Annotated in this window: 57 protein-coding genes and 1 riboswitch (1 of these 58 cut by a window edge); of the genes, 16 read left to right on the top strand and 41 right to left on the bottom strand. The window is 69.9% G+C overall.

The window, feature by feature from the left end:
* The 16 genes from AB0O34_RS04950 to AB0O34_RS04875 form a co-directional block, all read right to left on the bottom strand.
* On the bottom strand, nucleotides 1-60 hold the start of the coding sequence (locus AB0O34_RS04950; RefSeq protein ID WP_363912717.1) for a YifB family Mg chelatase-like AAA ATPase. 1482 nt of this gene lie to the left of the window's left edge; the window shows 60 of its 1542 coding nt (coding positions 1-60); the start codon lies at nucleotides 58-60; its stop codon lies beyond the left edge, outside the window.
* On the bottom strand, nucleotides 61-414 hold the full coding sequence (locus tag AB0O34_RS04945) for a YraN family protein (RefSeq protein ID WP_363912715.1): 354 nt from the start codon (nucleotides 412-414) through the stop codon (nucleotides 61-63).
* Nucleotides 415-861: 447 nt separating this feature from the next.
* Nucleotides 862-1185, bottom strand: a complete 324-nt coding sequence (locus AB0O34_RS04940; protein WP_030511723.1) for a DUF2469 domain-containing protein — start codon at nucleotides 1183-1185, stop codon at nucleotides 862-864.
* Between the two features lie 39 nt (nucleotides 1186-1224).
* Nucleotides 1225-1920, bottom strand: a complete 696-nt coding sequence (locus tag AB0O34_RS04935; RefSeq protein WP_363912713.1) for a ribonuclease HII — start codon at nucleotides 1918-1920, stop codon at nucleotides 1225-1227.
* Between the two features lie 129 nt (nucleotides 1921-2049).
* Nucleotides 2050-2685 (bottom strand): signal peptidase I, encoded by a 636-nt coding sequence (gene lepB, locus AB0O34_RS04930; protein WP_363912710.1) that lies wholly within the window; start codon nucleotides 2683-2685, stop codon nucleotides 2050-2052.
* A gap of 176 nt (nucleotides 2686-2861) precedes the next feature.
* Entirely contained in the window at nucleotides 2862-3740 is an 879-nt protein-coding gene (gene lepB, locus AB0O34_RS04925; protein WP_363912708.1) for a signal peptidase I, read from the bottom strand.
* 152 nt (nucleotides 3741-3892) lie between these two features.
* Nucleotides 3893-4258 (bottom strand): 50S ribosomal protein L19, encoded by a 366-nt coding sequence (gene rplS, locus AB0O34_RS04920; RefSeq protein WP_363912705.1) that lies wholly within the window; start codon nucleotides 4256-4258, stop codon nucleotides 3893-3895.
* A 161-nt stretch (nucleotides 4259-4419) separates the two neighbouring features.
* Entirely contained in the window at nucleotides 4420-5205 is a 786-nt protein-coding gene (gene trmD / locus AB0O34_RS04915; RefSeq protein ID WP_363912827.1) for a tRNA (guanosine(37)-N1)-methyltransferase TrmD, read from the bottom strand.
* Nucleotides 5206-5218: 13 nt separating this feature from the next.
* Nucleotides 5219-5734: a ribosome maturation factor RimM gene (rimM, locus tag AB0O34_RS04910; RefSeq protein WP_363912703.1), complete on the bottom strand. Its 516-nt coding sequence runs from the start codon at nucleotides 5732-5734 to the stop codon at nucleotides 5219-5221.
* 124 nt (nucleotides 5735-5858) lie between these two features.
* A complete protein-coding gene (locus AB0O34_RS04905; protein ID WP_363912701.1) occupies nucleotides 5859-6101 on the bottom strand; it encodes an RNA-binding protein in 243 nt (80 codons plus the stop codon).
* Between the two features lies 1 nt (nucleotide 6102).
* Nucleotides 6103-6567: a 30S ribosomal protein S16 gene (rpsP, locus tag AB0O34_RS04900; protein ID WP_363912698.1), complete on the bottom strand. Its 465-nt coding sequence runs from the start codon at nucleotides 6565-6567 to the stop codon at nucleotides 6103-6105.
* A 199-nt stretch (nucleotides 6568-6766) separates the two neighbouring features.
* Nucleotides 6767-8323, bottom strand: coding sequence for a signal recognition particle protein (gene ffh / locus AB0O34_RS04895; protein WP_363912696.1), 1557 nt, complete (start codon nucleotides 8321-8323; stop codon nucleotides 6767-6769).
* A 123-nt stretch (nucleotides 8324-8446) separates the two neighbouring features.
* A complete protein-coding gene (locus AB0O34_RS04890; RefSeq protein WP_363912693.1) occupies nucleotides 8447-9007 on the bottom strand; it encodes an ATP/GTP-binding protein in 561 nt (186 codons plus the stop codon).
* A gap of 10 nt (nucleotides 9008-9017) precedes the next feature.
* Complete coding sequence (locus AB0O34_RS04885) at nucleotides 9018-9401, bottom strand: DUF742 domain-containing protein (protein ID WP_344949353.1); 384 nt, start codon at nucleotides 9399-9401, stop codon at nucleotides 9018-9020.
* A 5-nt stretch (nucleotides 9402-9406) separates the two neighbouring features.
* Nucleotides 9407-9820: a roadblock/LC7 domain-containing protein gene (locus AB0O34_RS04880; RefSeq protein WP_279339489.1), complete on the bottom strand. Its 414-nt coding sequence runs from the start codon at nucleotides 9818-9820 to the stop codon at nucleotides 9407-9409.
* Nucleotides 9821-9825: 5 nt separating this feature from the next.
* Nucleotides 9826-12852 carry a nitrate- and nitrite sensing domain-containing protein gene (locus AB0O34_RS04875; RefSeq protein ID WP_363912691.1) on the bottom strand — a complete coding sequence of 1009 codons (3027 nt, stop codon included), beginning with the start codon at nucleotides 12850-12852 and terminating at the stop codon, nucleotides 9826-9828.
* A 667-nt stretch (nucleotides 12853-13519) separates the two neighbouring features.
* Here AB0O34_RS04875 and AB0O34_RS04870 point away from each other — a divergent pair.
* The 5 genes from AB0O34_RS04870 to AB0O34_RS04850 all read left to right on the top strand — a co-directional run bounded on the left by AB0O34_RS04870 (nucleotide 13520) and on the right by AB0O34_RS04850 (nucleotide 17875).
* On the top strand, nucleotides 13520-14395 hold the full coding sequence (locus AB0O34_RS04870) for an ABC transporter substrate-binding protein (RefSeq protein ID WP_363912689.1): 876 nt from the start codon (nucleotides 13520-13522) through the stop codon (nucleotides 14393-14395).
* Nucleotides 14392-15165, top strand: a complete 774-nt coding sequence (locus AB0O34_RS04865) for an ABC transporter permease (RefSeq protein ID WP_363912686.1) — start codon at nucleotides 14392-14394, stop codon at nucleotides 15163-15165. The genes AB0O34_RS04870 and AB0O34_RS04865 overlap by 4 nt, the downstream gene beginning before the upstream one ends.
* Nucleotides 15162-16007: an ABC transporter permease gene (locus AB0O34_RS04860; RefSeq protein WP_363912684.1), complete on the top strand. Its 846-nt coding sequence runs from the start codon at nucleotides 15162-15164 to the stop codon at nucleotides 16005-16007. Before AB0O34_RS04865 ends, AB0O34_RS04860 begins: the two co-directional genes overlap by 4 nt.
* A gap of 9 nt (nucleotides 16008-16016) precedes the next feature.
* A complete protein-coding gene (locus tag AB0O34_RS04855) occupies nucleotides 16017-16799 on the top strand; it encodes an ABC transporter ATP-binding protein (RefSeq protein ID WP_363912682.1) in 783 nt (260 codons plus the stop codon).
* A 71-nt stretch (nucleotides 16800-16870) separates the two neighbouring features.
* A complete protein-coding gene (locus AB0O34_RS04850; protein ID WP_363912679.1) occupies nucleotides 16871-17875 on the top strand; it encodes a methyltransferase in 1005 nt (334 codons plus the stop codon).
* Nucleotides 17876-17915: 40 nt separating this feature from the next.
* Here the strand turns inward: AB0O34_RS04850 and AB0O34_RS04845 are convergent, their stop codons facing one another.
* The 6 genes from AB0O34_RS04845 to AB0O34_RS04820 all read right to left on the bottom strand — a co-directional run bounded on the left by AB0O34_RS04845 (nucleotide 17916) and on the right by AB0O34_RS04820 (nucleotide 25689).
* Nucleotides 17916-18512 (bottom strand): ATP/GTP-binding protein, encoded by a 597-nt coding sequence (locus tag AB0O34_RS04845; protein WP_344949369.1) that lies wholly within the window; start codon nucleotides 18510-18512, stop codon nucleotides 17916-17918.
* On the bottom strand, nucleotides 18493-18834 hold the full coding sequence (locus tag AB0O34_RS04840) for a DUF742 domain-containing protein (protein WP_363912677.1): 342 nt from the start codon (nucleotides 18832-18834) through the stop codon (nucleotides 18493-18495). The genes AB0O34_RS04845 and AB0O34_RS04840 overlap by 20 nt, the downstream gene beginning before the upstream one ends.
* 143 nt (nucleotides 18835-18977) lie before the next feature.
* Nucleotides 18978-19391, bottom strand: coding sequence for a roadblock/LC7 domain-containing protein (locus AB0O34_RS04835; protein ID WP_214413570.1), 414 nt, complete (start codon nucleotides 19389-19391; stop codon nucleotides 18978-18980).
* A gap of 5 nt (nucleotides 19392-19396) precedes the next feature.
* On the bottom strand, nucleotides 19397-22657 hold the full coding sequence (locus AB0O34_RS04830) for a nitrate- and nitrite sensing domain-containing protein (protein ID WP_363912675.1): 3261 nt from the start codon (nucleotides 22655-22657) through the stop codon (nucleotides 19397-19399).
* Nucleotides 22658-22896: 239 nt separating this feature from the next.
* The gene (locus tag AB0O34_RS04825; RefSeq protein WP_363912672.1) at nucleotides 22897-24327 is read right to left on the bottom strand and encodes an aminobutyraldehyde dehydrogenase; all 1431 of its coding nucleotides are present in this window, start codon (nucleotides 24325-24327) and stop codon (nucleotides 22897-22899) included.
* 78 nt (nucleotides 24328-24405) lie between these two features.
* Nucleotides 24406-25689, bottom strand: coding sequence for a glycosyltransferase (locus tag AB0O34_RS04820; protein ID WP_363912669.1), 1284 nt, complete (start codon nucleotides 25687-25689; stop codon nucleotides 24406-24408).
* 134 nt (nucleotides 25690-25823) lie between these two features.
* On the opposite strand from AB0O34_RS04820, the gene AB0O34_RS04815 reads away from it, so the two are divergent.
* The gene (locus AB0O34_RS04815; protein ID WP_363912667.1) at nucleotides 25824-26438 is read left to right on the top strand and encodes a TetR/AcrR family transcriptional regulator; all 615 of its coding nucleotides are present in this window, start codon (nucleotides 25824-25826) and stop codon (nucleotides 26436-26438) included.
* A gap of 11 nt (nucleotides 26439-26449) precedes the next feature.
* Here the strand turns inward: AB0O34_RS04815 and AB0O34_RS04810 are convergent, their stop codons facing one another.
* The 4 genes from AB0O34_RS04810 to AB0O34_RS04795 are packed head-to-tail and all read right to left on the bottom strand — an operon-like array spanning nucleotide 26450 to nucleotide 30365.
* The gene (locus tag AB0O34_RS04810; protein ID WP_363912665.1) at nucleotides 26450-27514 is read right to left on the bottom strand and encodes an ABC transporter ATP-binding protein; all 1065 of its coding nucleotides are present in this window, start codon (nucleotides 27512-27514) and stop codon (nucleotides 26450-26452) included.
* Nucleotides 27511-28284: an ABC transporter permease gene (locus tag AB0O34_RS04805; protein WP_363912663.1), complete on the bottom strand. Its 774-nt coding sequence runs from the start codon at nucleotides 28282-28284 to the stop codon at nucleotides 27511-27513. The genes AB0O34_RS04810 and AB0O34_RS04805 overlap by 4 nt, the downstream gene beginning before the upstream one ends.
* Nucleotides 28277-29215, bottom strand: coding sequence for an ABC transporter permease (locus tag AB0O34_RS04800; protein WP_363912660.1), 939 nt, complete (start codon nucleotides 29213-29215; stop codon nucleotides 28277-28279). The genes AB0O34_RS04805 and AB0O34_RS04800 overlap by 8 nt, the downstream gene beginning before the upstream one ends.
* A gap of 13 nt (nucleotides 29216-29228) precedes the next feature.
* A complete protein-coding gene (locus AB0O34_RS04795) occupies nucleotides 29229-30365 on the bottom strand; it encodes a spermidine/putrescine ABC transporter substrate-binding protein (RefSeq protein WP_363912658.1) in 1137 nt (378 codons plus the stop codon).
* A 153-nt stretch (nucleotides 30366-30518) separates the two neighbouring features.
* On the opposite strand from AB0O34_RS04795, the gene AB0O34_RS04790 reads away from it, so the two are divergent.
* Nucleotides 30519-31664 (top strand): hypothetical protein, encoded by a 1146-nt coding sequence (locus AB0O34_RS04790; protein WP_363912655.1) that lies wholly within the window; start codon nucleotides 30519-30521, stop codon nucleotides 31662-31664.
* On the top strand, nucleotides 31661-32617 hold the full coding sequence (locus tag AB0O34_RS04785) for an SIS domain-containing protein (protein WP_363912653.1): 957 nt from the start codon (nucleotides 31661-31663) through the stop codon (nucleotides 32615-32617). The genes AB0O34_RS04790 and AB0O34_RS04785 overlap by 4 nt, the downstream gene beginning before the upstream one ends.
* A 45-nt stretch (nucleotides 32618-32662) precedes the next feature.
* On the opposite strand, the gene AB0O34_RS04780 is transcribed toward AB0O34_RS04785, so the two are convergent.
* From AB0O34_RS04780 to AB0O34_RS04725, 12 genes are all read right to left on the bottom strand, one after another.
* Nucleotides 32663-33253 carry an ATP/GTP-binding protein gene (locus tag AB0O34_RS04780; protein ID WP_363912651.1) on the bottom strand — a complete coding sequence of 197 codons (591 nt, stop codon included), beginning with the start codon at nucleotides 33251-33253 and terminating at the stop codon, nucleotides 32663-32665.
* Entirely contained in the window at nucleotides 33234-33593 is a 360-nt protein-coding gene (locus AB0O34_RS04775; RefSeq protein ID WP_363912649.1) for a DUF742 domain-containing protein, read from the bottom strand. Before AB0O34_RS04775 ends, AB0O34_RS04780 begins: the two co-directional genes overlap by 20 nt.
* A complete protein-coding gene (locus AB0O34_RS04770; protein ID WP_363912645.1) occupies nucleotides 33593-34015 on the bottom strand; it encodes a roadblock/LC7 domain-containing protein in 423 nt (140 codons plus the stop codon). The genes AB0O34_RS04775 and AB0O34_RS04770 overlap by 1 nt, the downstream gene beginning before the upstream one ends.
* Nucleotides 34012-37314 carry a nitrate- and nitrite sensing domain-containing protein gene (locus AB0O34_RS04765; RefSeq protein WP_363912643.1) on the bottom strand — a complete coding sequence of 1101 codons (3303 nt, stop codon included), beginning with the start codon at nucleotides 37312-37314 and terminating at the stop codon, nucleotides 34012-34014. Before AB0O34_RS04765 ends, AB0O34_RS04770 begins: the two co-directional genes overlap by 4 nt.
* A gap of 164 nt (nucleotides 37315-37478) precedes the next feature.
* Nucleotides 37479-39842 carry a [protein-PII] uridylyltransferase gene (locus AB0O34_RS04760; protein WP_363912640.1) on the bottom strand — a complete coding sequence of 788 codons (2364 nt, stop codon included), beginning with the start codon at nucleotides 39840-39842 and terminating at the stop codon, nucleotides 37479-37481.
* Nucleotides 39843-39846: 4 nt separating this feature from the next.
* On the bottom strand, nucleotides 39847-40185 hold the full coding sequence (locus AB0O34_RS04755; protein ID WP_262848359.1) for a P-II family nitrogen regulator: 339 nt from the start codon (nucleotides 40183-40185) through the stop codon (nucleotides 39847-39849).
* Nucleotides 40182-41492: an ammonium transporter gene (locus AB0O34_RS04750; RefSeq protein ID WP_363912637.1), complete on the bottom strand. Its 1311-nt coding sequence runs from the start codon at nucleotides 41490-41492 to the stop codon at nucleotides 40182-40184. The genes AB0O34_RS04755 and AB0O34_RS04750 overlap by 4 nt, the downstream gene beginning before the upstream one ends.
* A 367-nt stretch (nucleotides 41493-41859) precedes the next feature.
* Nucleotides 41860-42762 carry a sigma-70 family RNA polymerase sigma factor gene (locus tag AB0O34_RS04745; protein ID WP_363912634.1) on the bottom strand — a complete coding sequence of 301 codons (903 nt, stop codon included), beginning with the start codon at nucleotides 42760-42762 and terminating at the stop codon, nucleotides 41860-41862.
* A gap of 282 nt (nucleotides 42763-43044) precedes the next feature.
* Nucleotides 43045-44397 carry a formimidoylglutamate deiminase gene (locus AB0O34_RS04740; protein ID WP_363912632.1) on the bottom strand — a complete coding sequence of 451 codons (1353 nt, stop codon included), beginning with the start codon at nucleotides 44395-44397 and terminating at the stop codon, nucleotides 43045-43047.
* A 77-nt stretch (nucleotides 44398-44474) separates the two neighbouring features.
* On the bottom strand, nucleotides 44475-45170 hold the full coding sequence (locus AB0O34_RS04735; protein ID WP_363912630.1) for an SDR family oxidoreductase: 696 nt from the start codon (nucleotides 45168-45170) through the stop codon (nucleotides 44475-44477).
* Between the two features lie 69 nt (nucleotides 45171-45239).
* On the bottom strand, nucleotides 45240-46127 hold the full coding sequence (locus AB0O34_RS04730; protein WP_363912628.1) for a MurR/RpiR family transcriptional regulator: 888 nt from the start codon (nucleotides 46125-46127) through the stop codon (nucleotides 45240-45242).
* 287 nt (nucleotides 46128-46414) lie between these two features.
* Nucleotides 46415-47329 (bottom strand): TIGR03620 family F420-dependent LLM class oxidoreductase, encoded by a 915-nt coding sequence (locus tag AB0O34_RS04725; protein ID WP_363912626.1) that lies wholly within the window; start codon nucleotides 47327-47329, stop codon nucleotides 46415-46417.
* Nucleotides 47330-47464: 135 nt separating this feature from the next.
* Between AB0O34_RS04725 and AB0O34_RS04720 the strand changes: the two genes are divergently transcribed.
* Entirely contained in the window at nucleotides 47465-48097 is a 633-nt protein-coding gene (locus tag AB0O34_RS04720) for an alpha/beta hydrolase (RefSeq protein ID WP_363912623.1), read from the top strand.
* Here the strand turns inward: AB0O34_RS04720 and AB0O34_RS04715 are convergent.
* The 3 genes from AB0O34_RS04715 to AB0O34_RS04705 form a co-directional block, all read right to left on the bottom strand.
* Nucleotides 48094-48288, bottom strand: a complete 195-nt coding sequence (locus AB0O34_RS04715; protein ID WP_363912621.1) for a hypothetical protein — start codon at nucleotides 48286-48288, stop codon at nucleotides 48094-48096. The genes AB0O34_RS04720 and AB0O34_RS04715 overlap by 4 nt on opposite strands.
* A gap of 106 nt (nucleotides 48289-48394) precedes the next feature.
* Nucleotides 48395-49180, bottom strand: coding sequence for a hypothetical protein (locus AB0O34_RS04710; RefSeq protein WP_363912619.1), 786 nt, complete (start codon nucleotides 49178-49180; stop codon nucleotides 48395-48397).
* 128 nt (nucleotides 49181-49308) lie between these two features.
* Nucleotides 49309-50031, bottom strand: coding sequence for an FCD domain-containing protein (locus AB0O34_RS04705; RefSeq protein WP_363912616.1), 723 nt, complete (start codon nucleotides 50029-50031; stop codon nucleotides 49309-49311).
* A 143-nt stretch (nucleotides 50032-50174) separates the two neighbouring features.
* Between AB0O34_RS04705 and AB0O34_RS04700 the strand changes: the two genes are divergently transcribed.
* The 7 genes from AB0O34_RS04700 to AB0O34_RS04670 form a co-directional block, all read left to right on the top strand.
* Nucleotides 50175-51521, top strand: coding sequence for a glutamine synthetase family protein (locus AB0O34_RS04700; RefSeq protein WP_363912613.1), 1347 nt, complete (start codon nucleotides 50175-50177; stop codon nucleotides 51519-51521).
* Between the two features lies 1 nt (nucleotide 51522).
* Entirely contained in the window at nucleotides 51523-52866 is a 1344-nt protein-coding gene (locus AB0O34_RS04695; protein ID WP_363912611.1) for an aldehyde dehydrogenase family protein, read from the top strand.
* 51 nt (nucleotides 52867-52917) lie between these two features.
* The gene (locus AB0O34_RS04690) at nucleotides 52918-53682 is read left to right on the top strand and encodes a 3-oxoacyl-ACP reductase (protein WP_363912609.1); all 765 of its coding nucleotides are present in this window, start codon (nucleotides 52918-52920) and stop codon (nucleotides 53680-53682) included.
* Between the two features lie 3 nt (nucleotides 53683-53685).
* Nucleotides 53686-54393, top strand: a complete 708-nt coding sequence (locus tag AB0O34_RS04685; RefSeq protein WP_363912607.1) for a gamma-glutamyl-gamma-aminobutyrate hydrolase family protein — start codon at nucleotides 53686-53688, stop codon at nucleotides 54391-54393.
* 18 nt (nucleotides 54394-54411) lie between these two features.
* Nucleotides 54412-54509: riboswitch (glycine riboswitch) on the top strand.
* 135 nt (nucleotides 54510-54644) lie between these two features.
* On the top strand, nucleotides 54645-55736 hold the full coding sequence (gene gcvT, locus AB0O34_RS04680) for a glycine cleavage system aminomethyltransferase GcvT (RefSeq protein WP_363912605.1): 1092 nt from the start codon (nucleotides 54645-54647) through the stop codon (nucleotides 55734-55736).
* The gene (gcvH, locus tag AB0O34_RS04675) at nucleotides 55733-56122 is read left to right on the top strand and encodes a glycine cleavage system protein GcvH (protein ID WP_363912602.1); all 390 of its coding nucleotides are present in this window, start codon (nucleotides 55733-55735) and stop codon (nucleotides 56120-56122) included. The genes gcvT and gcvH overlap by 4 nt, the downstream gene beginning before the upstream one ends.
* An 83-nt stretch (nucleotides 56123-56205) precedes the next feature.
* Nucleotides 56206-57217 (top strand): L-serine ammonia-lyase (locus AB0O34_RS04670; protein ID WP_363912599.1); only part of this gene is annotated, 1012 nt, incomplete at its 3' end.

Here is a 57217-nt window from a genome sequence, read left to right as displayed (position 1 = left end):
CTCGACCACGTGACCGCTCACCCCGACCAGTGCCACGCAGCGCGTGCGGGCGACGGCCATCTAGGACACCCCCCTGTCGTGCCGGATGGAGAACGCTCCGGCGAACCGCTCCAGGGCGATCACGTCGATGCGGATGGAGGCGAACCACTCGGACTGGCCGCTGAGCCATCTGGCCGCCAGCGTGCGGAGCCGGGCGAGCTTCGCCGGTGTCACGGCCTCGAACGCGGTGCCGTGGCTGCGGCCCGAGCGGGTCTTGACCTCCACGACCGCGAGAACGGGCCCGTCACGGGCCAGAATGTCGATCTCACCCTCGGGGCACGACCAGTTGCGCTCCAGGATCTGCAGACCTGCTGCCCTCAAGTAATCGGCGGCGAGCTGCTCGCCATGCCTTCCAAGCTCGTGCGTCGCGGCCATGGGACCACCTCCGGCCCCGACATTCGCGCACGCCATGCACTCGCCCGGTTACCGAACCCGGCTCTGTGGACAAGAAAGCGCAGGGCATCGGCCTGTGGACAACCGCCTGCGGCTCAGCGCCCCGTGGAGGACCCCAGATCCGGCGCGTCCACCAGGCTCACAGGAGGTCCCGAAGATCCATCCGGAGAAAGGCCAGGAACAGGCGAATCACCCGGCCTGTGGACGACGCATCCTCCACGCCTACGAGGCCGGTGTGCGTGCTGTCGGATCCGGGCCGCCAGATGGGTGATCACCACATTCGCCCTGGCCTACGGCGGCCGCATCAAGACCCTGCCGTTGCCGACGGGGATCCAGGAGGCGTGATGCGCTGAGCCTGGTTCGGTGGCCGGCGGATCCCCGGTGGTCGTGAGAGATCCCTGGTGCGTGGTGTGTCTTCGGGAGTGGGTTTTAGCTGGAGAAGCCTTCCTTGGGCATCTCTAGGTCGGGCTTGGCGAGCTCTTCCACGTTGACGTCCTTGAACGTGACGACGCGGACGTTCTTCACGAACCTCGCGGGACGGTACATATCCCACACCCAGGCGTCCTGCATCTTGACGTCGAAGAAGACATCGCCGTTCTCGGCCGTGCGTACGTCGAGATCGACGGAGTTGGTCAGGTAGAAGCGCCGCTCGGTCTCAACGACATAGGTGAACAAGCCGACCACGTCGCGGTACTCCCGGTAGAGCTGCAACTCCATCTCGGTCTCGTATTTCTCGAGATCCTCTGCGCTCATCCCGGTCCTCCACTTCCCTTCCTCCCCCGGCGCGACCAATCAGGCGACACCGGCCCCCACCCCATTCTCGCCTATCTCACTGCCCGCTCCTGACCGCACCACCGAGTTCACTGTTACAAAGGAGAACCGATGATGTGGACTGGGGCCGTGAGCGGCGAGCGCTCGCCTGTGCGCGACCGTGACATACCCCTTGTGCTCGGCGAAGCCGTACTGGGGATACAGGCCGTCCAGTGAGGTCATCATGCGGTCCCTGGTCACCTTGGCGACGATGGACGCCGCCGCCACACACGCCGAGACCTGGTCACCCTTCCACACGGCCAGGGACGGCGCGGGCAGACCGGGCACCGGGAACCCGTCGATCAGAACGTACCCGAGATCGCAGCCGAGACCGGCGACGGCCCGCCGCATCCCGGCGATGTTGCACTTGTGCAGGCCGCGCCCGTCGATCTCCTCGGGCGGGATCACCACGACCTTCACCGCCCGCGCGGTCGCGAGGATGCGGTCGTGGAGCACCTCGCGCCGGGCCGGAGTGAGCAGCTTGGAGTCCGCCAGGCCATCGATCTCGGATCCGAGCACCACCGCGGCCACCACGAGAGGGCCGGCGCATGCTCCCCGACCGGCCTCGTCGACCCCGGCGACCGGGGACAGGCCACGTCGTGCGAGCGCGCGCTCGTACCCGTAGAGCCCCGAATCACGCCGCACGATGCTGGGGCGCGGGCGGAAAAGAACAGTCATGAGGCAGGCGGCTCGGCGCCCCGCCGCGAGGGAACAGACCTGCGGGAGAGTCGAGCCCCCTGGCCGATCAACGGCGATACGAGCGCGACCATGGGCCAAGCCTACGCCCCAAACGGCCGGAGGGGTACGCTATCGCACCTTTGAGAAAGTCTCGGGAACCGACAATGTGCCCATCCTCGACAGCGGCCAGTAGCGCGCGAAAGCTCTGCCGATCACGTCATCGGTGGAGATCGTGCCGTGGAACCGGTCGTCCATGAAGGCGCGGGAGTCCTCCGAGGCCGCGCGATGGTCGCCCATCAGCCAGAGCCGCCCCTTCGGGACGGTGAGGTCGAACTTCTGCTGCGAGGGGAAGTCCTGCGGGTTGAGGTAGGACTCCTCATCGAGGGGCACCCCGTTGACCGTGATGCGCCCCTTGGCGTCACAGCACTTCACGTGGTCACCGCCGATGCCGATGACGCGTTTGATCGTGGTGGTGCCGTCCCAGCCCTTGAAGACCACCACCTCGCCGCGCCCGAGGTCACCCGACAGCCGGTTGACGATCACCTTGTCGTTGATCAGGAGGGTGTCCTCCATGGACTCGGACGGGATGTAGAAGGAGTCCAGGACGAACAGGCGCACCAGGACCGCGACGGCCACCCCGCTGAGCACCAGCAGGACCGACTCCCGCCAGCCGGACTTCTTGGCTCCCGCCGGCGGATCCTCCGGCACGGGCGTGCCCGGCAGGGACGGGTCCGGGGGCTCCGGCTTCTCCTCGGTGACGCTCATAGAATCGCGGGGCACCCCTGGCGTCCACCGGGGGGAGGAAGCCCCTTTCTCCTTCGATCAGATGGGGGAGATGGCTTCGGCGCCGCGCGAGGGCCAGACGGCCGTCACGGGGCCGGGAAGGGCCCTCCGCTGACAGCGGGGAGAGTCCCTCACGGCGAAAGCCCGGGAGGCGGAGGTCAGTAGGCGCGGCCGCCCGCTCTGGCGAGGACGCGCCGGCGTAGCCGCACCAGGGGAAACGCTCCGGCGAAACCGAGCAGCAGCGGGGAGGCACCGCCGACCAGCGCCGCGGTCTTCAGCGCGGTCTGGTTGAAGGTGTCGGGGATCGGCACCGTCGTGGCGCGCGAGAACGGCCACACGATGACGAAGGCCCGCCCGACGACCTTGTCGGCGGGAATCGCCCCGCCACCGGGGTCGCCCTGATGCGAACGGGAGTCGTAGGAGACGGAACGGTGGTCGCCCATCACCCACAGGCGCCCCTTCTCCACCTTGATCTCGAAGAATTTCTGCGACGGCTGGTCGTCGGGGTAGAGGTAGGCCTTCTCTTCGAGAGGCACGCCGTTCACGGTCACACGCCCTTTGCTGTCGCAGCACTTGACCGTGTCGCCTGGAACGCCGATGACGCGCTTGATGTAGTCCTTCTCGCCCGGGACCACGCCGAAGGCCGTGCCGACCCAGCGGAAGAAGCCCGCCACGGGGTTGGACGGCTCTGGGACCTGGACCTCACTGGCCCAGGAGTCGACGCCCGAGAACACGACGACGTCGCCGCGCTCGATCTCACGGGTGTGGTACACGAGTTTGTTGACGAGCACCCTGTCGTTGACCAGCAGGGTGTTCTCCATGGACTCGGATGGGATGTAGAAGGCCTGGATCACGAAGCTCTTGATGATGAGCGCCAGGACCAGCGCGACCACCACCAGAACCGGTAGCTCGCGCCAGAAGGAGCCTTTTTTCCCCTTGCCGTCTTTGGCTGTCGACTTGGTGTCTTCCGCGACCACGTCTACCTCGTCCTCGACGGGGCGGCGCGGACCGCCGGCCCCCTGGCCATCGCTAGTCATCGCTGTCGAGCCTAAATGATGCATGCTCCTCGGCGGGTCGCCGACTCGGCAGGCATCCAAAGAAACTCGGCGATCCGGCCGGATGGAGCGGCCATCCGGCTCAGCAAAATGGCCCGCATCCCTCGCGGGTGCGGGCCACATGTGGTGCGGGTCTACTTGCCGGTGGGCAGCGCGTCGCGCTTCTCACGGATGCGGGCCGCCTTGCCGCGCAGGTCGCGCATGTAGTAAAGCTTCGCCCGGCGGACGTCACCGCGGGTGATGACGTCGATCTTCTCGATGACCGGGCTGTGCACCGGGAACGTGCGCTCGACGCCCACGCCGTAGCTCACCTTGCGGACGGTGAACGTCTCGCGGACTCCACCGCCCTGGCGGCGCAGCACGAACCCCTTGAAGACCTGGATACGGGACCGGTTGCCTTCGACGACGCGGACGTGGACCTCGAGCGTGTCGCCCGGGCGGAAGCTCGGAACGTCGCTACGTACGGAGGCCTTCTCAAGCTCCTGGATCAGCGTGTGCATGACAGCGGTTCCTCATTTGAAGCGAGCGCTCGGAGGTCCGCCCGGCCATGCCTTGAGCACGGCTACGAGGAAGACACGAGCACTGGGCTGAATACGTCTCGGATGCCGGGCCCTCGGCCCGGAGCGGCCACGCCAACCGCAGGGCAGTTGGCAGCAGCGATTCAGTTTGCCATATCTTCCGGCGGGACGCGAAACGAAGCGTCGCCGAGGACCTCACGATCACGCTTGTCAAGGGTTCCTGGGTCGAGTCGCGCGGCCAGCTCGGGCCTCTTGGCGACCGTGCGGCGCAGCGCCTCGTCCCGCCGCCACCGGGCGATCGCCCCGTGGTTGCCCGAGAGCAGGATCGGCGGCACCTCGTGGCCGCGCCAGACCGGAGGCTTGGTGTAGACGGGGCCTTCCAGGAGGCCGGCCATGCTCCCTGGGGCGAAGGAGTCGTCGGCCACCGAGCCGGCGTTGCCGAGCACTCCGGGCAGCAGGCGCCCGACGGCCTCGACCATGACCAGCACGGCGGCCTCGCCCCCGGCCAGCACGTAGTCGCCGATGCTGACCTCGTCGAGGCGCAGACGCGAGCCGTACTCGGCCATGACGCGGGCGTCGATGCCCTCGTAGCGGGCGGGCGCGAAGAGCAGCCAGGGCTCCTTGGCGTACTCCAGGGCGACTTCCTGGGTGAACGGCCGCCCGCTCGGCGTCGGCACGATGAGCCGCGGCGGCCCTTCGGCGGAGCCGGCGACGGCGTCGATGGCCGCGCTCCACGGCTCGGGCTTCATGACCATGCCGGGACCGCCGCCGTACGGCGTGTCGTCCACCGTGCGGTGCACGTCGTGCGTCCAGTCGCGGAGCTGGTGCACCCGGATGTCGAGAAGGCCCCTCTGCCGCGCCTTGCCGATCAGGGACACGTCAAGCGGGGCGAAGTACTCCGGGAAGATCGAGATGATGTCGACACGCATGGTCATCGCCGGATCAGACCGTTTCCTCCGGGTCGAGCAGGCCGGGCGGCGGGTCCACGACGACACGCTTCGCGTCCAGGTCGACCTCGGGGACCAGGGCCTTGACGAACGGGATCAGCACCTCACCCTGATCGCGCTGGATCACGAGTAGGTCCTGGCCGTGGTGCAGGACGTCAACGATCTCGCCGACGGCCTCGCCTCCGGTCGTCACCACCGACAGGCCGATGAGCTGGTGGTCGTAGAACTCGTCGGGGTCGCCGGGGGGCGGGATCTCCGAGGAGTCGATCACCAGAATGGTGTCGCGCAGCTCTTCCGCCTCGTTGCGGTCGCCGACGCCCTCGAAGCCCAGCACCAGGATGTTCTTGTTCCAGCGCATACGCTCGACGACCAGCGGGCCGGCGCCCGCCGGGTCGGTCACCAGCGTGGTGCCGGGGGCGAAGCGCGACTCGGGGTCGTCGGTGCGCACCTCGACGGTCACCTCGCCGCGGATGCCGTGCGGGCGGCCGATGCGGCCGACGACGAGCTGCACGTCGCTACTCCTTCGAAACTCGTACTGACCAAAGTCGTACTGATATGCCCCGAGAACCGCGACAGGGGACCGCCCGGCTGCCGGGGGTCCCCTGCCCAGAGGGTTTGTGGCCTCTGAGGTATCTCTACCGGGCTTCGTTCAGGTCGAGCAGGTCGACCCTCACGTACTTGCCGTCGCCGAGGGCGTTCACAACAGTGCGAAGCGCCTTCGCCGTGCGGCCACCGCGGCCGATGACCTTGCCGAGATCCTCGGGATGGACCCGGACCTCGAGGACGCGCCCGCTGCGGATGCGACGGGCACGAACCAGAACGTCGTCGGGATGCTCGACGATGCCCTTGACCAGATGCTCGAGGGCTTCCTCAAGCACCTCAGGCCTCGCCTTCCGGCTTCTCCTCCGCGGCCGGCTCGGCCGGGGTCGCGGGGGTCTCGTCGGCCTTCACGGTCTTCTTGGGCTTGCGCGCCGTGGTGGCGTTGCTGCTGCCGGTGTCGCCGGCGAGCGACTCCTTCGCGGCGGCCTCGTAGATCGCGTGACGGTCGGCCTTGGGCTCGGCGACGAGCAGAGCCGGCGGGGCGGCCTCGCCCTTGAACTTCTGCCAGTCACCGGTGAGCTTGAACAGCTTCAGGACCGGATCGGTCGGCTGCGCGCCGACACCCAGCCAGTACTGCGCCCGCTCGGAGTTCACCTGGATGAACGACGGGTTCTCCTTGGGGTGGTAGAGGCCGATCTCTTCGATCGCACGGCCGTCACGCTTGGTGCGGCTGTCGGCTACCACGATGCGGTACTGCGGGTTGCGGATCATGCCGAGCCGCTTGAGCTTGATCTTGACTGCCACGGGTGTGGTCTCTCCTGGACTTTCGAGCGTGGGTGAGCGGGCGTCTCGCCGAGTGGGGCACGACGGGATGACCGCCCGAGGGACAAGCGTGACGCGCGGGGGTGAGAGGGCACCCACGGTCACGGTGTTCCAACATGCCATTCTGCCAGATGATCCGGCCCCTGTCCGAATCGGCGCGCAATCGGCAGGGGAACGGAGACTACTTCTGGCCGGGCAGCCGGAGCTTCGAGGGGTCGAAGCCCGGCGGGAGCTCCAGACCGGGCGGAAGCTGGCCGCCGAGGCCACCGAGACCGCCGAGCCCCGGAGGCAGCTGCGGCGCGGCCGAGCCGCCGTCGGCGGCCCCCGCCTTGCCCAGCGCGGCCTTGCGGGGGTCTCCGCTGACCCTGCGGCCCTTCTTGGCCTTCTTCTGGACGGCCTTGCCCTTGCGGCCCCCGGGCATGCCCGGGATGCCCATGCCGCCCGCCACCTGCTTCATCATCTTCTGCGCGTCGAAGAAGCGGGTGACCAGGTTGTTGACCTCGGTGACGCTGACGCCCGAGCCGCGCGCGATGCGGGCGCGCCGCGAGCCGTTGATGATCTTCGGCTCCTGGCGCTCGGCCGGGGTCATCGAGCGGATGATCGCCGCGACCCGGTCGAGGTCGCGCTCGTCGACCTGGTTGAGCTGCTCGCGCATCTGCCCCATGCCGGGCATCATGCCGAGGAGGTTCTTGAGCGGCCCCATCTTGCGGACCATCATCATCTGCTCGAGGAAGTCGTCGAGCGTGAAGCCGTCGCCGGAGGCGAGCTTGCCCGCCATCTTGGCCGCGTCGGCCTCGTCGAAGGTGCGCTGAGCCTGCTCGATCAGGGTGAGGATGTCACCCATGTCGAGGATGCGCGAGGCCATGCGGTCGGGGTGGAAGGCGTCGAAGTCCTCGAGCTTCTCACCCGTCGAGGCGAACATGATCGGGCGGCCGGTGATGTGCCGCACCGAGAGCGCGGCGCCGCCCCGGGCGTCGCCGTCGAGCTTGGTGAGCACGACGCCGTCGAAGCCGACGCCCTCCATGAACGCCTGCGCGGTGGTGACGGCGTCCTGGCCGATCATCGCGTCGACGACGAACAGGACCTCGTCGGGGCTGACGGCGTCGCGGATGTCCGCGGCCTGCTTCATCAGCTCCTGGTCGATGCCGAGGCGGCCGGCGGTGTCGATGATGACGATGTCGTGCTGCTGGCGCCTGGCGTGGTCGATGGAGTCGCGCGCCACCGCGACCGGGTCGCCGACGCCGTTGCCGGGCTCAGGGGCGTAGACCGCGACCTGCGCGCGCTGCCCGACCACCTGGAGTTGCTGGACGGCGTTGGGCCGCTGCAGGTCGGCGGCGACCAGCAGCGGGGCGTGGTTCTGCTCGCGCAGCCAGCGGGCGAGCTTGCCTGCCAGCGTGGTCTTGCCGGCGCCCTGGAGGCCGGCGAGCATGATGACGGTCGGCGGGTTCTTGGCGAACCTCAGCCGCCGGGTCTCGCCGCCGAGGATCTGCACCAGCTCGTCGTTGACGATCTTGACGACCTGCTGGGCGGGGTTGAGCGCCTGGGAGACCTCCGCGCCCCGGGCGCGCTCCTTGACATGGGACACGAAGTCCTTGACGACCGGCAGCGCGACGTCCGCTTCGAGAAGGGCGATGCGGATCTCGCGACAGGTCGCGTCGATGTCGGCGTCGGACAGCCTCCCCTTGGACTTCAGGGAGGAGAAGACCGATGTCAGCCGGTCGGAAAGCGTCTCGAACACGTGATTGGCCAGCCTCTGCGCTACGGGTCGTCCGGGGTTTGCGTCTGCGACTCGACCTCCCAGCCTATCCGCTCCGCGGGCCGGTCAGGCGTATCCGGCGGAGGGCAAGGAGGTCCCACGCCGCTAGCTTCTCCAGCCGGGTACGGACACCCGCATCGTCATAGCGTGCTCGACCAGGGCGATCAGCGTGCTCTTCACCGAGTCCCGCTGCCGGGCGTCGGTCCGTACGATAGGGATGTGCGGGGCCAGGGTGAGGGCGTCGCGCACCTCCTCGTCCTGGTGCGGATGGTTGCCGTCCCAGCCGTTGAGCCCGATGACGAACGGCAGCTTCGCCTCCTCGAAGTAGTCGACCGCCGGGAAGCTGTCGGCCAGCCGCCTCGTGTCCACCAGGACGACCGCGCCGATGGCGCCCCGGACCAGGTCGTCCCACATGAACCAGAAACGGTGCTGCCCGGGCGTGCCGAACAGATAGAGGATCAGCTCGCTGTCCAGCGACACGCGGCCGAAGTCCATCGCCACCGTCGTGGTGGTCTTGCGTGGAATGAGGCCCAGATCGTCGATGCCGGCGCTGGCGTCGGTCATGACCGCCTCGGTGGTGAGGGGGACGATCTCGGACACGGCGCCCACGAAGGTCGTCTTACCGACGCCGAACCCGCCCGCGACGACGATCTTCGTCGACGTCAACCCGCCACGGCTAGAGCCTGCGAAGTCCACTGAGAACCCTTTCGAGCAAGTTGAGATCCGGCTTCCCGGCGTCCAGCTGCGGCTGATGCAGCTGGACCAGGCCTTCGGCGGCCATGTCCGAGATGAGCACCCGGGCCACGCCGAGCGGGACCCGCAGGAGCGCGGAGATCTCGGCGACGGAACGTACCTGGCGGCAGAGCGAGTTGATCGCCTGGTACTCCGGGATCAAGCCAGAAATATCTTGGTAAGCCGGAATCGTGGAGTGAACCAGCGTCTCCATGGCCAGATGCGTCCGCGGCGCCGAGCGCCCTCCGGTGACTGTGAAGGGCCGGACCGGTGACGACGGTTCCTGTTGGTACCGCCGTAAACCATCCTCCCAACCCGGACCGCCCATGGAGGTCACCGCGGTGACGACGCCTGAAGCTCGGCGCGCACAGCCGGGGTCAACACCTGACCGGCACGCTCGACCATCAGCGTCATCTGGTACGCCACCAGGCCCATGTCACAGTCCGGGGCGGCCAGCACGGCAAGGCACGAACCGTCGCTGATCGACATGATCAGCAGCAGCCCCCGCTGCATCTCCACCACGGTCTGGGTGACCGCGCCACCCTCGAAGACCCTGGAGGCCCCCTGGGTCAGGCTGATCAGGCCCGCGGCCACCGCCGCGAGCTGGTCGGCCCGGTCCTTGGGGAAGCCCTCCGAGTACGCCAGCGGCAGCCCGTCGGAGGACACCACAACCGTGTGCGCCACCCCCGGCACGCCCCGGACGAAGTCGGTGATCAGCCAGTTGACCCCGCGGGCGGCTTGGCTCAGCTCTCTCACTTGTCCTCCTTGTCGCCCTGAATGCGCCGCAGCTCGGCGTTGAACGCCACCTCGTCTTCGCTCAGCTCGCCACGGGCGACCGCCCGGCCCTGCCGGATGCCCTGCTGGAAGCTCGACAGCCGGCTGCGTGCCCGGTCGGGCGACAGCGGGGGCATGGCGGGCAGGGGTGCCGCGGCGGCCTCGGGCGTGCCGGCCGATCCGGGCACCAGGTTCGCCTTGGGCACCCGCTTGGGCAGGCCCGCCGCGGTGGTCCCGTCGCGCACCGGCTCCTGGACGGCCGCCGCCGCCTGCCAGCCGGCGTCGGCGGGGATCTCCTGCCAGCCGGTGGAGGCCTTCTCCTGGTCCTGGTCTTTGTCCACGCGCCGGAACCAGGCCGACTCGACGGACGCGAAGATCGGCAGGAAGTCGTCCTCCTGCTCCATGGGAGAGGAGCGCACGGCGGGGAGCGGGCCGGTCACGGCGTCCAGGTCGGAGGTGTCATACCGGCGCGGCTTGAGGCGGGAAGGCAGCTCCCCGCCTCTCCCGCCGGGTCCTGTGGGAGGTCCGGCGAGCCCGCTCTGTCCCGTGGCGGGTCCCGCGAACGAACTCGGCCCCGACGGAGGGCCGCCGAAGCCGCCCGAACCGGTGGCCGGGCCACCGAAAGCGTCGGAACCCGGGCCCGCGTACCCGCGCGAACCGGTGGGAGGGCCGCCGTACCCGCCGCCCGGACCGGTCGGCGGGCCGCCGAAACCACCCGAACCAGTGGGAGGGCCACCGAAGCCGCCGGAGCCCGTGGGGGGACCGCCGAAACCGCCGGAACCCGGGCCGTAGAGTCCGCCCGAGCCCGTGGGAGGACCGCCGTAACCGCCGCCGGAGCCGGTCGGCGGGCCTCCGTACCCTCCCCCGCCGGTCATGGGACCGCCGAGACCGCCGCCACCGGTGGTGGGACCAAGGGGTCCCGCGCCGTTCGAGCCCCCGAACGGGGACGGCTCGGTGAACGGGCCGGATCCGGTCGGGAAGTCGAACACGCCGTTGGCCGGGGTGTTCGAGGTGAACAGGCCCTGGCCGGCGGGTTGCCCCGTCGCGGACCATGCGGGGGCCCCGGCGCCCGCGAGCGACTGCCCGGCCGGGGCGCCCGCGCCGACCGGATGCATGGCCATGCCCATGAGCGACTCGGGCAGCAGGACCATCGCGGTGAGGCCGCCGGTGTCGTGCCGGCGCAGCTGCACGCGGATGCCGTTGCGCAGCGCGAGCCGGCCGACCACGAACAGGCCCATCCGCCGTGACACCGAGACGTCGACGACGGGCGGGTTGGCGAGCCGCCAGTTGGTCTGGGCGAGCTCCTCGTCGGTCATGCCGATGCCGGCGTCGGTGATGGAGATCATCACGCCGCCGCCGTCGATGCGGTTGGCCGACATGGTGACCCTGGTCTCGCGGGGAGAGAAGGAGATGGCGTTCTCGACCAGCTCGGCCAGCAGGTGGATGACGTCGTTGACCGCCTGCCCGGCGATGGAGACGCCGGTGGGGACGTGCATCGCGACCCGCTCGTAGTTCTCCACCTCCGACAGCGAGGCTCGGGTGACGTCCAGCAGTGGCACGGGCTGACTCCACCGGCGCGCGGGCTCCTGGCCGGCGAGAACCAGGAGGTTCTCACTGTTGCGCCGCATGCGGGTGGCCAGGTGGTCGAGCCGGAAGAGGTCTCCGAGCCGGCTGTCGTCCTGCTCGCCCTGCTCCAGGCCGTCGATCAGCGTGATCTGCCGCTCGACCAGGGTCTGCGTGCGGCGGGAGAGGTTCACGAACATCGCGCTGACGTTGCTGCGCAACTGGGCCTCGTCGCTCGCCAGGCGGATCGCCTCGCGGTGGACCTCGTCGAAGGCCCGGGCGACCTCGCCGACCTCGTCGGCCGAGGCGACGCCGATCGGCTGTACCTCGGGCGGGCCGGTGTTGCCCTCGGACTCCCGCAGCTTCTGCACCATCTCGGGCAGGCGGCGCCCGGCGATCTCCAGCGCCTCGCCCCGGAGCCGCCGCAGCGGGCTGACCAGCGACCGGGCCATCACGATGGTGATCGCGAGGACCAGGATGAGGAGGACGGCCACGACGCCGATGTTGATCGCGGCCTGGCTCTGGTCACCGCGTGCCAGCTCGGCGGCGCGGTCGACGATGGAACGGCCCAGCGCCCGCTGCACGTCGTGCATGCGGTTCAGGCCCTCGTTCGCGGCGTCGAACCAGAAGTCGACGTCGCTGGTGCCTCCACCGCCGAGCCCGCTCAGCGGCTGGTTCTCGCGGGTGAGCTCCAGGACGCGCTCGACCAGGCCGGCGGCGCGGTCGATCTTCTGGCCGCTGACGGTGTCCGCGTACATCTGGCGCTCGTCCAGCGTCGCCCTGGAGAAGAACACCTTGAGCTCGCTGGCCTGCTCCGCACGGGCGGCGTTGAAGGCCTCGAGCTCGGCCTGGGTGAAGCGGCGGGTGATCAGCGCCATGGCGACGAGGCCTCGCTGCCTGGACGCCTGCTCCGCGGCGCGGGAGAGAGACGCGAGGGCCGACGCGCTGGCGTCCAGGGTCTCGTCCGTGCTTCCGCGAGCCGTCTCGTCGAAGACGGTGAGCAGATCGTCGAGGACGAGCGAGTACTTCTGGAGCGCGGGAAGCGCGGGAAGCTGCGAGTCGGTGATCGTGGCGCGCAGCGAGCGGAGCTCGGAGAGCCGGTCGAGCAGGCGGGAGACCACCTGGCGCCCGATCTCTCCGAGGGCCGGCTCGACGACCTTCCTGCGGTCCTGGACGATCTGGACGGCCGAGTCGACCGCGTTCTGCTGGTCGGTGAGCTTGGCCTGGCTGCCTCGACGGCCGGCGGCGACGAACCTCGCCGACAGGTCGCGTTCCACGTCCAGCTGGTGACCGAGGTCGCCCAGGTTCGTGATGAACTCGGCCACGGTCCGGACGCGTTCATATTCGGTGGCGCTCTGAACCGAGGTCGCCACTCGCAGCCCGCCGAGCAGGACCGCCACCAGGGTGGGTACCAGGACCAGCGCGATGAGGCGGGTCCGCACCCGCCAGTTGCGCAGAGCGAGCAGACTTCCCGTTCCGTGACGCGAGTTCGATGGAGCACCCGTCTCGGAACGCGGTCGGGCTGCGTCCGGTTTGGTACCGCGACCGCTCTCGATTGTTGCTGTCCTCACTGGTCGCAACCTCTCGCCAGCTGGTCTGCATTGGGGGGTTAGGGGGACTTGCTCATGTGACTTATGACAAGTCAAGGGGCAATTGGAGCATAAGCCTACGAGTTCGACCAACAGCCATGGGCCGTTAGAACGGTCCAATCCATTATTCGATCAATGAGAATCACGCTCGGTAGTGCAGAGCGAGTTCACGAGGGCGGCAACAAGTCAACTTACCTCCTAATATCGCCGAATTCGCCGTTACTGCGATCCAAAGGCTTATACCTCGCATAGCACCAATCGCTGGTCAAACTGGACTTTTTTACGAGTTTCATGACATAGGCGGCTTGTGCGTGTTAGTTCCGATCTTCCTCCGCTAGGCTTCACGCTCGCCGTGCCACAACGGTCTCCTCAGGAGCAGCAGGCACTCTTCCCCCACACCTAAAAGGACTCCTCAATGAGAAGACTCAGGGGTCGTACCTTCATCATCGGCGCCGTGGCCACTCTGGCTCTCGCGGCATGCGGAAGCTCGAATACAGGTTCGAGCGCGTCCGGTGGAGGGTTGGAAAAGACCACGATCACGATCGGCGTCCTCGCCATCGCCGACGTGGCAGGACTCTACATCGCGGACCAGAGGGGCTACTTCAAGGAGGAGGGCCTGACCGTCAAGCCCGACATCCTCCAGAGCACGCAGTTCGCCATCCCGAAACTTCTCAGCGGCGGCCTTGACCTGGCCCTCGGCAACTACTTCTCGATTCTTTCCGCCACCGAGAAGACGAACGACAAGTTCAAGTTCGTCGCCGACACCTTCCAGGCCAAGAACGACGTCTTCGACATTGTGGTCCCCAAGGACTCCAAGATCCAGTCGGTGAAGGACCTCAAGGGCAAGAAGGTCTCCATCGCGGCGCTGAACAGCATCGGCGAGCTGGCGGTGGGCTCCACCCTGCGGGTCGCGGGCCTCGACCCGAGGGCCGACGTCACCTACATGCCCATGGCCTTCCCGCAGGCCCCCGCCGCGCTGAAGGCCGGCCAGATCGACGCGGCGTGGCTGACCGAGCCGTTCCTCACCGGTGTCCAGAAGGACATGGGCGCCCGCAAGATCGCCGACACGATGACCGGCGCGATGGCCGACTTCCCGATCGCGGGCTGGACGGCCACCGAGGACTGGACCAAGAAGTACCCCAAGACGATGGCCGCGTTCCAGCGGGCCATCCTGAAGGGTCAGCAGGCGGCGTCGGCCGACCGCAAGGCCGTCGAGCAGGTGCTGCCGAACTACAGCCCGATCAAGCCTGAGGTCGCCTCCGTCATCAACCTGGGCGCCTACCCGACCTCCCTCAGCGCGACCCGCATCCAGCGCGTCGCCGACCTGATGGTCGAGTACGGCTACCTGACCAAGCCGTTGAACGTGACCCCCCTGCTGGTCCCGCTGCCTCAATGATCGACCGCCGAGTGGTCCGCGGCGCCGCCGGCGTCGCGGTCCTCCTCATCGTCGCGGAGCTGGCGGGGCGCTCCGGCCTCATCGACCAGGTACTGCTTCCCCCCATGTCCACGGTCCTGGCCGCCGCCGGGGGCCTGGTGGCCGACACGGAGTTCCTGACGGATCTCTCGGGCACCCTGACCGTCTGGGCGATCGGGTTGCTCATCGCGATCCTGATCGCCGTTCCGCTCGGCGTGCTGCTCGGCACCCTCCCCCGTGCCGAACTGGCGGCGCGCCCCCTGGTGGAGTTCATGCGGCCGATCCCCTCGGTCGCCCTTCTCCCCCTGGTCACGCTGCTGATCGCGGACGGCCACAGCGTGAAGATCACCGTCATCGTCTTCGCCGCCTCGTGGCCCGTACTGATCAACACCATGTACGGGCTGCGGGACGTCGACCCCGTCGCGAAGGAGACGCTGCGCAGCTTCGGCTTCGGGCGGCTCTCCGTGCTGGCGCGGGTGTCGGTGCCGAGCGCGGCGCCGTTCGTCCTCACCGGTGTACGGCTGGCCGCCTCCATCGGGCTCGTCGTGGCGATCAGCGCGGAGCTGGTGGCCGGCGGCACCGACGGGATCGGCGCCTTCATGATCCGGGCCGGCTCGGGTCTCCGTACCGATCTCATCCTCGCCGCGACCCTGTGGGCGGGGCTGCTCGGGCTCCTCGCCAACGCGCTGCTCATGCGCGTACAGCGACGGGCCTTCCGGTGGCACACCGCAAGGGCCGGAGGTGGCGCATGACCACGACGACCGGGCTCACCGAAGGCCGGACGCGGGCCGCCGCGGCCTGGCGAGGCGGACTCACGGCCGTGCTGACCAGGGTGTGGCTGGTACCCATCGTGATCGCCGCGTGGGAGCTCGGCACCCGCCAGGCGGACTCCACCTACTTCCCGCCCCCGTCGGAGATCCTCGCTCGCATGCACGAGCTGTGGTTCTCCGGCCCGGCGTCCCACCTTTTCCTGACCGACCAGGCGCTCGCCAACTTCCCGCCCAGCCTCGCGCGCCTGTTCGGCGGGTGGGCACTGGCGTCCGCCATCGGCATCGGCCTCGGGATCGCGCTCGGACGCTCGCGGACGCTGTCGGGCTACATCGACCCGCTCGTCGAGTTCGGCAGGGCCATCCCCCCGCCGACCCTGATCCCCCTGTTCATCATCATCTTCCAGATGGGCACCCAGATGCAGGTGGCGACGATCGTCTACGGGGTGATCTGGCCCATCCTCATCAACACCATCGACGGAGCGCGCAACGTGGACCGCGTCCACGCCGACACGGCGCAGGTGTTCGGCCTCGGGCGGGCGCAGCGGCTGTTCCGCATCATCCTGCCCGCGGCGGGGCCCAAGATCTTCGCGGGGCTCAGGCTCAGCCTCTCCCTGGCCGTCATTTTGATGGTGGTCTCCGAGCTCGTCGGCAGTACCAACGGGATCGGCTACCAGCTGATGTTCACGCAGCAGAACTTCGACCTGTCCGGGATGTGGGGCGCGATCGTGATTCTCGGCGTCCTGGGCTTCCTGTTGAACGCGTCCTTCCTGGCAGTCGAACGACGCGTCCTTTCCTGGCACCGGCGAGCCCGGCAGACAACCTGAGGAAGCACCGTGCTCGATGTCGTCAACCTGAGTCACACCTACGGCGAGGGGCCGAACGCCCACCAGGCCCTCGGAGGAATCGACCTCAAGGTCTCCGAGGGCGAGCTGGTGTGCGTCGTCGGCCCCTCCGGTTGCGGGAAGTCCACGCTTCTGCGTTCCATCGCGGGGCTCATCCGGCCCACCGATGGGCAGATCCGCATCCGGGACGCCACGGTCGCGGAGACGCCCGGCGATCTGGCCGTCGTCTTCCAGGACTACAGCCGGTCGCTCTTCCCCTGGATGTCGGTCGGCGACAACGTGGCCCTGCCGCTGCGCCGGCGCGGCAAGGATCGCGCGGCGCGGCGGGCCGCCGCGGCCGAGGCGCTCGAAGAGGTCGGCCTGGGCGGCGCCTCCTCGAAGTTCCCGTGGGAGCTGTCCGGCGGTATGCAGCAGCGCGTGGCGATCGCCCGTGCCCTCGCCTACCGGCCGTCCCTGCTGCTCATGGACGAGCCCTTCGGCTCGGTGGACGCCCAGACGCGTGAGGACCTGGAGGATCTCGTCCTCAAGGTGCGCGAGCACCACCGCATGACAGTGCTGCTCATCACCCACGACATCGACGAGAGCGTGTACGTCGGAGACCGTGTCGTGGTCCTCACGCGCTCGCCCGCCAAGGTCGCGGGCGAGCTGCCCGTCGACCTGCCGTTCCCCCGCGACCAGATCGCCACCAGGGAGCTCCCGGCCTTCGTGCACCTGCGCGCCGAGGTGGGCCGGCTGGTTCGCGACAAGAAGCAGTCTCCCCCGTTCCAGGCCTGAAACCAGGCCTGACCATCCCCGGGAAGCTTTCCGGGGCTACTTTCTCACCGACTGAACTGACTGGAGTGGAAATGACCGACCCCGGGACCCTGATCTGGGACGTCCTTCGCGGCGGCTGGCGTGTCGCGGCCCTGAAGACCATGGTGGACCTCGACTGCGCCGCGCATCTGAGCGAGGGGCCGCTCTCGGTCTCCGAGCTGGCGGCCCGTTGCGGCGCGCACGGCCCCTCCCTTGGCCGCGTGCTGCGGACCCTTGCCGCCATCGGCGTGGTGGAGACGGTGGGCCAGGACACCTACGCGCTGACCGAGTCGGGCGCGCTGCTCGCCGCCGACTCGCCCCGTTCGCTGCGCAGCGCCGTGATCGCCAACACCGATCCGACGATGTCGTACGCGATGACCGAGCTGACCGACACCGTGCGCACCGGCCGGTCGGCGTTCGTCGAGCGCTACGGCATCCTGTACGACTACCTGGCGACAGACCCCGCGCTGGGGCGGGTCTTCAACGACTTCATGACCGGCCGGGCGGTCCCCATGGCCGAGGGCGTCGCCTCGCTCTACGACTTCTCGGGCGTCGGCACGCTGATGGACGTCGGCGGGGGACGCGGGCACATCCTGGCAGCGGCGATGCGCGCGAACCCGGAGCTTCGCGGCGTGCTGTTCGAGCTTCCCCACGTCCTGCCGGACGCCCGGGAGGCCTTCGCCTCCTGGAACCTGTCCGACCGGTGCGACTTCGTGACCGGCGACTTCTTCGAGTCCGTCCCCGCGGGCGCCGACGCCTACATGATGGGCAGCGTCATCCACAACTGGGACGACTCGGACGCGCTGCGCATCCTCAAGGTCGTGAGGGCCGCCATGAACGACGACAGCAGGCTGCTGCTCGTGGAGATCGTCGTACCGGACGACGACACCCCGCACTTCGGCAAGGACCTCGACATGCGCATGCTGGGACTGTTCGGCCAGGGGCGCGAGCGCAGCCGGTCGGAGCACACGACGCTGATCGAGAAGGCCGGCATGAGGGTGACCAACGTGATCCCGCTGCCGTTCAACGCCAGCCTCATCGAGGCGACCCCCATCTGACCCGGCAGGTCACCGCCGGTGGCGGTTCCCTGCCGGAGGCTCAGCGGCCTCCCCAGCCCGGAACCGCCACCCGCATCGTCAGAGCGTGCTCCACCAGCGCGATGAGAGTGCTCTTCACCGAGTCGCGCGAGCGGGCGTCGGTCCGTACGAGAGGAATGTGCGGGGCGAGCGTCAGCGCCTCGCGCACCTCCTCGTCGGCGTGGGCGTAGCGCCCGTCCCAGCCGTTGATGCCGACGACGAACGGGAGCTGGGCCTCCTCGAAGTAGTCGATCGCCGGGAAGCAGTCGGCCAGCCGGCGGGTGTCGACGAGCACCACGGCGCCGATGGCACCGCGAACCAGGTCGTCCCACATGAACCAGAAACGGTGCTGGCCGGGCGTGCCGAACAGGTAGAGGATCAGGTCCTGGTCGAGCGACACTCGGCCGAAGTCCATGGCCACGGTGGTGGTGGTCTTGTGCGGTGTCAAACCCAGATCGTCGATGCCGGCGCTCGCGTCGGTCATGACCGCCTCGGTGGTGAGGGGGACGATCTCGGACACGGCGCCCACGAAGGTCGTCTTGCCGACGCCGAACCCTCCCGCGACGACGATCTTCGTCGACGTCAGGGCCGCGCCGCGGCTAGAGCCTGCGAAGTCCACTGAGAACCCTTTCGAGCAAGTTGAGGTCCGGCTTACCCGTGTCCAGCTGCGGGTGGTGCACCTGGACGAGGCCCTCGCCCGCCATGTCGGCGATCACGACACGGGCCACGCCGAGGGGCATGCGCAGCATCGCGGCGATCTCGGCGACCGACCGCACCTGGCGGCACAGCGTGCTGATCGCCTGCTTTTCCGGAGTGAGAGATGAAAGATCGTGGTGTGCCGATGTGGAGGAGGAGACGAGCGCCTCCATGGCGAGCGAGGTCCGGGGAGCGGTACGGCCCCCGGTCATGGCGTATGGCCGGACCAGGGAACTCTGTTCCATCGGTTCCGGCCCGGGAAGAGGTGCCGCCGCGCCGGAAAACCGGCGGGCGTCCTCTATCGGCGGGTACGACGATCCGCCGCTCAGCGGATCACCGTCATCTGTCCAGCCGCGGCGTGCCACAGCGTCCTCCTGTCATCGGCCTCTCACCTGGGTTGAGACGCCTGGAGTTCGGCACGCACAGCCGGGGTCAGTACCTGACCGGCACGCTCAACCAACAACGTCATCTGGTACGCCACCAAGCCCATGTCACAGTCCGCGGCGGCCAGCACGGCAAGGCAGGAACCGTCGCTGACCGACATGATCAGCAAAAGGCCCCGCTGCATCTCCACCACGGTCTGCGTGACCGCTCCACCCTCGAAAACCCGGGAAGCGCCCTGCGTCAGGCTGATCAGGCCCGCGGCCACCGCCGCGAGCTGGTCGGCCCGGTCCTTGGGGAAGCCCTCTGAGAAGGCCAGTGGCAGTCCGTCGGCCGAGACAACGACAGTGTGCGCCACGCCTGGGACGTTGTTCACAAAGTCGGTGATCAGCCAGTTGACTCCACGGGCGGCCTGGCTCAGCTCCCTCACGAGTCCTCCTTGTTGCGTTCAACGTTTCTGTTGGGGGAAAGGTCGTCGTTCAGCTCGCCGCGGGCGACGGCCCGGCCTTTCCTTACGCCCTGCTGGTAGCTCGACAGCCGGCTGCGCACCCGGTCGGGGGAGAGTGACGGCTGTGGAGTGAAGACCGACGGACCCGGGTCGGCCGACCCGGGCACGAGGTTGGCCTTCGGGACCCGCTTCGGCAGCCCCGACGAGGTGATGCCTCCGAGGGAGGGATCGCTCGCCGCCTGGGCCGCCTGCCAGCCCGCGTCGCCCGGAGACGACCAGGCCCTGGACTCGGCCTGGTCCACGACCACGGCCTCCTCCGCCTGTTCCTGCGGCTGCGCCGGGGAGTGCGCCGTCTCCTCCTGCCTGTGGGCCTCGGGCCGGCGGGACGCCGGTTCCAGATCGGAACGACGGAACCAGTCGGACTCCACCGCCGCGAAGATGGGCAGGAACTCCTCGCCCCCGTCCAGGGGAGAGCTGTGGACCGCGGGCAGCGGGCCGGTGTGGTCCATGTCGGGTACCGCTCCGAACGAGCGGCCCGACCTGTCGAGGGGACCGGTGGAGGAGCCGCCGGTCAGCGGGCCCGAGTAGCCGCCCGACCCGGGGCCGGCGTATCCGCCGCCGGTCATCGGCCCGGAAGGACCGCCCCCCGTCATGGGCCCGCTGTGCCCGCCGCCGGTCATCGGCCCGGAAGGACCGCCGCCGGTCATGGGCCCGCTGCCCGCCGAGGGGACGGCCGGCCACGAGGCGGTGTCCTGGTTGGCCAGGTCGGACGACCACGAGGGAGCGCTGTCACCGCTACCAGGTGTGGGGGTGTCCGCGGGCCACGGGGTGTCGATGGGCGGGTTCGGGTTGAAGTACCGGTCGAACGGGTCCTGCTCGGCGGGGGCATTTTGCTCGAACGGGTCGCGTCCCTCGCCGGAGGGCACGCCCTCCGGCGAGGCGCGCCGTCCGGGCGACGGACGCTCGAACGGGTCGCGCGTGCCGGGCTGCGGGCGCTCGAACGGGTCACGCTCGAAGGGACCGCGTTCGAAGGGCCCGCGGTTCAGCGGTCCGGCGGTGGCGCCGACGCCGGGGGCGTCCGCTCCGAAGACCGGAGCGCGCATCCCTCGGGAGGCGGGGGTCTCGAAGCCGCTGGGAGCGGTGAAGGCGCCGGTGTCGAACGACGACGACTGCGGCGGGGCGCCGAAGTGACCGGCGCCCGCCATGGGGCCGGCGGCGTCCATCGGCATTCCCGGCATCCCGGCGAACTGCGGCGCGCCCGGCGTGGAGAGCAGCGTCTCCGGCAGCAGCACCATCGCTGTCAGGCCACCGGTGTCCTGCTGGCGGAGCTGGACGCGGATGCTGTGGCGCAGCGCCAGCCGGCCGACCACGAACAGGCCCATGCGGCGGGACACCGAGACGTCCACGACCGGCGGGTTGGCGAGCCGCCAGTTGGACTCGGCCAGCTCGTCGGCGGTCATCCCGATGCCGCTGTCGCTCACCGAGATCATGACGCCGCCGCCGTCGATGCGGTTGCTCGACACCACGACCTTGGTCTCGCGGGGCGAGAAGGAGATGGCGTTCTCCACCAGCTCGGCGACCAGGTGGACGACGTCGTTCACCGCCTGGCCGACCACGGCCATCTGCGACTGGACGCGGACGTCGACGCGCTCGTAGTTCTCCACCTCGGAGAGGGAGGCGCGGACGATGTCGACGAGCGGCACCGGCTGGCTCCAGCGGCGCGCGGTCTCCTGACCGGCGAGGACCAGGAGGTTCTCGCTGTTACGCCGCATGCGGGTGGCCAGGTGGTCGAGCTTGAACAGGTTGCCGAGCCGGTTCTCGTCCTGCTCGCCCTGCTCCAGGCCGTCGATGAGGCTGAGCTGGCGTTCGACGAGCGTCTGGCTGCGGCGGGAGAGGTTGACGAACATCGAGTTGACGTTGCTGCGCAGGCGGGCCTCGTCGCCCGCCAGGCGGATCGCCTCCCGGTGGACCTCGTCGAAGGCCCGCGCGACTTCTCCCATCTCGTCGCGAGAGGTGACGCCGATGGGGACCACCTCCGCGGTCGGGGAGCTGTCGGTGCTCTCCCGCAGCCGCTGGACCGTCTCCGGGAGCCGTACGCCGGCGATCTCCAGGGCCTCCGCGCGCAGCCTGCGCAGCGGACGGGTCAGGGAGCTCGCCACGACGGCGGTGATGATCAGGACGAGCAGCAGCAGGACCAGGATCAGGCCGCCGGAGATCAGCGCCTGGCGCTGCGCCTGCTCCTGCAGTGCCTGGCTCTGCTGGACGACCGAGCCGACCAGCCGCTCCTCGACCTTGCGCATCCGGTCGGCGGCAGCCGTGGTCGAGGAGTACCAGATGGTGGTGTCGTCGCGGCGGATCGGGTCGAGGTCCTGGATCTCCTTGAACTGGCGCAGCTGCGCCAGCGCGAGCGCGCGCATCCAGTCGGCCTTGTCGACCTGCTGTCCCTTGACGGTGTCGTTGTAGAACTTCACGTCGGCGGGCGTCGCTTCAGCCAGGAACGTCGCCGTCTCGCTCTGCTGGCGGCTCCACGAGCCGGGGAAGTTGACGAAGTCGTCGTAGTCGAACCCGCCACCGGTGGTGCCCAGGGTGGCGAGGCCGACCGTCATGAGGCCTCGCTGCTGGGAGACCTCTTCCTTGGCGCGGCTGAGGGCGCCGAGGGCGATGCTGTCACCGAAGAGGCGCTGGTCGTTGCCCGAGGTGCCGAGCTCGCTCTGCATCGATCCGAGAACGGTGATGAGCGAGGAGTACATGCCGAGCGCCGCTCGGGAGGGCACGCTCGCGTCCGCGATACGGGTACGGAGGCCGGGAAGGCCTTCGAGCCAGCGGCGGATCTGCTCGGCCTCGGAGCGGACACGCACGGTGTGGGAGGTGTCGAGGTTGGAGACGGCGGTCAGCACCGGCTCTCTGGCCCTGTCCACCACGTCCTGCTGGGCCCGCACCCTCTTGAACCGCGTCTGGCGCCGCCCGTCGGCGATGTACCAGGCCGTGAGATCGCGTTCTCTGTCCACCTCGTGGATGAGGACGTCGATCTTCTCCACCAGCGCGGCCACCTCGGTGAGACGGCGGTAGTCGGAGGAGGTGGCTATCGCGTTCGTGAGCTGCACGGCGCCGAGGATGACGCCCACGATCGTCGGGATGATGATGAGGGCCACGAGACGTGATCGGACGCGCCAGTTCTGGAGCCGGAGCCAGCTTCCGCTCTTCGGCGTACGCGCCATGGATGGCCCGGACCGCTCCACACGGTCACCTTGACCCGGGTTACCCCGAGGGTCTTCTGTCCTCACTGGTTTTCGCAACCTCTCACCGAGCCTGGCGTGCAGGGGGGTACGTCACGCGCGAGGCGCATGAGACGTCCGAGACATCCATCAGGCGAGGGTAATTGGAGCACACCCTTACCAGATCGGCCAACAGAACATTCACGGACAAACGACGACATATAAATAGATAGAGGGATAAATCCCCCTTCTCGCTTCCGTAACTATGCGGGACGGAAACCCTCACGGGCCTCGGAGGCGGCATGTTTGACCATCAGGTGCCTGGTCACCGAATACTCCTGAACCGCTTCCTGGCTCATGTCCTTGCCGAAGCCGCTACCCTTGACCCCTCCGTGTGGGGCCTCCGACGCGATCGGCAGGTGGTCGTTCACCCAGGTGACGCCCACGTCCAGCCGGTGGGCCACCCTTAGCGCCCTCGCCACGTCGCGCGACCACACCGACGACGCGAGCCCGTACGGCGTGTCGTTGGCGAGCCCGACCGCCTCGTCCTCGCCCGAGAACGGGAGCACGACGAGCACCGGCCCGAAAATCTCACCCTGGACGATCTGGCTGCCCTGCGCCGCGCCCGCGATCAGCGTGGGCGGGTAGAAGAACCCGGGGCCCTCCGGCACGGCGCCGCCGCACACGATCTGCGCGCCCTCGGCAGCGGCGCGCTCGACGAAGCCGTGCACGCGCGCCCGGTGGCCCTCGGAGATGAGCGGCCCGATGTCGGTGGCCGCGTCCCAGGGGTCGCCCATCCGTATGGCCTGGAGCGTGTCCCTCAGCGCCTCCACCGTCTCGGCGTACACCTCGCGCTCGACGTAGACACGGGTCGCGGCCGTGCAGTCCTGGCCGGTGTTGTACGTGGCGCCGAGCGCGACGCCCTTGGCCATCTCGGTCAGGTCGGCATCGCCGAACACCAGCGCCGGAGCCTTGCCGCCCAGCTCAAGATGCACGCGCTTCAGCCCGGAGCGCGCGTCCCCGGGGTCGCCGGCCGCGCGCCGCATGACGGACCGGCCGGTCGCCGTGGAGCCGGTCACGCTGATCATGTCGATCCCGGGGTCTCCGACCAAGGCCTCCCCCACCTCGGCATCCCCGGTCACGACGCGGACGAGCCCTTCGGGGAAGCCCGCCTTCGCGACCAGCTCCGCCAGGCGCAGCGTCGTGCCCGGAGTCTGGGGGGCGGGCTTGATGACGGCGCCGTTCCCGGCCGCGAGCGCGGGGCCGAGCTTCCAGATCCCCATGACCAGCGGGAAGTTCCAGGGCGCGATGGAGGCCACGACGCCGATCGGGCGGCGTACGAGCACCGAGGTGTAGCCGGCGCTCAGGACACCCGCGCCCGTTCCCTCCAGCGAGCGCGCGGCGCCCGCGAAGAACCGCAGGTTGTCCGCCGCGAACGGCAACTCGCCGTCGCGGAACACCGTGGCGGGCTTGCCGGTCTCGCTCACCTCCAGCCGGGTCAGCTCCTCGGCGTCGTCCTCCACGAGGTCGGCCAGGCGCAGCAGCACGCGTGAGCGCTCCGACGGCGTCGCCGCCGACCATTCCTGGTAGGCGTTCCGGGCTTCCCGTACGGCTTGCGCGACCTCACCGAGCGCGGTGTCGGGCACGCCGGGCAGGCGCTCTCCGGTGGCCGGGTTGATGGGTGTCCTGCTCATGGTGCTCTTTCCTTGGCGCGTTCGGTGCGGCCGGTCCCCGTACCGGCGTGGCGGCGCGGGGACCGGCGAAGGTGGTGCTCAGACGGAGGTGGTGCCGGTCGCCGTCCGCTCGATGAGGTCGGCGGCCTTGCGCAGGCCGTCGCGGCGGCGGATCTCCTCGCCCGCCTCGGCGAGCCGGGACCGCAGCGCGGTGTCGCCGATCAGCCTGTCCAGCGCGCCGACGAGCTCCTCGTCGGTGAAGGTGTAGGTCGACAGGCGCACGCCGTAGCCGAGCTCGTCGACGCGCTGGGCGTTGTCGTACTGGTCCCAGAACAGCGGCAGCAGGATCATCGGCTTGCCGAAGTGCAGCGCCTCGGTCGTGGTGTTGTTTCCGCCGTGCGTGATGACCACGTCGACCAGGGGGATGATCTTCGTCTGGGGGACGAACTCCGCTCCCCACATGTTGTCGGCCAGCTTGATCTCCTCGTGGAGCGGGCCCTTGGAGACGATGTAGCGGTGTGGCGTCGTGGCGAGCACGTCGATCACCCGCTGCATCAACTCGACGTCGGCGGAGCCCAGCGAGCCGAGGGAGAAGTAGACCAGCGCGCCCTCACGGTCGGCCAGGGAGGCCGGCAGCTCGAAGGAGTCGTCGGTCTCGCGGACCGAGGAGTCCAGGCGATGCCACGACTCTCCGAGCGGGCGGGCGTCGGTGTAGTCGGCGATCTCGGGGAACACGTAGAGGTTCAGGTCGCCCTCGTGGATGAACTCCAGCTCCGGCAGCGCGGGGGCGCCCTGCTCGACGACCCACTCGTTGAAGGCCGTCCAGATGTCCCGGTGGGTGCGGTCGTACTCGGCGCGGAACGCGTCCCACTCGCCGGAGTCGTCCGCGGGAAGGCCGCTGAACACCGGCGCGACGCCGTCGCCCTTCACCTCCAGCGGGTTGCAGGAGACGATGCGGACGAACGGCTTGCCCGCCGTGAGCAGCGCGGGGAAGGTGATCACGTTGTCCTCGACGATCACATCGGGGTTGACCCGCTCGATGATCGCCTTGAGCTGCGGCTCGCAGTACTTCGCCCCGTCGATGAGCGCGTCCCAGATCGGCTTGGTGACGGTCTCGAGCTGTGCGAGGGTGGACTTGCGGTACTCCGGCGCGGTGTCGCGGATGAAGTCCTTCCAGAACTGCCCGGCGTCCTGCTCCTCCTCGGCCGGCGGGGCGAGGTCGACCAGGTCCTCCTCGAAGCCCAGCGCCGTCAGCTTGCCCTTCCACGACGCCTCGGCCGCGAACACCACGCGGTGGCCGCGGCGGCGCAGGATGTCGCCGATGCCGACGCAGTTGTTGGTCGGCCCGTAGGCGCTCTCCGGCATGAACAGGATGGTGGCCATCAGTACTCCATGGAAATTGAAGAACGATTCAAATAAGTACGGGCAGGGTAGGTCAAATAGCAGGCTTCTATGGCCTGAAGCCAACGAGTCGTTTTAGACTCCAACTTCAACAACGGGGCACAGGGGAGGCTGGCATGAGCTCGCGCAAGAGCCGGGCGGACCGGCGGGTGGACCTCATCGAGGCCGCGCGGCGGGCGATCCTCCGTCACGGCACCCAGGGGGTCCATCTCAACCACGTGGCCGAGGAGGCCGGGCTGACGTCGGGCGCGGTGCTCTACCACTACCCCGACCTGAGCGAGCTGCTGGTGGAGGCCCACCACGCCGGGATGGAGCGGTTCTACGAGGTGCGCGTCAAGCGGGTCGCACGGTTGAGCGATCCCGCCGAGAAGCTGGTCGTCACGATCCGCTCGGGCCTGCCCGTCGGGCCGGACGACCCGGGCGTGCGGCTGCTCAACGAGCTCGGCGGCGCGGCGGCCCGCAACCGGGTGTACGCCGTCCTGCTCACCACGCTCTACGACCGGCAGGTGGCGATGTACCAGTCGATCCTGGACACCGGCTCGGCGCTCGGCGTCTTCAGCCTCACCGGCGACTCGGTGGTGATCTCCCGGAACCTGGTGGCGCTGGAGGACGCCTACGGCTACCGCATCACGGCGCGCCACCCGGTGATCGGCCCCGACGAGGCGGCGGAGAACATCCTCAGCTACGCCAGGACCGTCACCGGCAACACGCTCGAATTCGCCGCCAACTGACCTCACGACCGTCACCGGGCGATCAGGACCGCGTCCGGGGCGGACCAGCCGAGGCCGACCTCCGCGCCCGCGCGCACGCGGGTCGGCCCCTGCGCCGCGACCAGGATCGGGCGGTCGTGGCCGGGCACCCGCACCGCGATGTGGGACACGCCTCCGTAGAAGCTGACGTCGGCCACGACCCCGCGCAGGATCCCGCCCTCGCCGAGCCTGATCGACTCCGGCCGCACGCCGACCAGCGCCGGGGCGCCGGCCGGGAGTCCGCCCTCGGCGGGCAGCGTCCCGAGACCGGGTACGGACAGGCCACCGCCGGCCGCGGTCCCCTCGAACAGGTTGTTGGCCCCGATGAAGTCGGCCACGAACGGCGTGCCGGGCCGCTCGTACAGCCGCACGGGGGCGTCGATCTGCTGGACCCGGCCCGACTCCAGGACGGCGATGCGGTCGGCGAGCGACATCGCCTCCTCCTGGTCGTGGGTGACCACGACGAAGGTGATGCCGACCTCGTGCTGCAGGCGCTTGAGCTCCAGTTGCATCTCGGCGCGCACCTTCTTGTCCAGCGCGGACAGCGGCTCGTCCAGCAGGAGCAGCCGGGGGCGCTTCACGATGGCCCTGGCCAGCGCGACCCGCTGCCGCTGCCCGCCGGAGAGCTGGTGGGGGCGGCGGTTCGCGTGCTCGCCGAGGCCGACGGTCCCGAGCACCTCCTGGACCCGCGACCTGACCTCGGCCCGCGCGAGGCCCTCGCGCTCCAGCCCGTACGCGACGTTCCTGGCCACGGTCATGTGGGGGAACAGCGCGTACGACTGGAACATCAGGTTGACCGGGCGGCGGTGCGCCGGACGCGACAGCAGGTCGGTCCCGTCGAGCGTGACCGAGCCGCTGTCGGGCGACTCGAAGCCGGCGAGGATGCGCAGCAGCGTGGTCTTGCCGCAGCCGCTCGGGCCGAGCAGGGCGAAGAACTCACCCTGGCGGATGTCCAGGGTGACGTCGTCCAGGGCGACGACGTCCCCGAACCTCCGGGAGACGCCCTCGATGCCCACAAGCGTCTGGGGTACGGCGGGCGCCTCGGGAAGAGCACTCATGTCAAGGACTCCGTCAGTCGGGTCATCCGCTGGGCGACGATGATCACGGTGAAACTCACCGCGAGCAGGATCGTCGCCAGCGCGTTGATCTCAGGGGTGACCCCGAAGCGCACCATCGAGTAGATGACGATGGGCAGCGTCGGCTCGGTCGGGGCCGCGGTGAAGAAGGCGATCACGAACTCGTCCAGGGACAGCGTGAACGCCAGCAGCGCGCCGGCGGCGATGCCGGGGGCCAGGGTCGGCAGCGTGATCCGCGTGAACGTCGTCAGCGGCGACGCGCCGAGGTCGCGGGACGCCTCCTCCAGCGAGGTGTCGGCGTGGGTGAGCCTCGTCCGCACGACGGCGGCCACGAACGCCATGCCGAACACCGTGTGGGCGAGGATGATCGAGTGGAGGCCCAGCGTCATCTTGACGGCCGCGTAGAAGACCAGCAGGCCGATGCCGACGACGATGTCGGGCAGGATCGCGGGCAGCAGGCCGAGCGCGTCCAGCAGCCGCGACCGGGTGTGGCGTGCCATCCCCACGGCCAGCAGCGTGCCGAGCACCGTCGACAGGACGGTGGCCCCGAAGGCGACGATCAGCGTGTTGATCAGGCCCTCCCTGACCATCTCGTCCCCCGCGAGCTCGCCGTACCACTTCAGGCTCACGCCCTCGAAGACGTACGGCGACTTGCCGGCGTTGAACGACATCACGACGAGCACGATGATCGGCGTGTAGAGGAAGACGTAGGTGGCCCAGAAGGGGACGTAGATCAGCCGGCGCCTAGGCACGACGGCCCTCCGTCCCGCCGTACACGCGTGACGCCCAGGCCTGCAGGAACAGCAGGATGATCAGCACGGCGATCACGGCCAGCGCGAGCGTCGAGCCGAACGGCCAGTCGCGGGCCTTGAGGAACTGGTCCCTGATCAGGTTCCCCACCATGATCGAACGCCCGCCGCCGAGGATCTCGGGGATCACGAAGTTGCCGAGGCAGGGCACGAAGACGAAGACGCATCCGGTGAGGACTCCTGGCACGGTCAGCGGGAGCGTCACCGACAGGAACGTGCGCGCCGGGCGCGCCCCCAGGTTGGCCGACGCCTCGCGCAGCTGCGGGTCCAGCCGCTCGATCGCGGCGTACAGCGGAAGGATCATGAGCGGGAGGTAGGAGTAGAGCAGGCCGGTGACGATCGTGCCCTCGTTGTAGAGCAGCTGGATCGGCTTGTCGATCAGGCCGATGCCGGTGAGGGTCTCGTTCACGAGGCCGGGCCCGCTGAGCAGGATGATCCAGGCGTAGACCCGGATGAGGAAGTTGGTCCAGAAGGGCATGACGATGGCGATCAGCGCGATCGTCTTCCACTTCCTGGGCAACTGCGCGATGACGTAGGCCGTCGGGTAGCCGATCAGCAAGGCCGCCAGCGTCGTGACCCCGGCGGTCTTCACCGAGCTGACGACGATGTCGAAGTAGAGCGGGTCGAAGAGACGGCTGAAGTTCTCCAGCGTCGCCTCGTACACCACCCCGCCGAACCGGCCCCGCTGGAAGATCGTGTAGCTCAGCACGAAGGCGAGCGGGATCAGCAGGAAGACGATCAGGTAGCCGAGCCCCGGACCGAGGAACGCCAGCCGGGCGCCCGCCGTCGAGAGGGCGCGGGACCGGCGCGGTGACCGCCCCGAGGAAGGGCCGGCCACCGCGCCGGGTCGTGCGATTTCGTGCTTGGTAGTCAAGTCGGAACCGTCGCTACTTTTGCGCCGAGATCTCGGTGGAGAGACGCGTGTACTTGGTCGAGTCCTGGCCCAGGTCGATGATCGACTCGCCCTTCAGCAGCTCGGCCGGGGTCATCTGCAGCGGCGTGTTCTGCTTCAGGAGCGCCTGGTCGTTCTTGGCGACCTCGTCCATGGCGGCCTTGTTGGGCACCTTGTAGAGGATGTTCTCCGACACCCAGCTGTGGACCTTCGGGTCCAGGATGTAGTTGATGAACGCGTGCGCGGCCTCCTTGTTCTTGGAGGACTTCATGATCACCATGGTGTCCGACCAGAGGTCGCTGCCTTCCTTGGGCACCATGAACTTGATCTTCGGGTTCGTGGTCGGGCACCAGCCGTCCCACGCCTCCACCATCGCGGCCTCACCCTTGTCCAGCTTGGCGCCGAACGTGACGTCGTCGTAGAGCATGCCCCACTGCTTGGCCTTGAGCAGCAGGTCCTTGGCCTCGCCGAGCTGCTTGTCGTCGGTGGTGTTGATGGAGTAGTTGAGGAGCTTGAGCGCGGGCAGGGCGAGCCACCGCTCGGTGGTCATCATGGTGACCTTGCCCTTGAGGTCCGCCGGCGGGTTCAGGATGTCGTTCCAGCTGGTCGGCGGGGTCTTCACCAGGTCGGCTCGGTAGCAGATGCCCGTCGTGCCCCAGGTGTAGGGCACCGAGAACTTGTTGCCCTTGTCGAACGACAGCTGCGACGCCTCCGGATAGAGGTTCGCGAGGTTGGGGATGAGCTCGGGGTGCAAGGGCTCGAGCAGCCCCTGCTCGTTCAACGCCTGCGCATACTGGCCGGAGACGAACGCCACGTCGATGCCGCTGTCGGCGGTCGTGGCAAGCTTGGCCATCGCCGCCTCATTGGTGTCGTGGAGGGCGATCTTCACGTCGACGCCGAGCTTCTCCTTGACCCGCTGGGGAAGGTCCTTCGGACTGTAGTCCGGCCAGATCGCCACATTGAGCGACTGCTTGCTCAAGTCGGCGTTCGGGTTCAGTTGGTCGGTCGCCGCGCTCGGCGCCGCGCCGTCGGCGCTCGTCGAACTGCCGCCACCGCACGCCGCTAGGGCAAGCACAAGACCGGCGGCGACGGCGGCAGCCGGAAGACGACGGGTGTACCGGATTCGGGACACGGCCGCTACTCCTTAGGTTCTGAAGGTTCTGTGGTACGAGAAAGACCGCAGTGCCTGACCTTCGCACGGCAGACCAAAGCAGGAGTGTTGCAGCACATATCAACATGAGCAAGACTTTCCCGGACATTGTTAGCTCGTAGTTTGGTTGTTGAGTTGAATCTGAGTTCAACAGATCCTGACGGCGTCGCGTCGCACAGGTGGCCTCCGGTCGCCGGTGACGGCACGACCGCGCGGCTCGTCGCGGCGCTGTCGCGGGGCGCGCGCCCGCCGGGGGACTACACGGTCCTCCGGTTCCACCCTCTTCCGTCGATCCAGCTCACGGCGGCCGAACGGGGCTTCGACGTCGACCAGACCAACCACTCGGTCGTCGTGGACGAGTCGGTCGTGGTCAAGTGGCTCACCCCGCCCCTCCCGCTCCCCCAGCCCGCCCCGGAGGTCTTCGCCCACCTGACGGCCGTCGGTTTCACCGAGACCGCCCTGCCCTACGCCGCCCTGTCGGCGCGCTCCCCCGGTGGGGACGAGATGCTGGTGGCCCTGGTCACCGGTTACCTGCCGGACGCCACGGACGGCTGGGAGTGGTGCGTGGACGAGGCGGCGGCCGGCCGTACCTCCTTCGCCGCCGACCTCGGACAGCTCGCCGCCGACCTGCACGTGGCGATGGCGACCCCCTCGCCCACGTTCCCCGACGCCGTACGCACCGCCCACCCGGGCGCCGCGTGGGCCGCGCGTGCCGAGAAGGCCCTGGGCGAGGCGCTGGAGCTGACGGGCGGCGAGGACGGCGCCTGGCTGGCCGGGCGCGCCGTGGAGCTGTCCCGGGAGATCGAGCCGCTCGGCCGCGTGGGCGCCACCCCGCTGATCCGCATCCACGGAGACCTGCACGTCGGCCAGACGCTGCGCTGGCGCGACGGCTACGCCGTGATCGACTTCGACGGCAACCCCACGGTCACCGGGGCCGACCCCTTCCAGCCGGCGGCCCGCGACCTGGCGCAGCTCCGCACGAGCCTCGAACACGTGGCCCAGGTGGCCATCAGGCGCAGGGACGCCGACCCGGCCGGGACGCTCCTGTGGGCGTCCACGGCGCGGGAGATCCTGGCCTCGGCCTACCGCGAGCGCCTGGCCGATCGTGGCATGTCCGTGCTCCTGGACGAGTCACTGCTCGGCCCCCTGGAGATCGAGCAGGAGTGCCGTGAGCTGATCTACGCCACCCGCCACCTCCCCCGCTGGCGCTACGCCCCCATGGGCGTCCTGCGCGGCCGCTTCCCCACGACGGCGAAGACCCCCACCGAGGAGATCCTGTGAACCCCGAGCTGTACCTCGCCGACCTGGAGGCGAAGCCGGCGGCGCTGGAGGCGCTGGCCGGTGTGCTGGAGGCTGGAGACCCGTTCGCCGGGGTGCCGGAGGGGGTCCGGCGGGTGGTCTTCCTCGGCATGGGCAGCTCGCGGTACGCGGCGGGCGTCGCGGCCCTGCGGCTGCGCGCGGCGGGGGTCGACGCGGTGGCGGAGTACGGCTCCGCGGCGCTCGGATACCCGCCCGGCGACGACACGCTGGTGGTCGCGATCTCCGCCACCGGAGGGAGCCGGGAGACCCTGGACGCGCTGTCTCGCTACCGGGGCAAGGCGCCCGTACTGGCCCTGACCAACACCCCGGGCTCGGCCGTCACGGAGGGCGCCGACCTGGTGGTCGAGATGGCGGCGGGCGAGGAACGCGGCGGGGTGTCCTGCCGCACCTTCCAGCACACGCTGGCGCTGCTCCTCGCCCTTTCGGCGCGGCTCACGGGCGGAAAGGCCGACATACCCGGGCTCGTACGCCGGGCCGCCGACGCCACCTCCGACCTGCTGGACCGCAGGGGCGCCTGGCTGGCGGACGCGCTGACCCTGCTCGACGGCCCCCACGGCGTCTACACGATCGCGCCCGCCGAGCGGCTGTCCTCGGCCGAGCAGTCGGCGCTGATGTTCCGCGAGGGACCGCGCCGGGCCGCCGACGCCGGGGAGACCGGCGACTGGGCGCACGTGGACGTGTATCTCACCAAGACCCTCGACTACCGGGCGATCCTGTTCCCGGGCTCGCGCTACGACGAGCAGGCCATGGACTGGGTGCGGCAGCGGGGCTCGACCGTGCTTGCGGTCGGCGGGGAGGTGGAGGGCGCTCACGCGCTCAGGTACGCGGGCGACGACGATCCCGACGTGGCGCTGCTGACCGAGACGCTGGTCGCCGAACTGGTGGCGGGAACGTGGTGGGCCGGCTCCCGGTGAACCCGGCCTGTGGTCCGGTACGGCGGCGCCGTACCGGACCGGTGGTCAGCTCGTGCGGCCGTACGCCGACCTGACGGTCAGGACGTACTCCACGAGCGTGATGAGCGTCGACTTGACGGCGTCCCTGGAGCGGGCGTCGGTGCGCACGATCGGGATGTGCGGGGCCAGCGTGAGCGCCTCCCGGACCTCCTGCTCGACGTGCGGGTAGTGCCCGTCCCAGCCGTTGATGCCGACCACGAAAGGGAGCCCGGCCTCCTCGAAGTAGTCGATCGCCGGGAAGCAGTCGGCCAGCCGCCTGGTGTCCACCAGCACGACCGCGCCGATGGCACCTCGGACCAGGTCGTCCCACATGAACCAGAAACGGTGCTGGCCGGGCGTGCCGAACAGGTAGAGGATCAGGTCCTGGTCCAGCGAGAGCCGGCCGAAGTCCATCGCCACCGTGGTCGTCGTCTTGTGCGGTGTCAGACCCAGGTCGTCGATGCCCGCGCTCGCGTCGGTCATGACCGCCTCGGTGGTAAGCGGGAGGATCTCCGACACCGCCCCCACGAAGGTGGTCTTGCCGACGCCGAAGCCGCCCGCGACGACGATCTTCGTCGACGTGAGGGCGCCGCCACGGCTAGAGCCTGCGAAGTCCACTGAGAACCCTTTCGAGCAGGTTGTGGTCTGGTTGTCCCTGGTTAAGCCGCGGCAGATGCAGGCGAACCAGACCTTCGTCGGCCATATCGGCGATCAGCACGCGGGCCACGCCGAGCGGGACCCGCAGCAGTGCCGAGATCTCGGCGACCGAACGGACGGAGTGACAGAGCACGATGATCGCTTCCTGCTCGGGAGTGAGCAGGGACAAATCATCGCTCATTATGGGGGCCGATGAGACCAGAGTTTCCATCGCCAGGTGGTAGTTCGGCTCGGCCCGGCCCCCGGTGACGGCGTACGGACGGAAGAGAGGCTCGTCCTCGGTCCCGTCACCCCCGAGCATCACCGGATCCTGGACGTCTGCAACTCAGCGCGAAGGGCGGGGGTGAGCACCTGGCCCGCGCGCTCGACCAGCAGCGTCATCTGGTACGCGACCAGACCCATGTCGCACTCGGGGGATGCCAGCACGGCGAGGCACGACCCGTCGCTGATGGCCATGACCAGCATGATTCCGTGCTGCATCTCGACCACCGTCTGCGTCACGCCTCCGCCGTCGAACACGCGGGACGCGCCGAGCGTCAGGCTCAGCAGCCCGGCCGCGACGGCGGCGAGCTGGTCGGCCCGGTCCGGCGGGAACCCCTCGGAGTTCGCCAGCCTGAGGCCGTCGGTGGAAACGACGACCGCGTGCGCCACGCCTGGTGTTCCACTGACGAACTCCGTGATCAGCCAGTCGAACCTGCGTGCCTCGTGACTTAGCTCAATCACGAGCCCTCCTCATCAGTACGGCGCCAGTCAATGCGGGGTTGGTCGTTGTCAGGATTGCGGGACGCGGATTCCGAGATGTCGGCGCGGCCGCGCTGGATCCCCTGCTGGAAGCGCGACATCCGGGCGCGGACGAGGTCCGCGGACACGTCCGGGCGCGGCACGGGGGCCGCGGCGGGCGTGGACGGAGCCACCGATCCCGGCACAAGGTTGGCCTTCGGCGTCCTCTTGGGCAAACCGGCCGCCGTGATACCCCCCAAAGAGGGATCTACCACCGCGTCCGCCGCCTGCCATCCGCTGTCGGCGGTGGAGCCCCATGTTCCGCCGCCGGAAGCGCCCTGTGAGGGTTCCGGGGCCCGCTGAACGCGCTCCACGGGCCTCGCAGGACCGGATCCCGTCGCGGGGCCCTGCGGCCCCGCCGGTGTCGGCGCCCCGGTGGCGGCGATCTCCTGTGTGTCGGGACGGCGGAACCACGCCGACTCGACCGATGCGAAGATCGGCAAGAATTCGTCCCCTTGTTCCAGCGGCGACTCGTGATTGCCGGTCGGCGGGTCCCCTGCCTCGTTGTTCCCCCACCTCTCGGCACTCTGGCGCGCTGGAGGCGCCGGAGCCGCCGGTGCGGGACCCCGGTCGGCGGGAGCCCCCTGCGCCGTGCCCCACGGCGCGAAGGATGCCCTGTCGGCTCGTGCCGGGCCCGTCGCCGGCCCGGCGAGAGGCCCGGTCGGAGGTTCCGCTGAGGGCGCGGCCGGGCGCCGGGTCGAGGGCCCGGCGTACCCGGACGGCTCCTCCGGGCGTCGCACCGGTCCGGTGGAGGACCCAATGGAAGGCCCGGTGGACGGCCCGGCAGGCGACCTGGTGGGCACGTTCGGGTCCAGGGCCGCTCCGGGCGACCTCGCGGGCAGCGCGTTCGGCCCTGTGGACGATCCGGGCGACCTCGGGCCGGTGGACGGCCCCGTCGGCCCGGTGGAAGGCCCGACCGGGCCGAAGCCGGGGCCGCCGTTGGGACCGACCGGCCCGAGGGGCCCGGTGCCCGGACCCCCCGCGCCCATGACCGGCGAGAACGCCGGATCGGACGCCCCCGGCACCGGGCCCGTGTACCCGGACAGGGGTCCGGTCGGCGCGGGGTCCGCGAAGGCCCCGCGCGGCTCGGGGGACGACGATCTCGCGCCGTTGAAGGCGGGCGAGCCTCCGGCCCCGTTGAACTCGGCGAACGTTGAGGACGACCTGTTGGATCCCGGCTCGGCGGGACCCTCCCCCTGCGCGCCCCGCTGGGGCAGCACCGGCGACCGCCCGGCCGCCACGGTGATGAGCTGCGGCGGGAAGAGCACCATGGCGATGAGGCCGACCGAGTCGCCGCGCCGCAGCTGGACGCGGATGTTGTGGCGCAGCGCGAGGCGGCCGACCACGAACAGTCCCATGCGGCGGGACACCGAGACGTCCACCACGGGCGGGTCGGCCAGCCGCCGGTTGATCTCGCTGATCTCCTCCGGCGTCATGCCGATGCCGGAGTCGCTGACGGCGAGGAGGGCGCCGCCTCCCTCGATCATGCTGCTCGACACCACGACCCGGGTGTTGCCGGGCGAGAAGGCCAGGGCGTTCTCGACCAGCTCGGCGACCAGGTGGACCACGTCGTTGGCGGCGTGCCCGGCGACGGCGGAGCTCCTGTGGACCTTGACGCTCACCCGCTCGTAGCCCTCGACCTCCGAGAGCGACGCCCGTACGACGTCCACCAGCTTGGCGGGCTGGCTCCGCTTGCGCGCCGCCTCGTGGCCCGCGAGGACCAGCAGGTTCTCACTGTTGCGGCGCATGCGGGTGGCCAGGTGATCGAGCTTGAACAGGTCGCCCAGGCGCGCGCCGTCCTGCTCGCCGCGCTCCAGGCCGTCGATCAGCGAGATCTGCCGCTCGACCAGCGTCTGGATGCGCCGCGAGAGGTTGACGAACATCGCGTTGACGTTGCCGCGCAGCTGCGACTCCTCGGCGGCGAGACGCAGGGCCTGCCGGTGGACCTCGTCGAAGGCGGTGGCGACCTCTCCGATCTCGTCGTGGGTGCCCACGATGATCGGCTGAACGTCGGGGACCTCGGCTCCGTCGCCGGACTCGCGCATGTGCCGTACCACCGCGGGCAGGCGGAACCCGGCGATCTCCAGCGCCTCCGACCGCAGCTTGCGCAACGGCCTGACCAGCGAGCGGGCGATCAGGACCGTGGTCGCCAGCACCAGCAGGACCAGCGCGAGGATCAGGACCCCGGCGATGATCGCGTTGCGCCGTTCGGCGGATTCGAGGGCCGCACCCCGGGCCGCGACCGAGGCGGCCACGCGCGTCTCCACCTGCTGGAGCAGCTGGATGGCCTTGGTGCTGTCGTCGAACCACTGCTTGACGGCGGTGCCGCGCACGCCGGCATCACGCACCGGAAGGTTGCGGCTGGCCAGGGCGATGGCCCACGACTTCGTCAGCTCGGCCCTGATGACCTGGGTACCCCGGACGGTCTGGGCCAGAAAGCGGCCGTTGTCGGCCCCGGCCTCGCCGTTGAACGTGGTCATCGCGGCCTTCTGCCGCGACCGCGAGGCGATGAACTCCTCAAGGGTGTCTGAGCTGAACCGCTCCCCGCGCGCCAGCGCGCCGAGGAGCGTGCCTCGCTGCTGGGAGGCCTCCTCCTTGGCGTGCGCCAGGGCGCTGAGGGCGCGTGAGTCGCCGGTGAGCTGCGGGTCCTCGTTGGCCTGGCTGATCTCGTCGTGCAGGCGGAGCAGCGAGACCACGAGGTCGGTGTACTTCGCCGGCTGGCCGCCCTTGCGGATGACCGCCACGGTGTCGAGCCGGGTCGAGACCTGCCGGGCGTCCTCGACGGCGCGCACGCCGTACTCGGAGTCGATCTTCCCGAGGTCGTCACGGACCCTGGCGACGCCGTCGTCGACGGCCTTGCGCTGGCCGGTGAGCGCGGCCTTCTGCTGGCGGTTCGTCTGGTACCAGATCGTCCTGTCGCGTTCCAGCCCCAGTGCCACGCTGAGGTCGCGCAGATGACCCGCGATCACGGCCTCGGACGCGCTCCGCTGGTAGACCGCGACGCTGTCGATCGACGACACCACGCGCAGGCCCGCGAGCAGCACGCCGACGACCGTGGGCACCAGGATGAGCGCCGTCAGACGCGCGGGCACCCGCCAGTTGCGCAGCGAGAACCGCGACACACCGTTGCGGCCGTGCTGGGGGCCCGAGCCGCCCTGTCTGCCCGAGTGCTTGCGCCGCTTGGCTCCCGAACCCGGCCCGGTCTGGAGTGTGGTCTTGGTCTCGGTTTCCGTCGTGCTCACCGCCACCCCCCGCGATCTTCCATGCATGGATGACGGCATGGCTGATAACTACATAAGCGGGGACAATTCGACCACAAGGTCACCAATGCCGTTGCCAGAACCGGGACACCAACCGTAATTGTTATGAATCCCGGAGCTATCGCGACGTCTCCTACCTGCGAAAGTCAGCGCAGAGCCGCGAGCACGTGCTCCCGAACCTGCGCCCGCTGCGCAGCATCGGTGATGGGCCGGCCTGACCTGTCCACCACATAGAAGACGTCGACCGCCTCCGCGCCGAGAGTCTCCACTCGTGCGGCACGGACGTCAAGGTTACATTCCCCAAAAGCACGGCCGATTCGCCACAAAAGCCCTGGACGATCATGTGCGCGCACCTCGACGACCGTGGCCGTCTGGGAGGCGTCGTCGACCAGGCTGACCCTCGGCGGGGCCACCGGGACGCGGGCCGGCCGCAGCGACCTCGTACGCCGGGCCAGCCGCTGCTCGATGTCCAGGCGGCCCGCCAGCACCAGGCGCAGATCGGCCTCCAGCGTGGCGGGATCCGGCGGCGTGCCGTACTCGGGCACCACCGAGAACTCGATCACCGCAGTGGTCGAGGCGGAGGCGGCGGAGGCCGCGCGCACTACCATGCGGTGGGCCGCCAGCACGCCGGCCGCCCGCCAGAGCAGGCCGGGCCGGTCCGGCGCCACCACGGTCACCGCGCCGCCGTTCACGCGCACCGCGCCACCGCCGTGCCTGGCCAGGGAGGCCTGCTGGGGCGACAGCGAGGGGGCGGGCGTGGGCGGGGTGCCGGACAGGGCCGAACGCACCCTGCGGACCAGCTCCGAGACCAGGGACGCCTTCCAGGTGTTCCAGGCGGCCGGCCCGGTGGCGTTGCCGTCGGCGACGGCCAGCGCGGCCAGCAGTTCGAGCACCTCGCGCGAGCCGACCGCCTCGGCGACCCGCGAGATCGTCACCGGGTCGTCGAGGTCGCGCCGGGTGGCGGTCTCGGGCAGCAGCAGATGGTGGCGGACCACGGTGGCCAGCGTGTCCACGTCGGCGGGCGGCAGGCCCATGCGGGCGCCGATGTCCCTGGCGACGATCTCGCCGGTCGTCGAGTGGTCGCCAGGCCAGCCTTTGCCCACGTCGTGCAGCAGGGCAGAGATGAGCAGCAGGTCGGGGCGCGACACCTCGCGGGTGAACGACGCCGCGCCCGCCGCCGCCTCGATGAGGTGGCGGTCGACCGTGAAGCGGTGGACCGGATTGCGCTGCGGGCGGTGCCGCACGCGCTCCCAATCAGGGATGAGCCTGACGATGATGCCGGCCTGGTCGAGCTCCTCCCACACCGGCACGGCCGCGCGCCCGGCGCCGAGCAGCGCCACCAGCGCGTCACGGGCCTCGTCCGGCCAGGGTACGGGCAGCGCCGGCGACTGGGCCGCGAGCACGGAGACCGTGGCGGGGGCCATCGGCAGTCCGGCCTCGGCCGCCGCGGCGGCCGCCCTGAGCAGCAGGATGGGATCGTCCTTGGGGTTGACGCCGCGCGCCAGGACCACCTCACCGCCGTGCTCGACGACGCCGTCGGCCAGCGGGCGCCGCCCGCGAGGCGCGGGGCCCGACAGCAGGCGGTCGACGGTGCGCCAGGTGGCGTCGAAGGCGTGGGCGATCGTGCGCCCCGCCTCCGCCAGCCGGCGCATCAGGGCCTCGGCGTCCAGCAGGCCGAGCGCGGCGGCAACGGCGTCCTGCTCCTGGAGGACCAGGCGGTCGGCGCCGCGTGCGGTGACCAGGTGGAGCCCGTGACGGACGTCGAGCAGGAACTCGTACGCCTCCCGCACACGGGGGCCGGGCGCGGAGGCGACCCAGGCGGCGGCGACGGCCTGCATGGCCTGCACGTCGCGGATCCCGCCCCGGGAGTCCTTGAGATCGGGTTCGAGCAGGAAGGCCAGCTCGCCGGACGACTCGGCGCGTTTGTCCGCCGCCTCGCGCAGCTCGGCGAGCCTGCGGCGCGAGTCGGCGCGCCACTCGGCGAGGACGGCCTCACGGGCCGCCCTGGTCAGCTCGGGGTCGCCGGTGACGTGGCGGGCCTGGATGAGCCCGAGCACCGCCTTGAGGTCCTCGCGTGCGACCTTGGTCACCTCGTCGACCGTGCGGACCGAGTGGTCGAGCCCGAGGCCTGAGTCCCAGATGGGGTACCAGATGCGGTCGGCGATGCGGGCGACATCGTCCTGACCGTTGTGCAGGAGCACCAGGTCGAGGTCACTTCCCGGGGCGAGCTCTCCTCGTCCCAGGCTGCCGACCGCGACCAGGGCGACACCGGTGCCGGCGAACGCGGCACCGGTACCCGCCGTGGGAGCGCCGGACCCCGTCAGGGCAGTGCCGGCGCCGCGATCCTCTCCGGATACGAACCCACTCTTCGCCCCCCCGGGCAGGTTCCGGCCCTCCCGTCCGAACGGCTGTGGACACGCCGTGCGGAACAGGTCGGCCAGCCAGCGGTCGATGTCCGCGGCCCGCTCCTTGCGGGCCGCGGCATATGAGCGAGCGTCGCCTCTCATCATCCGGTTAGAGGGCCTCCGGTCCGCGTTCTCCCGTGCGGACCCTGATCACGGTCTCCACGGGGACCGACCAGACCTTGCCGTCGCCGATCTTGCCGGTCTGGGCGGCCTTGACGATGACGTCGATGACATCCTCGGCGTCCTCCTCCTCGGCGAGGACCTCCACGCGGACCTTCGGCACCAGGTCGACCTGGTACTCGGCGCCGCGGTAGACCTCGGTGTGACCGCGCTGGCGGCCGTAACCACTGGTCTCGCTGACCGTCATGCCCTTGACCCCGAACTGCTCCAGGGCGGCCTTGACGTCGTCGAGCTTGAAGGGCTTGATCACCGCTGTGATGAGCCTCATGCGTCTACCTTCTTCGACACTGATTGGACAGGACCGTTCACCGCGGCGACGCCCGACGCGTGAACGGAGCCGAGGTCGTAGCCGGTCTCGGCGTGGGTGGTGATGTCGATGCCGGTGACCTCGTCCTCTTCAGTGACCCTGAAGCCCATCGTCTTGTCAATGATCTTGCCGATGATCCAGGCGAGGATGAACGAGTAGAGCCCGACGACGACGGGCCCGAGGACCTGGCGTCCGAGCTGCGTGAGCCCGCCGCCGTAGAACAGGCCCTTGGCCTGCGGGTCCAGGAACGGGTAGGCGGCGAGGAAGCCGAGCGAGATCGCGCCGAGCGCTCCGCCGACCAGGTGGACGCCGACCACGTCGAGGGAGTCGTCGAACCCGAGCTTGTACTTCAGGCCGACGGCGTAGGCGCAGACCGCTCCGGCGATGGCGCCGATGACGATCGCGGCCCAGGGGTCGACGAAGCCACAGGCGGGGGTGATGGCGACCAGACCGGCCACAGCGCCGGAGGCGACGCCGAGGGTGGTGGAGTGCCCGTCGCGGAACTTCTCGACGAGGATCCAGGCACCGGCGGCGACGGCGGTCGCGATCTGGGTGTTCATGAAGGCCAGACCGGCGGTGCCGTCGACCGCGAGCTCGGAGCCGGCGTTGAAGCCGAACCAGCCGAACCACAGCAGGCCGACGCCCAGCAGGACCAGCGTGAGGTTGTGCGGGCGCATGGGATCCTTGCGCCAGCCGCTGCGCTTGCCGAGCACCAGGGCGAGGGCGAGGCCCGCCGCACCGGCGTTGACGTGGACCACCGTGCCGCCGGCGAAGTCCTCGATGCCGAGCTGGGTCAGCCAGCCGCCGCCCCACACCCAGTGCGCGACCGGGAAGTAGACGATCGTCGCCCAGACCACCGAGAAGACCACCCAGGCGCCGAACTTGGCGCGGTCGGCGATGGCGCCGCTGATCAGGGCCACGGTGATGATGGCGAAGGTGAGCTGGAACGCCGAGAACACCAGGCTCGGCATACCGGTGCCGTCATCCTTGGTGGCGGTGTCGACGAGGCTCTGCAGGCCGACATCCCCGAGTCCGCCGACGAACTTGTTGAGCAAGTCGTTGCCGTTCGGGCCGAAGGCAAGGGAGTGACCGTAGAGGACCCATGCGATCGTTACGGTGATGATGCTGACGAACGACATCATCATCATGTTCAGGACACTTTTGGCCCTGGTCATGCCCCCATAGAAGAACGCGAGACCTGGAGTCATGAGCAGCACCAGTGCGGTGGCCGCGAGCATCCAGGCTGTAGTGCCGCTATCGATCTTCATTCGATGCGACCCTCCTTACAAATGGCGTGTGGCCGATTTCTCCCGCAGTGGGCGCTCCAGGGCTTCATTGACCGGCTGCGCACTGACGTTGGGCGAAAGCGTGTTCTTCTGCCGTTTCAGGTCTTGACCTGGTGTGTTTCACGTACGTGAAACTCACGGGCACGATGTTTCGGCCATGTTTCGGAGGGCCCGCCAACCGATATCGGCGTGTCCTTAATATCGCGCCAGGGTGGTGGGAGAGCGGTCATGTGACAGCTGACCAGCGTCACGACCTGCGGTCATGCGGTGGAGGGCCCCACGCGCATGACCGCCGAAAAGGGGGGAAAATTCCGAAAAGATGCACGGAACCACCAAGGGCCGCAGGCGCTCACGCCGCGGCGTGAGCCATCTTCCGCAAGCGGGCGAGAGCGTCGCGCTCCAGGCGCCGCGCACGGTCACGGCCGATGCCGTACCGCTCGCCGACCTCGGTGAGCGTGTGCTCGCGCCCGTCGACCAGGCCGTAACGCCAGCGCAACATCTCGCGCGTCTGACCTTCCAGGCCGAGCAGCCAGTCTTCGAGACGCTCGCGTTCGAGGGTGTCCATGGCCTGCTGCTCGGGGTTGGCCCAGGTGTCGTCGGCGATCATGTCGCCGAGCTCGGTCTCGTCCTCGTCGCCCACGCCGAGCTGCAGCGACACCGGGTCGGAGGCCCAGCGGCGCAGCTCACGAACCCGCTCGATCGGCAGTTCGAGGACGGCCGCGAGATCGGCGTCGGTCGGCTCGGCGTCCAGCTCGGCCATCATGTCGCGGCGGACCCGCATCAGGCGGGTCATCTGCTCGCCCGCGTGGGTCGGCAGGCGTACGGGCCTCGCCTGCTCGTGGATCGCGCGGCCCACGGACTGGCGGATCCACCACGTGGCGTAGGTGGAGAACTTGTAACCCCGTTGGTAGTCGAACTTCTCCACGGCCCTGACCAGGCCCAGGTTCCCCTCCTGGACCAGGTCGATCAGCGGCATCCCCCTGCCGGAGTACTTCCTTGCCACGGCCACGACGAGCCGCAGGTTGGCCTGGATGAACTCGTCCTTGGCGCGCTGGCCGGACACCGCCAGCCGTTCGAGCTCCTCGTCGGTGGCGTTGGACGCCTTCGGCTCGGGCAACCCGCTGTCCAGGAGCTGCTCGGCGAAAAGACCCGCCTCGATGCGCTTGGCCAGCTCGACCTCCTGGTCGGCGCTGAGCAGGGGCACTCTTCCGATCTCGGCCAGGTAGGTGCCGAGCAGATCTCTGTCGGCCACCTGCTGGTCCTGCGTCCGATTCCCCGTCGGCCTTGCCATTCCTATGGCACCTCGTCTCGCCGCGCCCGCCCTGACGTGCGGGTGGAGTCGGCCACGCAGGCCCTGAATGCCGGCGCGGCGTCCTCTCCCCCTCTTGCCCCAATCAACGTCCAGTCCAAGGCAAAGATTCCCAAAAGAGATACGACCGGAGAATGGTTTCAGTCGTCCTCCTCAGGTATGAGTTCGTACCTGAGAGGCTCAGGGATGCACCGGGAAAACGCAGATGAATGCCATGAACAAGGCTCAGGGTGATCGAATTGCGGAGATGGCGTCGGCGAGCATCGCGCCGACGTCTCCCAGCAGGTGACCGCCCTCCACGACCACCCGCCTCCCGCCGGAGACGACCGAATGGACGTCGGAGGCCGTCGCCCCGAAGACGACCGTCTCCCCGGCTGACGCGCTGCCCGCCCCGGCCGTGCGCACGGAGTCCAGGCGTACGGACACGAGGTCGGCCCAGGCCCCGGGGACGATGAAGCCGGCGTCGGGGTGGCCGAGCGAGGCCTGCCCCACCATCGTGGCCGCGCGCAGCAGGTCGGCGGCCGTCCAGTGGCCCCGCTCCCCGGTGGTGAGGCGCTCGCCGAGCTCGACCGCTCTGGTCTCCTCCAGCAGGTCGATCATGGCGTTGCTGTCGCTGCCGAGCGTGATCGGCGACCCGGCGTCCTGCAGCGTGCGAGCCGGGCCGATGCCGTCGGCGAGGTCCCGCTCGGTGGTCGGGCACACGCAGACGTAGGTCGAGGACCCGCCGAGCAGGGCCACGTCCACGTCCGAGAGGTGGGTGGCGTGGACGGCGGTCGTGCGGGGGCCGAGGATGCCGTGCTCGTACAGCACCTGCGCCGGGGTCGCGCTGTAGGTCTGGACGCAGTGCCGGTTCTCGGTGCGCCGCTCCGAGATCTGCGTGTGCAGCGGCGCGGCCCTGCGGTGCCCGAACTCGGCGACCACGGGCATCTGTTCCGGCGGGCAGGCGCGCACTGAGTGCACGGCCGCGCCGACCACCACGTCCTCGGTGAGGATGTACTCGTTCGCCAGGTCGTCCACGCGCTCGGCCCAGTGGTGGGCGTCCCCGTCGCCGAAGCGGAGCTGCGTGCCGTCCAGGGGGGCGCCGATGTTCTCCGTGAGGTAGCAGGCGTCCAGCAGCGTGATGCGCAGTCCCGCGTCCCTGGCAGCCTCGATGAGCGCGTGCCCCATCGCGTTGGGATCCTCGTACGGCCGGCCGCGCTCGCCGTGGTGCAGATAGTGGAACTCCCCGACGGCGGTGATCCCCGCCAGCGCCATCTCGGCGAAGGTCGCCCTGGCGAGGGCAAGGTAGGTGTCGGGGTCGAGCCTCGCGGCCACCGCGTACATGCGCTCGCGCCAGCCGCGGAAGGTCTCGGAACCGGCATGCGCCTGCCCGCGCAGCGCCCTGTGGAAGGCGTGGGAGTGGGCGTTGGCCATGCCCGGCAGGGTGAGGCCCGCCAGCCGCACCGCTTCGCGCGGCGGCGCGGCGACCCCGCGCTCGACTTCGGCGAACCGGCTGCCCTCCACCCGGACGAGTACTCCCTCGACCGCCTCACCGGGATGCAACCAGGCCAGCTCGCACCAGTAGGTCAGGTCGGACACTCCCCCAATCTTTCAGGGAAAAAGTCAACATTCGTCCTGTTATACGAACCATTTTGTCCACGTCACAGAGCGCCGCCTCAGTTCACCGGCCCCGCCGCGGGGCGGATGGTGATCTCGGTGATGTGGGCGTCGTCGGTCGCGGTCACCGCCGAGACGACGGCGCGGGCCACGGACTCGGGAGCCAGATACTTGCGGGGATCGAAGTCGCCACCCTCCTGCCTGCGCACCTCCCGCTGCATGTCGGTGGCGACGCGCCCTGGATAGACGGTGGTGACGCGCAGACCGTGAGGCTCCTCCTCCTGCCGGAGGGCGTCGGCGAGGGCCCGGAGCGCGAACTTGGCGGCGGAGTAGGGGGCCCAGCCCGGGTTGGCCCGCTGCCCGGCACCAGAGTTGATCATCACCACGTGGCCCCTGGAGGCGCGGAGCGCCGGGAGGAGCAGCCTCGTGAGGCCCGCGACTGCGGTCACGTTCACCTCGAACGACTCCCGCCAGGCCTTGAGGGGCACATCGGCGATCGGGCCGAGCCGTGCCACGCCCGCGCTGTGGACCAGCACGTCCAGCCGGTCGATATCGGCGACCGCCTCGGCCACCGCGCGCTCGTCGGTCAGCTCGACCGGCCACGGGCGCGCTCCAAGCTCGTCGCAGATCTCCAGGAGCGCCGTGCTCTCACGCCCCCCCACGAGCAGGTCGTGCGTCGGCGCGAGGGCCCGGGCGATGGCCGCCCCCACCCCGCGGGAACCTCCGGTGATCAGCGCGATCGGTCGTCCAGTCATGCGCTTCACCCTAGGGGCAATGCCGCTATGAGATCTTCCTCCACACGCGGCCTTGGGGCCGATGCCCGGTCAGGGGCGCAGGAACACGCCGGTCTGGTCGGTCATGCGCTCGTGTTCCTCCAGGCGGGCCCGGGTCCGCAGCGGCGCTGCCTCGGCCATCGCCTCCAGCAGCAGCATCGCGAGGGCCAGCGGCGCCGCGTGCGAATCGCAGACGGCCCTGACCCCCACCGGCGCCGGCAGCACCAGGTCCGCGGGGAACGGCACATCGGCGCGGTCGGCGATGACGGCCGTTCGGAAACCGAGCTTGGCGGCGTACTCCAGCGCGTGCACGGATTCGGCCGGATAGCGGGGCAGGACGACGGCGAGCAGCCACTCGGACCCGGCACGGCGCGCGGCGTGCAGGCCCTCGGTCAGCTCGGACCCGCCATGGGTCAGAGGCCGCACGTCGGGATGGATGCGCCGGGCGTAGTACGAGAAGGTCGTCACCAGCCCCGAGGAGCCGCGCAGGCCGAGGACGGGCAGCGGCTCGCATGCCGCGAGCGCCGTGCCGAGCCCCTCGATGCGGCCCGGCAGGCCGTCCGGCCGGACGCCCGGCACACCGGAACCGGCGGCGAGGCGGTCGCGGACGGCCGCGAGGTTGCGTATCTCGTGCTCGATCATCTCGTGCAGGAAGCCCGCCGCGCCCTCGCGCCGGGGCTGGTCGGGGTCCGCCCCGCCGTCGCCGCCCACCACGAGAGGGCGGAGCGCCTGGCGGAGCTCGGGATACCCCGCGAAGCCGAGGGCCATCGCGAACCGGGTCACCGACGGCTGGCTCACCCCCGCCCGCTCGGCCAGCTCGACGCTCGAAAGGAAGATCGCCTCAGGAAGGTGCTCGCCCAGGTACTGCGCGATGCGCCGTTGGACGGGCGACAGGCGCCTGCCCTGGACCAGCCGTTCGAGCCCGTCCGCCACTTCCACCTCCAGCCCCCCGGGGCAGCCACCCCGTGATCGACAACGCCGGGGAGCGCCTTCCTCATCCCGCCTGTGTCCCCGTGCCCTCGGGGGGATGGGGCCGCCCGGGTGAATGGCCGCATTCAGGCCGGGGACCGAAGGCTACCTCCAGGTACGGATGTACGAGGTGCTGGCATGGTCGTAACGCCGCCGGACAGGCGATATGTGGCTATTCACCAATAGCAACCGGTCCGCAAACTACGCGTTTCGCGTTGCTCTGATCGTGAATACCCCCGTCGCCTCCCGGCCGGACGTCAGGCGAGGAGAGCGGGGGCCAGCTGGTGGAGGTGGTCCAGGCACTCGTCCAGGTCGCGGACGAGAGGCTGTACGCACACGTGGTCGGCTCCGGCCTCATGGTGGGCGCGGACTCGCCCGGCGATGGTCTCCGGGTCACCCCAGGGCACGATGGCGTCGACGAGGGCGTCGCTGCCGCCGCCGGCGAAGTCGTCGTCGGTCCAGCCCAGCTCGCGCAGGCTGTTGAGGTAGTTCGGCAACTTCAGGTAGAAGGCCATGTAGTCGCGGGCGATGGAGCGGGCCCGGTCGGGGCTGGTGCTGAGCACGACCGCCTGCTCGGGGGCGAGCAGCAGGTCGGGACCGAGGATCTCCCGCGCCCTCGCGGTGTGCTCGGGGGTGACGAAGTAGGTGTGGGCGCCCTGGGAGCGCTCCGCCGCGAGCCGCAGCATCTTCGTCCGCAGGGCGGCGAGCACCCGGGCCGGCGGCTCGGGCAGCGGGGCATCGTAGGGGGCCTTGTCCATGGCGTCCAGGTACGTGCGCATGGTCTCGACCGGCTTGCCGTAGTCGTGCCCGCGAGGGGTCACCAGCGGGGCGTGGCTCACGCCGAGTCCCAGGATGAAGCGGCCCCCCGACAGCTCGGCCAGGGCGTCCGCCCCGGAGACCGCGGCCGCCGCGTCGCGCGCGTAGATGTTGGCGATGCCGGTCGCGACCACGAGCCGTTCGGTGCCCGTGAGCAGGATGGCGGAGTTGACCAGGGATTCCTTGCCGCCGAGCAGCTCGGCGATCCAGAGGGCCCCGTAGCCGAGCTCCTCCATGGTCGCGGCGGCCCTGCGGCTTCTTTCTGCGGACTCCTGGCCCAGCAACGAGAGCCATACGCCGACCTTGCCGATGCGCTGCTTCACTGCCGCGAGGTCGACGCTCTGGTTGTTCGGCATGGATCGCCCCTCAACGTCCGGTGCTGGTCACGTGGGAGCCTTCCCTCCGGGGCTCGCCGGCCACGCCGGGTTTTCCCGATTCAAGGCGAGACCTGTACCAAGACTCTCCATCGTCGGCACCCGTAGGATCCACGCATGGAGCGGGCACTGATCTGGTTGCACGGCGGCGCGTGGATGCGGCGGCACGCCGGCGAGCGGTCGCGCGAGATCCTGGCCGTTCACGGCCTCGACGTCGTACCGGTCACCCACCGGCTGAGCGGTGAGGCGACCTGGCCCGCCCAGCTCGACGACATACGGGCCGCCGCGCGCAAGCTGCGCGCCGACAAACCCGGGGTGCGGGTGCTGGTCGGAGGCAGATCCTCGGGCGCCCACCTGGCGCTCCACCTGGGCCTGCGCGGCATAGACGCCCCCGACGACGTGGCCGGCGTGATCGCCTGCTCGCCTCCCGTGGACCCGCTGGCCGCCGACTGGCCCGAGTCACGCGTCGCGGGAAGCCCCTGGGCCCGGCTGCTCGGCCACGTGCCCGTCGCGGGGGACGATCTCACCGCGGACGTCACCCCTACCAACCACGTGGGCAACGGGGTGCCCGTGCTGCTCCTCCACGGGGCCGGGGACACCACGGTCCCCCCGACCCAGACGCTCGACCTGGCCAACGCGCTGCTGGCCTCCGGCCACCCCGTGACGGCCTACCTCGCCTCCGGGGATCACGACCTTGACCTGGGCGCGGACGACGTCCGTCAGGTCATCGCCTCGTTCCTGCGGGCCTAGTGACGGACGCCGTACTCCCTGCGGATCTCGTTGGCGGTCCCCTTGATCTGGTCCTGCGTCTGGAGCAGCCGGGCCTCGGCCTCCTCGGTGCGGGCCTCGGCCGCCATGGTCCGGTTACCGGTGCTCGTGCCGAACCGCCACTTCGCCCGTGCCTTCAGCTCGCGCATCTTCCACTTGTCCATGAAGCCCATCGCGCTTCGCCTCCCTGAGAGCGATCATCGTTCGCTCCGGCACACTCCCCCGAGATTCGCGAATAATGCCCGCCTCAGGTGTCATGGCAGCTCACGGGGCCTACGCTCACTTCGCCCGGCGCTCGCCGCTCCACACCGAGGGCAGATCGTGGCGGCCCGAGACGAACTCCTGGATGCTGATCTTGACCCTGATCGCCGGCCGCCGCCAGCGGTTCTCGCGGTGGACGGCCTTGGCCATCTTCGACGGTTTCGGCCTGCGCGACCCCGGCGCGAAGAACCAGTGGGCCCAGGGCGAGCCGGGACGCGCCAGTCGTACCGCTCCGGCGATCAGCAGGATCGGCGCGAACAGGCCCGCGAGGCCGGTCCAGATCTTGCCCTTCAGCAGGGTGACCACCGCGAGGACGAGGTTGACGGTCAGCAGGAGGGCCGCCGACCACCTCCCGCTCGGGGACGGGTCGGGCGCCTCCCAGCCGAGGGGGCGCAGGCCCAGCAGCAGGAGCAGCGTCACCGCGATCGCGACGAACACCGCGTCGACCGAGGTGCGCCCCTCCTCGGACCAGTAGACGTCCCTCAGGTGGAGGATCAGGGCGAACTCATCCAGCACCAGGGCGGCGCCCACCCCGAACAGGGCCGCCGTCATGGCGTACCACCCCGGAGACAGGCCGGCGGTCACCAGCCCGGCGACGCCGCCGAAGAGCATGAGCACCACGCCGAACACGACATGGTGCACGTGGACGTCGCCGACGTTGACGTTACGGAACAACCCCACCCTCGCCCGGATCAGCCGGACGTTGAGGCGCGTGAACAGGAACGTGACGATCAGCGCCGCCAGAAAGCAGAAGAGCGGCAGCCTTCCGCTGTCGATGATCCGCTCGTGAAACCAGATCCCCACAGGCATCCCCCAGTACCGATGCTACGGTCCCGCCGGGAGTGATCCCCCGGCCGAAGGCCCCCGACCCACGCTAGGCGGGCGACTTTTCGGACCAGGGGTGGTTCAGGGGCGGCTCAGGGGTTTCGTTCTCAGGCCAGGAAAGCGCGCAGGAGCGCGGCGGTCCCCTCCAGGTGCTCCACGACGGCCTTCCTGGCCGCCTCAGGGTCGCCCGCCAGGATCGCGGCGACCATCGCGGCGTGCTGAGCGCCGGAGTGGTCGATGTTGGGCCCGAGCACGGGGATGGCGTTGAGCAGGTCGGTCACCCGCAGCCGGGCGTCCGCGCCGGCCGCCGCCAGCAGGGCCGACCCGGTCAGCTCGGCGATGGACAGGTGGAAGGCCGTGTCGAGCCGCCGGTAGTCGGCGGGCGCGGCGTCGTTGACCTCCGCGAGGCGGCGTTCCAGTGTCGCCTTCTGCTCCTCGGTGAGGTCCATGGTCGCGAGGACCTGGGCCGCACCGCACTCGATCGCCATGCGGAAGGTCAGCGCGTCGGCGAGGTCGGAGGCGCCCATCTCGTTGACGGCCCTGCGCAGGTCGCCCTGGCCCGGATTCGGCGGCTCGTAGACGACGAACGCCCCCCCGTACCGGCCGCGCCGTACGTCGAGGTAGCCGGCGTCCTGCAGCGCCCGGATCGCCTCCCGGAGCGTGACCCGGCTGATGCCGAGCTGGACGGCGAGATCGCGCTCGGCGGGGAGCTTCTCACCGGGGCCGACCACGCCGAGCTTGATCGCCTGGAGCAGCCGCTCCACCGTCTCCTCGAAGGCGTTGCCCGCCCGGACGGGTCGAAGGAGCGCGACGAGCTGGGGCTCGCCCATCGCTTCCCCCCTAGACCGGCTCCAATGGTTCGAGATTAGTCCATTCGATGGCTCAGGTGTCCCGAACCGTTGACGCGGGACGGCCGCTGGTGCTTGCATGCCTCCAATGGTCTGTTTCCAGACTTTTGCCGGAGGGAAGTGCCGTGCTCACCGTCGACCAACTGCGTGAAGAGGTGTCCGCCGGGCGGGTGGACACCGTGCTTCTGGCCATCGTCGACATGCAGGGGCGCCTCCAGGGCAAGCGGCTGTCCGCGCGGTACTTCCTGGAGGAGGTGCTGCAGCACGCCGCCGAAGGATGCAACTACCTCCTCGCCGTGGACATCGACATGAACACCGTCGATGGTTACAGCATGTCGTCGTGGGAGCGCGGCTACGGCGATTTCGTGATGAAGCCCGATCTGGCGACCCTGCGCCGGGTGCCCTGGCAGGAGGGCACGGTCATGCTGATGGCCGACCTGCTCTGGGAGGACGGCTCCGACGTCACCGCCTCCCCCCGCCAGATCCTGCGCGGGCAGCTCGCCCGCCTCGCCGAGCGCGGCTGGGCGGCGTACGTCGGGACCGAGCTGGAGTTCGTGGTCTACAACGACAGCTACGAGAACGCCTGGTCCAAGGCCTACCGCGACCTCACGCCCGCCAACCAGTACAACGTCGACTACTCGCTGCTCGGCGGCGCCCGCGTCGAGCCCCTGCTGCGCCGCATCAGGCTCGGCATGGAGGGCGCGGGGATGTACGTCGAGTCGGCCAAGGGCGAGTGCAACCTCGGGCAGCACGAGATCGCCTTCAGGTTCACAGAGGCGCTCGCCACCTGCGACAACCACTCGATCTACAAGAACGGGGCCAAGGAGATCGCCGCCCAGGAGGGCATGTCGATCACCTTCATGGCCAAGCCGAACCAGCGTGAGGGCAACTCCTGCCACATCCACATCTCCCTGCGCACGGCCGACGGCGAGCCGGTCATGGCGGGAGACGGCGAGCACGGGCTGTCGAAGCTCGGAGAGCACTTCATCGCGGGCCAGCTCGCCGCCATGCGCCAGCTCACGATGCTGTACGCGCCCAACATCAACTCGTACAAGAGGTACGTCCCCGGAAGCTTCGCCCCGACGGCGGTCAAGTGGGGCGTGGACAACCGCACCTGCTCCCTGCGGCTGGTCGGGCACGGGCCCTCACTGCGCATCGAGAACCGCGTGCCGGGCGGGGACGTCAACCCCTACCTCGCGGTGTCGGCGCTGGTCGCCGCGGGCCTGCACGGCATCGAGAACGAGCTGCCGCTGGAGGAAGCGTACGGCGGCAACGCCTACACGGCGGGCGCAGAAACCGTGCCCACCACGCTGCGCGACGCGCTCGCCCTGTGGGAGGGTTCGAAGATCGCCAAGGACGCGCTGGGCGAGCAGGTCGTCGAGCACTACGCGAACAACGCCCGTGTCGAGCTGGCCGCCTTCGACGCGGCGGTCACCGACTGGGAGCTTTTCCGGGGATTCGAGCGGATGTGACATGAAGATCATCAACCCTGCCAACGAGGACGTGCTCGCCGACGTCGAGCTCGCCGACCTGGCCGAGACCGACCGCGCGGTGGAGCGTGCCAGGAAGGCGTTCCCCGCCTGGCGCGAGGTGGCGCCCGGCGACCGCGCGCGGCTGCTCCGCCGCTTCGCCGACCTGGTCGACCGCCACGGCGACGAGCTGGCCGGCCTGGAGCTCGCCAACGCGGGCCACCCGATCGGCAACGCCCGCTGGGAGGCGGGCAACGTCCGTGACGTGCTGCACTTCTACGCGGGCGCGCCCGAGCGCAACCACGGCAAGCAGATCCCGGTGGCGGGCGGGGTGGACATCACGTTCGCCGAGCCGCTCGGCGTCGTCGGGGTGATCGTCCCGTGGAACTTCCCCATGGTGATCATGACCTGGGGCGCCGCCCCGGCGCTCGCGGCCGGGAACACCGTCATCGTGAAACCCGCCGAGTGGACCCCGCTGACCGCTTTGAGGCTGGCGGAGCTGGCCCTCGAAGCCGGCCTCCCCGAGGGGGTGCTCCAGGTGCTGCCTGGAGCAGGGGAGGTCGCGGGTGCCCGGCTCGTGGAGCACCCCGGCGTCAACAAGATCGTGTTCACCGGGTCGACCGAGGTCGGGAAGCTGATCGCGGCCAGGTGCGCCGAGAACGTCAAGCGGCTCACGCTGGAGCTCGGCGGCAAGAGCGCCAACGTGGTCTTCGCCGACGCCGACCTGGAACAGGCCGCGGCGAGCGCCCCCTCGGCGGTCTTCGACAACAGCGGCCAGGACTGCTGCGCGCGCTCGCGGATCCTCGTGGAGCGCCCGGTGTACGACGAGTTCCTCGACCGGCTCGGCCGGGCCGTCGAGGGTCTGACGGTGGGCGATCCGCTGGATCCCGGCACGGACATGGGGCCACTGATCAGCGCCGAGCACCGCGAGCGGGTGGCGTCTTTCGTCACCGGAACGCCGCGCTTCCAGGGCTCGTGCCCGTCCGGCAAAGGGTTCTGGTTCCCGCCGACCGTGCTGACCCACGAGTCGCTGGACGACCGCGCGTTCACCGACGAGATCTTCGGGCCGGTCGTGAGCGTGGTCCCGTTCGAGGACGAGGCGGCAGCCGTACAGATCGCCAATAACACGAAATATGGCCTTTCGGGGTCTATCTGGACCCGGGACGTGGGACGGGCCCTCCGGGTGGCCCGCGCGGTCGAGGCGGGGAACCTCTCGGTCAACTCCCACTCGTCCGTGAGGTACTGGACACCATTCGGCGGGTTCAAGCAGTCCGGCCTCGGCCGGGAGCTCGGGCCGGACGCGCTGGCCGCCTTCACCGAGACCAAGAACGTCTTCATCGCCCACTGATCAAAGGGCTGAAGATCCACGACTGATCCAAGCACCAGGGAGTTCGTCACCATGCAACGTCTGCGGGACCGCGTCGCCGTCATCACGGGGGCGGCGGGCGGCATCGGCCTCGCCACGGCTCGCCGCTTCGCCGAGGAGGGCGCGAAGGTCGTGTGCGCCGACCTCGACGAGGAGGGCGGCGCCAAGCTGGCGGACGAGGTGGGCGGCCTGTTCGTCCGCACCGACGTCACCAGCGAGGAGGACGTCAGCCGGATGTTCGAGACGGCCTTCGAGGCCTACGGCAGCGTGGACATCGCCTTCAACAACGCGGGCATCTCCCCTCCCGACGACGACTCGATCCTGACCACCGGCATCGAGGCCTGGCGGCGTGTTCAGGACGTCAACCTGACCAGCGTGTACCTCTGCTGCAAGCACGCCATCCCGTACATGCGGCGGCAGGGCAAGGGCTCGATCATCAACACCGCGTCGTTCGTGGCGGTGATGGGCTCCGCGACGTCCCAGATCTCCTACACCGCCTCCAAGGGCGGCGTGCTCGCCATGTCGCGCGAGCTGGGCGTCCAGTTCGCCCGCGAGGGCATCAGGGTCAACGCGCTGTGCCCAGGGCCGGTCAACACCCCGCTGCTGCAGGAGCTGTTCGCCAAGGACCCCGAGCGCGCCCAGCGGCGCCTCGTCCACATCCCGGTGGGCCGCTTCGCCGAGGCCTCCGAGATCGCCGCCGCCGTCGCGTTCCTCGCCTCGGACGACGCGAGCTTCATCACCGGTGCCGAGTTCCTGGTGGACGGCGGCATCTCCGGCGCCTACGTGACCCCGCAGTAGCCCGTGCCGCGTCCCGTCATCGGCATCACGTGCTACGTCGAGCCCGCCGCCTTCACCGTGTGGCGGATGCCGGCCGCGCTGCTGCCGTACAACTACGTCGAGCACGTCGTCAGGGCGGGAGGCCAGCCGGTCATCCTGCCCCCGGCGGGCGACCCCGCGCCGCTGGTCGAGCGGCTGGACGGCCTGATCGTGGCGGGCGGCGGTGACGTCGATCCCGGCAGGTACGACGAGCCGCCGCACCACCAAACCGGATACGTCCGCAAATTTCGCGATGAGGCGGAGTTTGGGTTGGTCGGCGCGGCGCTGGAGGCGGAGCTGCCGTTCCTCGGCATCTGCCGGGGCCTGCAGGTGCTGAACGTGTCACTCGGCGGCAGCCTCCACCAGCACCTGCCCGACGTGGTGGGCCACAGCGGCCACTCCCCCGCCCCCGGCGAGTTCGGCCACCTGCCCGTACGGCTGGCGCCGGGCAGCAGGGTCGCAGACGCACTGGGGGCCGGGAAGGCCGCCGCCGCCCACTACCACCACCAGGCCGCCGACCGCCTCGGCGAGGGCCTCACGGTGTCCGCCACCTCGGACGACGGCACGGTGGAGGCGGTGGAGCTCGCCGGACATCCCTTCGCCCTGGCGGTCCAGTGGCATCCCGAGACGGGCCAGGAAGGCCACCTGTTCGAAGCTCTGGTCACCGCCGCGACGACCGGCCGGCCTTGGTAAGGTGAGCGGGAACACCGATGATCCCGTGCGGGAGAGCGTCCTGACATCCGGTCAGGACCCCTGAAGGAGCAAGTCCTCCCCGCGAACCTCACAAGGCAAAGGACCGCGCGGGCCAGGTGATCTCTGGAAAGCAGGCCCCCTCCACGGGGCCTCGCCGAAGGTGAAAGTCCGGTAAAACCCGGGCGAAACTCTCAGGCACCGATGACAGAGGGGGAGGATGCTCTCATCCAACCCTGTCTGAGGTGCGCATCATGTCCAGACCCACACCGCTCCGCGAGGTGCACGAGAGCCTCGGCGCGACGCTCACCGACTTCGCCGGCTGGCTGATGCCGCTGCGCTACGGCAGCGAGTCCGCCGAGCACAACGCAGTGCGTACGGCCGCCGGGCTGTTCGACCTCTCCCACATGGGCGAGATCTTCGTCACCGGACCGCAGGCGGGCCAGGCGCTGGACCACGCGCTGGTCGGCCACCTGTCCGTGCTCGAGCCCGGCCGCGCCCGCTACACCATGATCTGCGCCGCCGACGGCGGTGTGCTGGACGACCTGATCGTCTACCGCCTGGCCGACGAGGAGTTCCTCGTCGTGGCCAACGCCTCCAACTACGAGCGGGTGGCCGCCGAGCTGACCGAGCGGGCACAGGGGTTCGGCGCCGAGGTCGACGACCGTTCCGACCGCTACGCGCTGATCGCCATCCAGGGACCGTGCGCCCAGGAGATCCTCAGCACCCTCACCGATGCCGACCTGACCGGCCTGAAGTACTACGCGGGGCTGCCGGGCACCGTCGCCGGAGCCGAGGCCCTCATCGCCCGCACCGGGTACACCGGCGAGGACGGCTTCGAGCTCTTCGTCGCCGGGCAGGACGCCGTGCCGCTGTGGCAGGAGCTCACCAAGGCAGGCGACGCGTTCGACCTGCGCCCCGCCGGGCTGTCCGCCCGCGACACGCTCCGCCTCGAAGCGGGCATGCCGCTGTACGGCAACGAGCTGAACGCCGGGCTTACCCCCTTCGACGCCGGCCTCGGCCGGGTCGTGAAGTTCGACAAGCCGGGCGACTTCGTCGGCCGCGCGGCGCTCGCGCCGCTCAAGGACGTCCCTCCGCGACGGCGCCTCGCCGGGCTGGTCGCGCGGGGCCGCCGAGTGCCGCGCCACGGCTACCCCGTGGTGCTGCTGACTGACGGCACCGTCGTTGGGGAGGTCACCAGCGGCGCGCCCTCGCAGTCCCTCGGCAAGCCGATCGCGATGGCCTACGTGGACATCAACGTGTCCGAAGGGCTCGCGGTCGACATCCGTGGTAGCCATGAACCGGTCGACGTGGTTGACCTGCCTTTTTACCGGAGGAGCATGTGAGCAGCATTCCCGAGGAGCTCAGCTACACCAAGGAGCACGAGTGGGTGGCCGGGCTCGACGACGGCCTCACCGTGACCGTGGGGATCACGGCGTTCGCCGCCGACGCGCTGGGTGACGTGGTCTACGTCCAACTGCCGGAGACGGGTGCCACCGTCGAGGCCGGGGACGCCATCGGAGAGGTCGAGTCCACCAAGTCCGTGAGCGACATCTACGCGCCGGTGACGGGCGAGATCGTCGAGGTCAACCAGACCGTCGTGGACGACCCCTCCCTGGTCAACTCCGACCCGTACGGAGAGGGCTGGCTGTTCCGCGTGCGCATCGAGGGAACCCCCGAGGATCTGCTCAGCGCCGAGGAGTACACCACCGTCACCACCGCCGAGTCCTGACGGTCCCGACACCGCACGTCCTCACCCCGGCGAGCCCCCGCGCTCGCCGGGCCCCGCACAACCCCTCCGAAGGGCCGAGATCAATGGCGATCAGCGTCTTCGACCTGTTCAAGATAGGCATCGGGCCGTCGAGCTCGCACACCGGCGGGCCCATGGCGGCGGCGCACAAGTTCGCCAGAGGCCTGCACGCCGACGGGCTGCTGGAGAAGACCGCCCGGGTGGAGGTCATCCTCTACGGCTCGCTCGGCCTCACCGGCAAGGGCCACGGCAGCGACAAGGCCGTCCTGCTCGGGCTGTCGGGTGAGAAGCCCGAGCTGGTGGACGTCGACACCATCGACGGCCGGCTCGCGGAGATGCGCTCCTCCGGCACCGTGAAGCTGTACGGCTCGCGCGAGATCCCCTTCGTGATCGGCGAGGATCTCGTCTTCGAGCGCAAGATCTCGCTCCCGCATCACCCGAACGGGATGCGCTTCACCGCCTTCTCCCCCGAGGGCGAGTCCATCCGGGAGAAGATCTACTACTCGGTGGGCGGTGGGTTCGTCGTCGACGAGAACGCCACGGGAGCCGACCGCATCAAGGCCGACGACACCGAGCTCCCCTACCCCTTCACCACGGCCGTCGAGCTTCTCGGGCACTGCTCGGAGACCGGCCTGTCGATCTCCGGGCTGATGCTGGAGAACGAGAAGGCCTTCGGCCGCACCGAGGACGAGATCAGGGCGGAGCTGCTCCGGCTCTGGCAGGTCATGGCCGAGTGCGTACGCCGCGGCAGCGCCAAGGAGGGCGTGCTCCCCGGGGGCCTCAAGGTCAGGCGGCGGGCCAACCAGCTCTTCCGGCGCCTGCAGAGCGAGTCGCCCGAGAAGGACCCGCTCCAGACGATGGACTGGGTCACGCTGTTCGCCCTCGCCGTGAACGAGGAGAACGCGGCGGGCGGCCGCATCGTGACCGCTCCCACCAACGGCGCCGCCGGCATCATCCCCGCCGTGCTGACCTACTACGACCGGTTCACACCGAAGGCCGACGACGAGGGCATCATTCGCTTCCTGCTCACCGCGGGGGCGATCGGCGTGCTGTTCAAGGAGAACGCCTCCATCTCGG

The organism is Sphaerisporangium sp. NPDC088356 (genome assembly GCF_040685555.1).
In the GTDB taxonomy this organism is placed as follows: Bacteria; Actinomycetota; Actinomycetes; order Streptosporangiales; family Streptosporangiaceae; genus Sphaerisporangium.
The sequence above is the reverse complement of the archived record's forward strand: the minus strand, read 5'-3'. Positions and strand labels throughout refer to the sequence as shown.

Coding starts and splice junctions, on each gene's coding strand:
- AB0O34_RS04760 (WP_363912640.1), bottom strand. CDS start 39,842: ATGATGAGAGGCGACGCTCGCTCATATGCCGCGGCCCGCAAGGAGCGG.
- AB0O34_RS04735 (WP_363912630.1), bottom strand. CDS start 45,170: ATGACTGGACGACCGATCGCGCTGATCACCGGAGGTTCCCGCGGGGTG.
- lepB (WP_363912708.1), bottom strand. CDS start 3,740: ATGACTAGCGATGGCCAGGGGGCCGGCGGTCCGCGCCGCCCCGTCGAG.
- AB0O34_RS04865 (WP_363912686.1), top strand. CDS start 14,392: ATGATCGACCGCCGAGTGGTCCGCGGCGCCGCCGGCGTCGCGGTCCTC.
- AB0O34_RS04690 (WP_363912609.1), top strand. CDS start 52,918: ATGCAACGTCTGCGGGACCGCGTCGCCGTCATCACGGGGGCGGCGGGC.
- AB0O34_RS04825 (WP_363912672.1), bottom strand. CDS start 24,327: ATGAGCAGGACACCCATCAACCCGGCCACCGGAGAGCGCCTGCCCGGC.
- AB0O34_RS04850 (WP_363912679.1), top strand. CDS start 16,871: ATGACCGACCCCGGGACCCTGATCTGGGACGTCCTTCGCGGCGGCTGG.
- rplS (WP_363912705.1), bottom strand. CDS start 4,258: ATGCACACGCTGATCCAGGAGCTTGAGAAGGCCTCCGTACGTAGCGAC.
- lepB (WP_363912710.1), bottom strand. CDS start 2,685: ATGAGCGTCACCGAGGAGAAGCCGGAGCCCCCGGACCCGTCCCTGCCG.
- trmD (WP_363912827.1), bottom strand. CDS start 5,205: ATGCGTGTCGACATCATCTCGATCTTCCCGGAGTACTTCGCCCCGCTT.
- AB0O34_RS04860 (WP_363912684.1), top strand. CDS start 15,162: ATGACCACGACGACCGGGCTCACCGAAGGCCGGACGCGGGCCGCCGCG.
- AB0O34_RS04775 (WP_363912649.1), bottom strand. CDS start 33,593: ATGCTCGGGGGTGACGGGACCGAGGACGAGCCTCTCTTCCGTCCGTAC.
- AB0O34_RS04755 (WP_262848359.1), bottom strand. CDS start 40,185: ATGAGGCTCATCACAGCGGTGATCAAGCCCTTCAAGCTCGACGACGTC.
- AB0O34_RS04750 (WP_363912637.1), bottom strand. CDS start 41,492: ATGAAGATCGATAGCGGCACTACAGCCTGGATGCTCGCGGCCACCGCA.
- AB0O34_RS04820 (WP_363912669.1), bottom strand. CDS start 25,689: ATGGCCACCATCCTGTTCATGCCGGAGAGCGCCTACGGGCCGACCAAC.
- AB0O34_RS04705 (WP_363912616.1), bottom strand. CDS start 50,031: ATGGGCGAGCCCCAGCTCGTCGCGCTCCTTCGACCCGTCCGGGCGGGC.
- AB0O34_RS04720 (WP_363912623.1), top strand. CDS start 47,465: ATGGAGCGGGCACTGATCTGGTTGCACGGCGGCGCGTGGATGCGGCGG.
- AB0O34_RS04840 (WP_363912677.1), bottom strand. CDS start 18,834: ATGGAACAGAGTTCCCTGGTCCGGCCATACGCCATGACCGGGGGCCGT.
- AB0O34_RS04810 (WP_363912665.1), bottom strand. CDS start 27,514: ATGAGTGCTCTTCCCGAGGCGCCCGCCGTACCCCAGACGCTTGTGGGC.
- AB0O34_RS04940 (WP_030511723.1), bottom strand. CDS start 1,185: ATGAGCGCAGAGGATCTCGAGAAATACGAGACCGAGATGGAGTTGCAG.
- AB0O34_RS04815 (WP_363912667.1), top strand. CDS start 25,824: ATGAGCTCGCGCAAGAGCCGGGCGGACCGGCGGGTGGACCTCATCGAG.
- AB0O34_RS04725 (WP_363912626.1), bottom strand. CDS start 47,329: ATGCCGAACAACCAGAGCGTCGACCTCGCGGCAGTGAAGCAGCGCATC.
- AB0O34_RS04715 (WP_363912621.1), bottom strand. CDS start 48,288: ATGGGCTTCATGGACAAGTGGAAGATGCGCGAGCTGAAGGCACGGGCG.
- AB0O34_RS04885 (WP_344949353.1), bottom strand. CDS start 9,401: ATGGGCGGTCCGGGTTGGGAGGATGGTTTACGGCGGTACCAACAGGAA.
- AB0O34_RS04695 (WP_363912611.1), top strand. CDS start 51,523: ATGAAGATCATCAACCCTGCCAACGAGGACGTGCTCGCCGACGTCGAG.
- gcvT (WP_363912605.1), top strand. CDS start 54,645: ATGTCCAGACCCACACCGCTCCGCGAGGTGCACGAGAGCCTCGGCGCG.
- AB0O34_RS04945 (WP_363912715.1), bottom strand. CDS start 414: ATGGCCGCGACGCACGAGCTTGGAAGGCATGGCGAGCAGCTCGCCGCC.
- AB0O34_RS04935 (WP_363912713.1), bottom strand. CDS start 1,920: ATGACTGTTCTTTTCCGCCCGCGCCCCAGCATCGTGCGGCGTGATTCG.